Origin of the sequence: Erwinia sp. BNK-24-b (assembly GCF_047456155.1) — a bacterium.
In the GTDB taxonomy this organism is placed as follows: Bacteria; Pseudomonadota; Gammaproteobacteria; order Enterobacterales; family Enterobacteriaceae; genus Erwinia; species Erwinia phyllosphaerae.
The window spans coordinates 57,672-115,342 of sequence record NZ_CP179901.1; the positions used below are offsets into that span (position 1 = coordinate 57,672).

The window sequence follows — 57,671 nt, forward strand, 5'->3', positions numbered from 1 at the left end:
GCGAAGGACGCCAGCAGCCGTGCGATAACTGCGATATCTGCCTGGACCCGCCAAAACGTTACGATGGTACGGTTGAGGCGCAGAAGGCGCTCTCCTGCATTTATCGCGTCGGCCAGCGTTTCGGTATGGGTTACGTGGTTGAGGTTATTCGTGGCGCAAACAATCAGCGCATCCGCGATATGCAGCACGACAAGCTGCCGGTTTACGGCATCGGCCGCGATCAGAGCCACGAGCACTGGGTCAGCGTGATCCGCCAGCTTATCCATCTGGGGCTGGCGACGCAGAATATCGCCATGCACTCTGCGCTACAGCTGACGGAAGCCGCACGCCCTGTGTTACGTGGCGAAGCGCCGCTGCTGCTGGCCGTGCCGCGTATGGTTACCGTCAAGCCGCGCAACAGCAGCCAGAAGTCATTTGGCGGCAATTACGATCGCAAGCTGTTCGCCAAGCTACGCAAGCTGCGTAAGGCGATTGCCGATGAAGAGAATATTCCGCCTTACGTGGTGTTTAACGACGCGACGCTGATAGAGATGGCCGAGCAGATGCCGTTAACCGCTTCGGAAATGCTGAGCGTCAACGGCGTGGGCCAGCGCAAGCTGGAACGCTTCGGCAAGCCGTTTATGGTAATGATCCGCGAGCACGTTGACGGCGAGGAATAAAAACCCCTGCTGTGCTCTGGCTTAAAAACGGCCTGATGAAAGTTTAGCAACAACCTCAGGCCGGTTTGTCCACCCGTGTTCAGGCAATCCGGCGGGCCGAGGCCAGCAGCGCGCCTACCGCAATAAACATTCCGCCAAACAGCCGGTTGAGCAGCTTCATCTGCTTTGGCCCTCTGATCCACACGGCAATACGCTGAGCCAGCGTGGCGTAGCCAATCATCACGATAATATCGACCACCACGGTCGTTACGCCCAACACCAGATACTGCATCGCCTGCGGCTGGCCAGGGATAATAAACTGTGGGAAAAGCGCCGCCAGAAAAACGATGCTTTTCGGGTTAGTCAGATTGACCAGCACCGCACGTTTAAATAGCTTACGGCGCGGCATCGCTCTGGCGACCGCCTGCAAGTCTATTGCCCCAGCGGAGCGCCACTGCTGAATACCGAGCCAGACCAGATAGCCAGCGCCCGCCCATTTCAAAACCTCAAAAGCCAGCACGGACTGGGAAAACAGCGCGCCAAGGCCAATACCGACCAGCAAGATATGCGCTGCCAGGCCCACCTGTAAGCCAGAAATGGATGCCGCCGCGCCGCGATAGCCGTGGCTGATACCGGTACTCATCGTGTTAATCGCCCCCGAACCTGGCGAAAGACTTAAAATGCTGGTGGTTAAAAGGTAGGCCAGCCACCATTGGATGGTCATTGGGTAAGGCTCCCTGAGAATGCAGAAGTATGACACAATACGCCTTTGTGACAGCGCGAGCCAGAAAGGTCATGCCGGATAAGCAAAAAGCGGAGATGAGGTGAATGAACAAGGCTGCCAAAAGCTGGTTAAATCGTGAAAAAGCCTTTGCCGCTTTTGCTACTGGCCCGCTGCTGGATTTCTGGCAGCAGCGGGAAGAGGACGAGTTCATCGGCGTAGAAAACGTTGCCATTCGCTACGTCCGCTTCACTTCTCCGCAACACAACAAGGTTATCCTTGTCTGCCCAGGCAGGATCGAAAGCTACATAAAATATCCTGAGCTGGCCTACGATTTGTTTCACTGCGGTTACGACGTGATTATTGTCGATCATCGCGGCCAGGGACGATCCGGCCGGTTATTGCAGGATTCCCATCGCGGTCATGTAGAGCTATTCGATCACTATGTTGACGATCTGGAAACGCTTTATCTGAAAGAGATCCTCAGCCAGCACTATCTGCATCGCTACGCGCTGGCTCATTCGATGGGGGGCGCAATTTTAACGCTGATGCTGGCCAGACAGCCAAAAGCTTTTGACGCCGTGGTGCTGGCCTCGCCGATGTTCGGTATCTTTTTGCCAATGCCGCTGTGGATGACGCACTGTATTTTGACATGGGCGGAAAAACGCCCGGCGGTGCGCGACGGCTATGCCATAGGCACGGGAAGATGGCAGCCGAGGCCGTTTGGCATCAATCAGCTGACGCACAGCCGTGAACGCTACCGGCGCAACCTGCGCTTTTATGCTGACGATCCGGGACTGCGCGTCGGCGGCCCCACCTACCACTGGGTTAAAGAAGGCATTCTGGCCGGGAAAAATATTCTGGCTCAGGCAAAAGAGATCGTCACGCCGCTGCTGCTGTTGCAGGCCGAGGCGGATAAAGTGGTGGATAACCGCGCGCAGGATCTTTTTTGCCAGACCATGAAGGCGGCGGGCAATCCGTGCGAAGGCCCGCTGACTATCGCTGGCGCGCGTCATGAGATCTTGTTTGAAAAAGACAGTATGCGCGCCGAAGCACTGGAGGCCATCGTGGCGTTTTTCGCCCGGCATCCTTGATTCACTACTCAGATATGGCTACGGCAACCGACAACCATTAACCAGAGGTTTTATGTACCCTATTGTTGCTTCCGATCTTGACGGCACGCTGCTGTCACCGGATCACCGTCTATCCGCTTTTGCCCGCGAAACGCTTCAGCTGCTGACGCAGAAAGGCGTCCACTTTATTTTTGCCACCGGTCGTCATCACATTGATGTGGGCCAGATGCGCGATAGCCTGGGCATTGACGCTTTTATGATCACTTCAAACGGCGCGCGCGTGCATAATACCGCCGGCGAGCTGGTATTTAGCCACAACCTGGAAGAGGATATCGCTCGTGAGCTGTTTGCTCTGCATCACAGCCATGAGGATATTTATACCAACGTCTATCGCGATGAAGAGTGGTTTCTTAACCGCCATCGTCCTGAAGAGATGGACTTTTTCCGTGAATCCGATTTCAACTATCAGGTGTACCAGCCGGACTCTTTGCCTACTGACGGCATCAGCAAAGTCTTTTTTACCTGTGCTAAACCAGAGCTGCTGATCCCGCTGGAAGAGGCGCTGATTGCGCGCTGGGGCGATCGCGTTAACGTGAGCTTCTCGCTACCGACCTGTCTGGAAGTCATGGCGGGGGGCGTTTCCAAAGGTCACGCGCTGGATGCGGTCTCCCGCACGCTTGGCTTTACGCTACAGGACTGCATCTCCTTCGGCGATGGCATGAATGATAAAGAGATGCTGACCATGGCGGGCAAAGGCTGCATCATGAGCAACTCGCATCAGCGCCTGAAAGATCTGTTGCCCGATCTGGAAGTTATCGGCAGCAACGTGGATAACGCTGTGCCGAACTATCTGCGCAAGCTGTATAACGTCTGAGAAATTCGCCTCCGTGACGGAGGCGAAAAATCAGCGCTGTAAAAAATGTACGGCCTTATCCGGAAAATCGGTAAACAGGCCGTCCACTCCCGCCTGGTTATAAAGCACATCGTAAAGCTGGTCGACGTTATCAACCCAGTCGGGAAGGCTGTCGGCACGCACCGTATAAGGGTGCACCACCAGCTTGTTCTGATGCGCCTCTTTGACCATCTCCGTCAGGCGAACATGGCCTCTGGTGGAGCCGCTGGCGATCAGCATATGATAATCGGGGCCGATGCCGTCAACAAAACGGGCCAGGTTTTTCATCGCGCCCGGCTGCAGCATCCAGTCATAGCTATAGTTCACCCACCTGCCGTTTTGCAGCTCCTGCGTTTCCTTTGCATCCGTTTCGGTAATCAGCTGCACCAGCTTCAGGTTCATATTGCGCTGGGGTTCCAGCTCCGTTTTAATGCGTTTAAGTTCGTTATAGTCAAAGCACTGCAAATAGACGTTATCGCTTTTACTGCTGTAGCCGTACTGCTTCAGCACATCCAGCACCTTCGCTGAAATATCTTTCCCTTCCTGACGATGAAACCAGGGCGCTTTAATCTCCGTATAAATTCCCACATTTTTGCCGGTTGAATGGTTTAACCCCTGAATAAATTCAATCTCTTCCTCAAAAGTATGAATATGGAAATCCGACTTATTCATGGGGAAACGCTGCGGGAATGTCTGTACTTTTTTACCGTCTTTTAGCGTAAAGCCTTCGGTAAAATTCAGGCCCTTAATTTCGGCCAGCGTAAAGTCGATGGCGTAGTAGCGGCCATCTTTTCTGGCGCGCTGTGGATAACGTTCGGCGACATCCGTCACGCGGTCCAGATAATGATCGTGCAGCACGACCAGCCGATCGTCTTTGGTCATCACCAGATCCTGCTCAAGGAAATCGGATCCCTGGGCGTAGGCCATCGCTTTGGCGGGCAGCGTGTGCTCCGGCAAATAGCCGCTGGCACCCCGATGGGCAATAACAATCTTACTCTCTCCGGCGGCCGTGACGCTGAGCGAAACGCTCAGCAGCAGCGTGGCTAACAGTTTTTTCATCGTAGTGCTCCTCGTTTTCTTTCGCTCAGCATGGTGACAACCAGCAGGATAACCGCCAGCACGCCGCCGCCGATCATCACGATAAAACCGCCGTCCCAGCCAAAGTAGTCCACGGTATAACCCACAATGGCGCTGGCGGCTACGGAGCCGCCAAGGTAGCCAAACAGGCCGGTAAAGCCCGCCGCCGTACCCGCCGCTTTTTTAGGGGCCAGCTCCAGCGCATGTAAGCCAATCAGCATCACCGGGCCATAAATCAAAAAGCCAATAACGATCATGCAGCTAATATCTACGCCAGGATTGCCCGGTGGATTTAGCCAGTAAATAACGGTAGCCAGCGTGACCAGCACCATAAAGAACACGCCGGTTGCGCCACGGTTGCCTTTAAATACTTTATCGGACATCCAGCCGCACAGCAGCGTGCCGGGAATACCGGCATATTCGTAAAGAAAGTAGGCCCAGGAAGATTTATCCAGCGTGAAGTGTTTGACCTCTTTTAAATAGGTCGGCGACCAGTCCAGAATGCCGTAGCGCAGCAGGTAAACAAAAACATTGGCCAGCGCGATATACCAGAGCAGCCTGTTGGGCAAAACGTACTGCATAAAGATCTGCCTGGCGGTCAGCTCCTTTTCCTGATCTTGATCGTAGTCGGGCGGGTAATCGTTTTTATATTCTTCGATGGGCGGCAGGCCGCAGGATTGCGGCGTATCCCGCATTAATACGCAGGCTACGACGGCGATCAGAATGGCAGCGAAGGCGGGCATATAGAACGACGCTTTCCAGTCGTTAAACCAGTACATCCCTAATAAAAAAAGCAGGGGGGGAATACCGCCGCCGACGTTATGCGCGCAGTTCCACACGGAAACAATGCCGCCACGCTCTTTTTGCGACCACCAGTGCACCATAGTGCGGCCACACGGCGGCCAGCCCATGCCCTGAAACCAGCCACAAAGAAACAGCAGTACAAACATCACCATAATACTGGAGGTGGCCCAGGGGACGAATCCCATAAAAAGCATTACCAGGGCGGCCAGAATTAATCCGGCCGGGAGAAAGAATCGGGGATTAGAGCGGTCGGAAACGGAACCCATAATAAATTTTGAAAAACCATAGGCGATAGAAATCCCCGAAAGGGCAAAACCTAAATCGCCGCGAGAAAAGCCTTGTTCAATCAGTGAGGGCATGGCCAGCGCAAAGTTTTTTCGCACCAGATAATAGGCGGCGTAGCCGAAAAAAATCCCGAAAAATATTTGCCAGCGCAAACGGCGATAAAGTGGGTCAGTTTGCGCGTCATCAACGCGCGGTCGGTGAGGTGCCGGTCTGAATAGCGATAACATATTTGCCTCCAATGGCGCACTATCTTCTCTTTAGACTTAGCCTGATTCAGGGTGGCGCGAGCGTAAAAGAAAACGGGCCGGCATGCTGTGAAGGAGGGCGCAAAGTATTCTCTTTTATGAGAATCAAAGCGAATTATGTGGCGCGCTTCTCTGAATCTGTTTTTAAAGCGTAAACAGCCTGGCAAATTCAAATACATCGGAAATAACAATTTAAAGCGTGCGTAAAAGATGTTCGTTAGCTTGATAATTGCTCAGATGTAAACCAGGTATTTTCCTGCCGTTGGACGAACTTCGCTACACTACGCCCACTTTTCATTGCAGAGTTTTTATCGTGATTTTACTGATTATCACCACCGTCCTGTGGGCCTTTTCATTTAGCCTGATAGGTGAATACCTTGCAGGCCAGGTAGATAGCGTGTTTTCGGTGCTGATTCGCCTGCTGCTTGCCGCCGTAGTATTTTTACCTTTCCTGCGCTGGCGCGGTTATCGACTTTCTACGCTGTTGCTCTATATGGCAGTAGGTGCCCTGCAACTGGGCATTATGTACCTTATTAGCTTCCAGGCTTATCTGTATCTTAGCGTTTCAGAACTGCTGCTGTTTACGGTAATGACGCCGCTCTATATCACTCTGATTTACGATCTGATGAGCGGTCGTGGCGTACGGCCTGGCTATGCCCTGAGCGCGCTGCTGGCCGTAGCGGGTGCCGCTATTATTCGCTATGACAAAGTCAGCGATCATTTTTGGTTTGGTTTGCTGCTGGTGCAGCTGGCCAATATCTGCTTTGCCGTTGGCATGGTCGGCTACAAGCGCCTGCAGGAAACGCGGCCTATGCCGCAGCACGCTGCTTTTTCATGGTTTTATCTTGGCGCGGCCATCGTAGCGGTTATTGCCTGGTTCCTGTGGGGAAATCCGCAAAAATTACCTACCACCACGCTTCAGTGGGGAATTTTGATCTGGCTGGGCGTAGTAGCTTCCGGGCTGGGCTATTTTATGTGGAACTATGGCGCTACGCAGGTTGATGCCGGCACGCTGGGAATAATGAACAATATGCATGTTCCTGCCGGACTGTTGGTCAACCTGGCGATATGGCAGCAGCAGCCGCACTGGCCAAGTTTTATTATTGGGGCAACGGTAATTTTTGCTTCGTTATGGGTGCACAAGCGCTGGGTATTACATAAACCTTCCCGGTAAGAAGGTAATAAAAGTCCCTCAGGGATGTTTCTTTGAGGGGATTTTTATCACGTTGTTAAAGCGAGATAAATATTCCCGGTAGAATCAGGTAAACGGCAGCATTAAAGCTGCCATTAAATTAATCTTTTTTTACGGCGGCCGGACGCAGTTTCATCGTCAGACCCTTCAGAAAGTTTCTTAAAATCTGGTCGCCGCATTCGCGATAGTTTTTATGTCCCGGCTTGCGGAAAATCGCGCCAATTTCAGACTGCCCAACGGCAAAATCGGCCAGCTTTAGAATATCCAGAATATCGGTAGTTTTTAAATCAAAAGCGATACGCAGCTTTTTAATAATAATATTGTTGGTCATTTTGCGTTCGATAGAGGGTTCTGGCGCATCCTCGCTCTTACCACGACGTTTAAAAATCAGGCCGTTCAAAAAGTAGCCCATAATCACGTCCGGACAGGCGCGAAAGCCTGCTTCATCTTCCTTTTTCAGAAAGGTTTGCATCTCGGCCTCAGTGACTTCGCTTTCTGCCAGCGCAAGGATGGCAACCATCTGGGCATCGCTCAGGTTCAGCATGTAGCGCACGCTGCGCAGTACGTCGTTATTGGTCATAAAAATCTCATCAGGTCAGAATCGTTGCGCGCATTATAGAGACAAATGACTTTGGATACAGGAATACCGCCAGCAGAAGCTGACGGACGGGTTAGCAAACGATTGGCTACAAGGCTATGAGCGTCGACAGGTAAGCCTGTTCAGGAGTGGGCCAGAGAAACCAGCGGCGGCGTACCGGGTGCCGAAGCATCTTTAACGCGCGGCAGATGTTCGCAGGCGTGCTGGCAAGCAGAGCGGATAAAGGCTTCCGTTACCGGCTGGCGCTGTTCGCCATCGCGCACGGCGGCGTATAAGCGGCTCCATAATCCCTTGCCAAGCGTTTTTGTTACCACCAGCCCCTGATGTTCAAAGCTTTCTACTACCCAGTGCGGCAGAGCGGCAATGCCCATTCCTGCAGAGACCATCTGAATAAGCAGCAGCGTATTGTCCACGCTTTTCAGCGCCGGGCTGACGTTAGCAGGCTGCAAAAAGTGCCGCCAGATATCAAGCCGCTGCCGCTGCACCGGATAAATCATCAGCACCTCATGCGCTAAGTCTTCCGGTGAAATATGCTCCACCTTTGCCAGCGGATGATCGGGAGCCAGCACCAGGCGCACTTCAAAATCGAACATGGGCGAATAGAACAGTCCGCTACGCGGCAGGATATCGGAAGTCAGTACCACGTCCAGCTCACCTTGCTGCAGCGCAGGCTGCGGATCGAACGTCACGCCGGATTTAAAATCCATCATCACCTGCGGCCAGACCTGGCGAAAATTATTCAGTGCGGGCGTCAGCCACTGAATGCAGCTGTGGCATTCAATCGCGATACGCAACGTGGTCTGGTGCGGCTCATGGCAAGCCTGCAGCGCATGTTGAATTTGCGGCAATATCTGCTCGGCCAGCTGTAACAGGATTTCTCCCTGCGGCGTAAAACGCAGCGGCTGGCTTTTTCGCACGAACAGACGGAAGCCCAGACGCTGTTCCAGGTCGCTGAACTGGTGGGATAACGCCGACTGCGTCTGATGCAGCTGCGCGGCGGCGGCGGCCAGCGAACCGGTGTTGCGCAGCGCTTGCAGCGTCCGCAGGTGTTTGAGTTCGATCATGAGAGTCCTTCACATCGACAATGAACAATTTGCGCTTGTGGTCACTACAGTACCTGCGGATTATAGATGTGTAAACATCTGGACGGCTAAAAGCCCGATTACCAGGGCAACGGCCGGTAACTGAGGAAAGCACTGATGACTATTTTAAACCATACGCTCGGTTTCCCACGCGTCGGCCTGCGCCGCGAACTGAAAAAAGCTCAGGAGAGCTACTGGGCAGGCAACAGTACGCAGGAAGAGCTGCTGAAAGTTGGCCGCGAGCTGCGTGCCCGCCACTGGGAACAGCAGAAACAGGCGGGCGTGGACTACGTGCCGGCTGGTGATTTCGCCTGGTACGATCATGTTCTGGCAACCAGCCTGCTGCTCGGCAACGTGCCTGCGCGACATCAAAATAAAGATGGCGTTGTCGATCTGGATACCTTGTTCCGCCTGGGCCGAGGCCGTGCGCCAACCGGCGAGCCTGCCGCCGCCGCCGAAATGACCAAATGGTTTAACACTAACTATCACTATATGGTGCCGGAATTCGTTAAAGGCCAGCAGTTTAAGCTGAGCTGGACGCAGATTCTGGATGAGGTAGACGAAGCGCTGGCGCTGGGCCATAAAGTAAAACCCGTCCTGCTTGGCCCGGTGACTTATCTGTGGCTGGGCAAAGTAAAAGGCGAACAGTTTGACCGCCTTAGCCTGTTAAAAGAAATCCTGACGGTTTATCAGCAGGTGCTGGCCGAACTGGCGAAGCGCGATATTGAATGGGTGCAGATTGATGAACCTGCGCTGGTGCTGGAGCTTCCGCAGGAATGGCTGGATGCGTATAAACCGGCTTACGACGCGCTACAGGGACAGAGCAAACTGTTGCTGACGACCTATTTTGACAGCGTCGGTACCAGCCTCGAAACTATCGTAAAGCTGCCGGTGCAGGGTTTGCACGTCGACCTGGTGCACGGTAAAGATGATATCGCCGCGCTGAACGCCAAAGTGCCTGCCAGCTGGCTGCTGTCGGTAGGCGTTATCAATGGTCGTAACGTCTGGCGTGCCGATCTGAACAGCTGGTTTACCCGCCTGCAGCCGTTGGTGGGCAAGCGTCAGCAGCTATGGATCGGCTCTTCCTGCTCGCTGCTGCATAGCCCAATCGATCTCAACGCCGAAACCCGTCTGGATGAGGAAGTAAAAAGCTGGTTCGCCTTTGCGCTGCAAAAATGTCAGGAGCTGGCGCTGCTGAGTACGGCGCTGAACAATAACGATCCGCAAGCGCTGGAAGCCTGGAGCGCGCCAGTCCGTGCCCGTCGTGAATCGACCCGCGTTCATAATCCAGCGGTCAGTAAGCGTCTGGCTGCGATTACGGCAAAAGACAGCGAGCGCCGCAGCAGCTATAGAGTGCGTGCCGAAGCCCAGCGCCAGCGCTTCCAACTGCCTGCCTGGCCCACCACGACCATTGGCTCTTTCCCGCAGACCACTGAAATTCGCGGCCTGCGGCTGGACTTCAGGCAGGGCCGTCTGGACAGCAGTAATTATCGCACCGGCATCGCTGGACATATCAAACAGGCGATCGTCGAACAGGAGCGTCTGGGCCTGGACGTGCTGGTGCACGGCGAAGCTGAACGTAACGACATGGTGGAATATTTTGGTGAAAACCTGGACGGCTTTGCCTTTACCCAAAACGGCTGGGTGCAGAGCTATGGCTCCCGCTGCGTCAAGCCGCCGGTTATCATTGGCGACGTCAGCCGTCCGCAGCCCATTACCGTTGAATGGGCGAAATATGCACAATCACTGACCGACAAACCTGTTAAAGGCATGTTGACCGGCCCGGTCACTATTCTTTGCTGGTCTTTCCCTCGTGAAGACGTTTCCCGCGAAACTATCGCGAAGCAAATTGCCCTGGCGCTGCGTGATGAAGTCGAGGATCTGGAAAAAGCGGGCATCGGCATTATCCAGATTGATGAGCCAGCGCTGCGCGAAGGGCTACCGCTGCGCCAATCTGACTGGGCCGACTATCTGCAATGGGCCGTGGAGGCGTTCCGCCTGAACGCTGCCGTAGCGCGGGACGATACCCAGATTCATACGCATATGTGTTACTGCGAGTTCAACGACATTATGGACTCGATCGCCGCGCTGGATGCCGATGTGATTACCATCGAGACTTCGCGTTCGGATATGGAGCTGCTGGAATCGTTTGAAGATTTTGACTATCCCAACGAAATTGGGCCGGGCGTTTACGATATTCACTCGCCGAACGTTCCGAGCGTGGAATGGATAGAGGCGCTGCTGCTGAAAGCAGCGAAGCGTATTCCGGTAGAGCGTTTATGGGTCAATCCGGATTGCGGTCTGAAAACGCGCGGCTGGACGGAAACGCGGCAGGCGCTGGCAAACATGGTGGAAGCCGCCCGTCAGCTGCGTAAAACCATCGCCTGAGCTTAATCTTGCGGTGGTATCGGGGCGCGCTGCGCCCCTTAAACTGCTGACAAATTTACACGGTCAGTGCGTTGCGGCATTTTTTGCAGGGACACCGTAGCCTCCGCAGCTGTTCACTGGCCTGAATGCGACCTGATGTTTGCACATGAGTTTGTCAACATTCTCCTGGGCGCGCTGCGCCTCTTATTTAACGTCGTGCTGCCGGAACCAGGCCAGCATGCGCTGCCAGCCATCTTTGGCGGACTCTTCATGATAGCTGGGGCGATAGTCGGCGTTAAAAGCGTGTCCGGCATCCGGGTAAACGATAATTTCCGCCGTTGAGTTCGCCGCACGCAGCGACTGGCGCATCGTCTCAATACTTTCCTGCGGGATACTTTCATCCAGGCCGCCGTAAAGCCCCAATACCGGCGCGTTCAGTTCGGTAGCAATATCCACCGGGTGCTTTTGCTGCTGCATGGTTTTGTCGCCCACCAGCTTGCCATACCAGGCAACGCCCGCTTTCAGCTGTGGATTATGAGCGGCATATAGCCAGGTAATCCGGCCGCCCCAGCAGAAACCGGTGATGCCCATATTGCGCATATCGCCGCCGTGGCGCGACGCCCAGTTTGCTACGTGGTCGAGATCGGCCAGCACCTGCGTATCCGGAACTTTGCTGACTAACTCTGTAAACAGGGTAGGAATATCGTTGTAGTCGTTGGGATCGCCCTGACGGAAATAAAGCTCCGGCGCAACGGCCAGATAGCCTTCCGTAGCCAGACGGCGGCAGATATCGCGAATATGCTCGTGCACCCCAAAAATTTCCTGTACTACCAGAATGACCGGCAGCGGGCCGCTGGCATTACGCGGTTTGGCATGAAAAGCGGGCATATTTTCGCCCTGAGTCGGGATGGAGGTTTCTCCGGAAATAATATCAACGCTGTCGGTAACGATGGTGGTTGCGGCGGCAGGTGAAACCGCAGGAGCGAATCCACCACGGCTTTGAGTCTGATTATCGTCGGTTTTCATGGTCTCTCCGTGCATGCAGTAGCGCAATCAGCTAACTATAGCCAGGATTACGTTGCGGGCAGATGAAGTCTGTTTGCCATTCTTAAACGGCGGCGCAGCGCTAACCGCCTGAAAAAGGCTTTTGTGTGATCAAACTCACTATTTAATAAGTTCCAAATGTAATTTTCATTGTTCGTGGTGAAGCTACTCACACAATTGTGGGCCGATTTACGCTACTGTAGACGTTTTTCCCCTATCGATTTTCCGTCACAGGAGTTTGCCATGGCACAGTCAGACGTTTTTCACCTGGGTTTAACCCGAGCCGATCTTCAGGGCGCGACCCTCGCCATCGTGCCGGGCGATCCGGAACGAGTAAAAAAAATCGCCGCGTTGATGGATAATGCGGTACATCTGGCTTCACATCGCGAATTCACCACCTGGCGCGCTGAAATTGACGGCAAAGCGGTGATCGTTTGCTCAACCGGCATCGGCGGCCCTTCTACTTCTATCGCTGTTGAAGAGCTGGCGCAGCTGGGCGTACGTACCTTTCTGCGCGTAGGCACCACGGGCGCAATCCAGCCGGGAATCAACGTTGGTGACGTGCTGGTGACCACAGGCTCCGTACGCCTGGACGGCGCAAGCCTGCACTTTGCGCCGCTGGAGTTCCCGGCCGTAGCTGATTTCACCTGCACCACCGCGCTGGTAGAAGCGGCTAAAGCTGCAGGCGCCACCACGCATATTGGCGTAACGGCCTCTTCCGATACCTTCTATCCGGGACAGGAACGTTACGACACCTATTCGGGTCGCGTTGTCAGCCGTTTCCAGAACTCCATGAAAGAGTGGCAGCAGATGGGCGTGCTCAATTATGAGATGGAATCCGCCACCCTGCTGACGATGTGCGCCAGCCAGGGACTGCGTGCCGGTATGGTTGCTGGCGTTATCGTTAACCGTACCCAGCAAGAGATTCCGGATGCGGAAACCATGAAGAAAACGGAAAGCGATGCGGTACGTATCGTGGTTGATGCCGCGCGTCGCCTGATCTAGCCCACCCAAACGTGGAGCATCACGCTTTTTAGCTCGACATTCCCCTGGCGCGACCTTACCTTTTCAGCCAGTGAAGGTTGTGCAGGAGAAAGCGAGTGGATGCAACAATAGGTTACGGCATCATCACCGGTCTGGCAGGTTTGCTGACTGGCTGGGGTGTCGCCTGGTATCAGAGTCAGCAGCGTGCGGCGCGTCAGGAAACGGAGCGCCGGCTGCTGCTGCAATCCACTGAACAGCTTCGTCAGGATCGCGACAGGCTGGCGCAACAGCTCACAAGCCAGCAGCAGACGCAGCAACAGCAGGAGCGGGAACTGCGCCAGCTGCATGGTGTCTCTGCCGCCGCGCAGGAAAAACTCACCCAGCTTGACCACTGGCGTAGCGAAGCCACCCAGCTCAACAACGAACTGCGTAACCAGCTGGAGATCAACAGCGCTCAGGAAGCCGAACTGCGCGAGGTCACTATTCGGCTGGAAGAGAGCAGGCTGGCGGCGGAAGAGAAGCAGCGTCTGCTGATCAACAGCGAGCAGCGCCTTAACGCGCAGTTTGAAAATCTTGCCAACCGTATCTTCGAAAACAGCAACCGTCGTGTTGATGAACAGAACCGTCAGAGCCTGGACGGTCTGCTTTCCCCGCTGCGTGAACAGCTGGATGGTTTTCGCCGCCAGGTGCAGGAAGGCTTTGGCCAGGAAGCGCGGGAGCGCCACACGCTATCGCATGAAATCCGCAGTTTACAGCAGCTCAATGCCCAGATGGCGCAGGAAGCGATCAACCTGACCAAAGCGCTGAAAGGCGACAATAAAATGCAGGGCAACTGGGGCGAAGTGGTGCTCAGCCGCGTGCTGGAAGCCTCCGGCCTGCGCGAAGGCCATGAGTACGAAACCCAGGTCAATATTCAGCTGGAGCAAAACGGCCGCATGCAGCCGGACGTTATCGTGCGCTTGCCGCAGGGCAAAGATGTGGTGATCGACGCCAAAATGACGCTGGTGGCCTACGAGCGCTATTTCAACGGCGAAGATGAGGTCACGCGCGAAGCGGCGGTTAGCGAACATATCGCCTCCGTTCGCAGCCACATTCGCCTGCTGAGCCGTAAAGATTATCAACAATTGCCGGGTTTACGCTCGCTGGATTATGTGTTGATGTTTATCCCGGTGGAACCCGCTTTCCTGGTGGCTATCGACAGGCAGCCGGAGCTGATTAACGAGGCGCTAAGCCAGAATATCATGCTGGTTAGCCCCACGACGCTGTTGGTCGCGTTGCGCACCATTAACAATCTGTGGCGCTACGAGCATCAGAGCCGCCATGCACAGCGCATCGCTGACCGGGCGGCCAGGCTGTATGACAAAATGCGCCTGTTTGTCGACGATATGTCTGCGATGGGACAAAACCTGGATAAAGCGCAGGAAAGCTATCGCCAGGCGATGAAAAAGCTGGCGGAAGGGCGGGGCAACCTGATAGCGCAGGCCGAAGGCTTCCGTCAGATGGGCGTGCCCATCAAGCGGCCAATCAATCCCCATCTGGTAGAGCAGGCGCTGCCGGATACGCCAGAGGCGGAAGAAGAAGCGCTGGCGGCGGCGAATATCCATCGCGTTAACGAATAACCCGCAAGGCAGTGCCTGGCCTGCGGGACTCTGATACACTTGGCAGATAACTGATTGCAGAGCAGGCAAAACAAATGGCAGATGAATCAAAGGACACCACCCATTTTGGCTTTCGCACCGTAGCGAAAAGCGACAAGGCTGAAATGGTGGCTGATGTTTTCCATTCCGTTGCGGCCAAATATGACCTGATGAACGACCTGATGTCGTTCGGCATCCACCGTGTCTGGAAACGTTTTACTATCGACTGTAGCGGCGTTCGTCGCGGGCAGCGCGTACTGGATCTGGCTGGTGGTACCGGCGATCTGACCGCAAAATTTTCCCGCCTGGTGGGTGAAACCGGCGAAGTGGTGCTGGCCGACATCAACAGCTCAATGCTGAAAGTAGGCCGCGAAAAACTGCGCAACAACGGTATTATCGGCAACGTGAATTACGTGCAGGCGAATGCAGAAGCCCTGCCGTTCCCCGATAACCACTTCGACTGCATCACCATTGCTTTCGGCCTGCGTAACGTCACCGAAAAAGAGAAGGCGCTGGCCTCCATGTTCCGCGTGCTGAAGCCGGGCGGACGTTTGCTGGTGCTGGAGTTTTCTAAACCGCTGCTGGAACCGTTAAGCAAAGCCTACGACGCTTACTCTTTCCACATTCTGCCGCGTATTGGCGAGCTGGTGGCGAAAGATTCCGAAAGCTATCGCTATCTGGCCGAGTCGATTCGTATGCATCCGGATCAGGATACGCTGAAGCAGATGATGGAAGATGTCGGTTTTGAAAACACTACCTATCACAATCTTACCGGTGGCATCGTTGCGCTACACCGCGGATTCAAGTTTTAAACAGGATAGCGAATGACCTTAACGCCGCTGTTAACCGCAGGGCTGGAAACGGCGCTCAACCAGATTCTCTATCGCGATCGCGGTCTGAAAGCGGCGCGTCAGCGTCTGAACGGCAAAAGCCTTACCGTTGAGCTGGCCGAGCTAAAACAGCCGCTGATTTTTATCTTCAGCGACACGCAGGTCGACGTGTTGGGCGACTGGAACGATACGCCGGACTGCAAAGTAAAAACCCGCGTGGGGACGCTGCGTAAACTGCGCGATCGCCAGCAGTTGACCAGCTTGATCCGCAGCGGCGAGCTGGAAGTTGAAGGCGATTTGCAGGTTGTGCAGCAGTTTTCCGCGCTTCTTGACCTGGCCGAACTCGATCCCGCTGAGTATCTCGCGCCCTGGACAGGCGATGTTGCCGCCCAGGGCATTAGCCAGGCGGCACGTCGCGGCCTGCAGTTTTTCCGCGGCGACTTCAGCCGCAAGCAAAGCTATCTGAGCCAGGCATTAACGGAAGAGTGGCGTCTGGCCCCTGGCGGCCTGGAGCTGGCCTGGTTCAGTGAAGAAGTTGATGCCGCCGCGCGCGAACTGGATGCGCTGGAAACCCGTCTTAACCAACTGGAGGGCAAATGACCCTCGGAGAAATACGTCGACTTTACTTCATTATCCGCATCTTTCTTAGCTACGGTCTTGATGAGCTGATCCCCAAAACCCGGCTGGCGTTGCCGCTGCGGCTATGGCGTAAGTCACTGTTCTGGATGCCCAACCTGCATAAAGATCGCCCGCTGGGCGAGCGCATCCGTCTGGCGATGGAGCAGCTGGGCCCGGTGTGGATTAAATTTGGCCAGATGATGTCCACGCGCCGCGACCTTTTTCCGCCGCATATCGCCGATCAGCTGGCGATGCTGCAGGACAAAGTGGCGCCTTTCGATGGCGTTTTGGCAAAGCAGCAAATTGAGCTGTCGCTTGGCCGCAAGGTTGAAACGCTGTTTGATGATTTTATGATTAAGCCGCTCGCTTCCGCTTCTATCGCTCAGGTTCATACCGCGACGCTGAAAGAGAACGGCAAGGAAGTGGTGATCAAAGTTATCCGCCCGGATATTTTGCCGGTCATAAAAGCGGATATGAAGCTGATCAACCGCATGGCGGCCTGGGTGCCGCGCCTGTTGCCTGACGGTCGCCGTTTGCGCCCGCAGGAAGTCGTCGCTGACTATGAAAAAACGCTGATTGACGAGCTTAACCTGCTGCGCGAAGCGGCCAATGCTATACAGCTGCGCCGCAACTTTGACAGCAGCAAGATGCTCTACGTACCGGAAATCTATTCGGACTACTGTAGCGAAACCATGCTGGTCATGGAGCGCATTTACGGTATTCCTATTTCCGACGTGGTGCAGCTTGAACAGCATGGCGTCAACATGAAGCTGCTGGCCGAGCGTGGCGTACAGGTATTCTTTACCCAGGTTTTTCGCGACAGTTTCTTCCATGCCGATATGCATCCCGGCAATATTTTTGTCAGCTATGACCATCCGGAAGATCCGCAATATATCGGCATCGACTGCGGTATCGTCGGTTCACTGAACAAAGAAGATAAGCGCTATCTGGCAGAGAACTTTATCGCCTTCTTTAATCGCGATTACCGCAGGGTAGCGGAGCTGCACGTCGATTCCGGCTGGGTGCCGCCGGATACCAACGTGGAAGATTTTGAGTTCGCTATCCGTACCGTATGTGAACCTATCTTTGAGAAACCGCTGGCGGAAATCTCTTTCGGGCACGTCTTGCTGAATCTGTTTAACACCGCGCGCCGCTTCAATATGGAAGTGCAGCCGCAGCTGGTGCTGCTGCAAAAAACGCTGCTGTATGTAGAGGGCGTAGGGCGGCAGCTCTATCCACAGCTCGATTTGTGGAAAACCGCCAAGCCGTTCCTGGAAGACTGGATTAAAGACCAGATCGGTATTCCCGCTATCGTCCGCGCGCTGAAAGAGAAAGCGCCGTTCTGGGCGGAAAAACTGCCGGAGCTGCCGGAGCTGTTTTATGAAAGCATGAAACACCACAAGCATTTGAAGCACAGCGTCGATAAGCTTGCGCATGACCTGAGAAGCGATCGGACGCGGCATCATCAGTCACACTATCTGTTTGGCATTGGTGCCACGCTGCTGTTAAGCGGCACGGCTATTTTGCTGAGCAGGCCGCAGTGGGATTTGCTGTCGGCCGTTATGGTCGCTGGCGGACTGGTGAGCTGGCTGGTGGGCTGGCGTAAAACTGGCTAACCGTCATAAAAGGTAAAGAAGGCTGGCGAGGCTTTGCGCGGCGCCAGCCCGCTTATATACTGCGAAATCCGCATTAACCGATTACAGAGGCAATAACATGGGCGGTATAAGTATCTGGAAGTTATTGATTATTGTCGTACTTGTTTTTTTGATCTTCGGCTCTAAAAAATTGCGCCACCTTGGATCCGACCTGGGCGCATCGCTCAAGGGCTTCAAGAAAGCGATGAGCGACGATGACGAGAAAGAAAAAAATCACGCTAATGATGCTGACTTCCACGCCACTCTGGCCGAAAAACAGCAGGCAGAAGCTAAGAAAGAAGACATTAAGAACGACAAGGTGTAAGCCGTGTTCGACATAGGTTTTAGTGAACTGATTCTGGTGTTTGTGATCGGGCTGGTGGTATTAGGCCCGCAGCGTTTGCCCGTGGCGGTAAAAACGGTCGTTGGCTGGATGCGCGCGCTGCGTTCGCTGGCGGCTAACGTGCAAAACGAGCTGGCGCAGGAACTGAAGCTGCAGGAGCTGCAGGACAGCCTGAAGAAGGTGGAAGAGGCGAGCAAAAACAGCCTGACCCCTGAACTGAAAGCTTCCATGGAAGAGCTGAAGCAGTCTGCCGAATCGATGAAGCGCTCTTATCTGGGCGATCATGAGAAAGCCGACGACGAAGCAAACACCATTCATAACCCGCTGGTAAAAAACGCGCAGGATTCTCACGAAGGCGTGACGCCTGCGGCTGCCGATCATCTGGCAACCGCACCGGCACAGGCGCCTTCTGGCGAGGCTGATAAAGCAGCGGCTGTTTCAGCAGCAGAGACGCCGGTGGTGCACGTCTCTCCGGCAGCCAGTGAACCCGCTGCGGCTCCGGCATCTGATGGCAGCAAGCCGATTCCAGCGGCCGCAACGCCAGCCTCTGTTGCCAGCACATCCGCTCCTGCTACCGCAGCACCCGCTGATGGCGCACGGGCCGCAACGCCGACACCTGCTACCGCAACGCAGGCTCCAGCCGCCGCACAGGATGACGCGCCGCTTTCCAGCCGTGCGCCGGTTTCCACTCAGCAACAGGATGAACGCTAAACATGGCTGTTGAAGATACCCAACCACTGATCAGCCACTTAATTGAGCTTCGCAAACGGCTGCTGAACTGCATTATTGCCGTGCTGGCTATCTTTCTGTGCCTGGCCTTTTTCGCTAACGACATCTATCAGATGGTTTCTGCGCCGCTGATTAAACAGATGCCGGCCGGAGCCAGCATGATTGCCACCGACGTGGCTTCGCCCTTCTTTGCGCCGGTCAAGCTGACCATGATCGTTTCGGTATTTCTTGCCGTGCCGGTCATCCTCTACCAGATTTGGGCCTTTGTCGCGCCAGCGCTCTATCGACACGAACGCAGGCTGGTCGTACCGCTGCTGATTTCCAGTTCATTCCTATTCTATATAGGCATGGCTTTCGCCTACTTTGTTGTCTTTCCGTTGGCCTTTGGCTTCTTTGCCAAAACCGCACCGCAAGGCGTACAGATCGCTACCGATATCAACAACTATCTCGATTTTGTGATGACGTTGTTTATGGCTTTCGGTATCTCTTTTGAAGTGCCGATCGCTATCGTGCTGCTGTGCTGGACGGGCGTAACGACACCGGAAGAGCTGAAAAAGAAGCGCCCTTACGTGCTGGTCGGTGCTTTTATCGTCGGCATGCTGCTGACGCCACCGGATGTGCTTTCGCAGACGCTGCTGGCTATTCCGATGTACTGCCTGTTTGAAGTCGGCGTCTTCTTCTCGCGCTTCTATACGGGACTGCGCCGTGAGGACAACGAACACGAAGAAACCGAATCGGAGTAGTCGCGAGCGCGTGCCGCTGTCGGTTTCCAGTTTAATAATAACCGCCCGAAAGGGCGGTTACTGTTTGGAACAAGCTATGTTTGATATTGGGGTTAACCTGACCAGCACGCAATTCGCAAAAGATCGCGATCGGGTAGTAAAACACGCCGTTGACGCTGGCGTTACCGGCATTCTGATTACCGGCACAAACGCGCTTGAAAGCCAGCAGGCGCAAAGCCTGGCGAAACGTCGGCCGGGCTACTGCTGGTCTACCGCAGGCGTACATCCGCATCATGCCAGCGAATGGTCAGCGGAGACCTCAGCCACTTTAAAAAGGCTGGCGGAAAGCCCGGAAGTCGTTGCGATTGGTGAATGCGGGCTGGATTTTAATCGTAATATCTGCGGGCCTGAGCAGCAGGCTTATGCGTTTAACGCGCAGCTGGCGCTGGCTGCCGATCTTCAGCTTCCCGTCTTTCTTCACTGCCGCGAGGCGCACGACCGTTTTCTGGAAATATTACAGCCGTGGCTGCCAAAGCTGCCCGGCGCGGTAGTGCACTGCTTTACCGGCAGTAAAGCAGAACTGGAAGCCTGTCTGGCGGCCGGACTCTATATCGGCATTACGGGATGGGTGTGCGACGAGCGTCGCGGGACAGAACTGCGGGAACTGATGCCGCTGATTCCGGCTAACCGGCTTTTAGTGGAAACCGATGCGCCTTACCTGATACCGCGCGACATGCGGCCACGGCCAGCTTCCCGACGCAACGAGCCGTGCTTTTTACCGCACATTATTGAACAGGTTGCGCTGTTACGCGGTGAGGAAGCTACGACGCTGGCGCAACAGTGCGATAGCAACGCCCGCGAACTGTTCCGCCTGAATTAACCAATGACGGGCAGCGTCAAAGCTTTTGAAACTGCCTGTTGTCCAGACTGCGAACAATCTGCTTGTTTAGCAGATTCAGCAGCAGCATAGAGCGCGCTTCGCCATCCGGCTCGGTAAAAATCGCCTTTAACCCCTCAAAAGCGCCATCGGTAATCAACACTCTGTCGCCAGGCTGAGGCAGCTCAGGGTCGGGCAGCGTCGCGGTCGGCTGCGACTGCAAAGCCTCAATCACATCCTGCGGCACGGTGGCCGGCAGGTTGCCAAAGCGAACAAAATGACTGACGCCGCGCGTTGCGCTGATGGTCGTGGTATGAATCGCTTCCGGATCGAACTCAATAAACAAATAGTTCGGGAACAGCGGCTCGTTCACCTGAGTACGCTTGCCGCGTACCAGTTTCTCTAAGGCAATCATGGGGCTGAGGCAATGTACCGCCTGACGCTCAAGATGCTCTTTTGCGCGAATAAGCTGGCCACGTTTGCAATAAAGTAAATACCAGGATTCCATAACGTCACTTTGCAATTACAGGGTCGTTAAGAATAGCAAAAATCATGTGAGAGTTATAGCGACACGGGGGCGTGATGCGCGTTGGAAGGATTAGACGTAATATAAAGCGGTAACAGGCAATTTTTAATGACTGTAGTTATCAGCGGACCGATCGGGAATTTTCATCACCTTGTCCGGAGCCTGCCGCGAAAAACTAAGCACGCGCCTTTAATCCTCCCTATAATGGCCGATTCACTGACCGTACTGATGAGAAGTCATGAAATACCACGATCTACGCGACTTCCTTTCCCTGCTGGAGCAGCGTGGGGAATTAAAACGCATTACGCAAGAGATCGATCCCGATCTTGAAATGACCGAAATTGCCGACCGCACCCTGCGCGCTGGCGGCCCGGCGCTGCTGTTTGAAAATCCGAAAGGCTACAGCATGCCGGTACTTTGCAACCTGTTCGGCACGCCGGATCGCGTCGCGCTGGGCATGGGCCAGGAAGATGTTAAGGCGCTGCGTGAAGTAGGCCGCCTGCTGGCTTTTCTGAAAGAGCCGGAACCGCCGCGCGGCTTTCGCGACTTTTTTGACAAAATGCCGCAGTGGAAGCAGGTGCTCAACATGCCGACCAAACGTCTGCGTGATGCGCCGTGCCAGCAACAGATCTGGCAGGGAGATGAGGTCGACCTGACGCGTATTCCGGTAATGAAGTGCTGGCCGGAAGATGCCGCGCCGCTCATTACCTGGGGTTTGACGGTCACGCGCGGGCCGCACAAAGAGCGGCAGAATCTGGGCATCTATCGCCAGCAGGTAATTGGTAAAAACAAGCTGATTATGCGCTGGCTGTCGCATCGCGGCGGCGCGCTGGATTTCCAGGAGTGGTCGCAGCAGCATCCGGGTGAACGCTTCCCGGTTTCCGTTGCGCTGGGTGCCGATCCCGCTACCATCCTTGGTGCCGTAACGCCGGTGCCGGATACGCTTTCTGAATATGCCTTTGCGGGTCTGCTGCGCGGCACGAAATCGGAAGTCGTGAAATGTGTCTCTAACGATCTGGAAGTGCCGGCCAGCGCGGAAATCGTGCTGGAAGGCTATATCGAAGCGGGCGAGGTCGCGCCGGAAGGGCCGTATGGCGATCATACCGGCTACTATAATGAAATAGACAACTTCCCGGTCTTTACCGTGACGCACATTACGCAGCGTCGCGACGCTATTTATCATTCCACCTATACCGGGCGGCCGCCGGATGAACCCGCGGTACTGGGCGTGGCGCTGAACGAAGTCTTTGTGCCGATCCTGCAAAAGCAATTCCCGGAAATTGTCGATTTTTACCTGCCGCCGGAAGGTTGCTCCTATCGTTTAGCGGTTGTGACCATGAAAAAACAGTATGCGGGTCACGCGAAACGGGTAATGATGGGCGTTTGGTCTTTTTTACGGCAGTTTATGTATACCAAATTTGTTATTGTCTGTGACGACGACGTTAACGCACGTGACTGGAACGACGTCATCTGGGCAATCACGACGCGAATGGATCCGGCCAGAGATACCGTGCTGGTTGAGAACACGCCAATTGACTATCTGGACTTCGCGTCACCGGTTTCCGGGCTGGGTTCCAAAATGGGCCTGGACGCAACCAATAAGTGGCCGGGAGAAACCCAACGCGAGTGGGGCCGTCCCATCCGCAAAGATCCGGCCGTTACCGCGCGTATAGACGCGTTATGGGATGAGCTGGATATCTTCAGCGAGACGCGTAAAAACGCGGGCAAATAATCGATCCGACAGAGGGAACGCATGACAACGTTAAGCTGTAAAGTGATCTCGGTAGAAGCGATAACCGATACCGTATACCGGGTTCGTATGGTACCTGAAGCCGATTTCAGTTTCCGCGCCGGTCAGTATCTGATGGTGGTGATGGACGAGCGCGACAAGCGTCCGTTCTCGCTGGCTTCCACGCCGATGGAAAAAGATATTATTGAGCTGCACATCGGTGCTTCAGAACTCAACCTCTATGCGATGGCGGTAATGGAGCGGATTCAGGAACAGCGCACGATTAGCGTTGATATCCCGCATGGCGACGCCTGGCTGCGTGAAGAGAGCGATCGTCCGCTGATTTTAATCGCGGGCGGTACCGGCTTCTCCTATGCGCGTTCAATTTTGCTGACGGCGCTGGCGCAGCAGCCGGATCGCCATATCGAACTGTACTGGGGCGGACGCGAGCTGAAGCACCTTTACGATATGCCCGAGCTGGAAGCGCTGGCGGTTAAGCATCCTAACCTGCACATCATTCCCGTGGTGGAACAGCCTGAACCAGGCTGGGAAGGGCGCAGTGGGACGGTGTTAACGGCCGTTATGAATGACCACAGCGATCTGAGCGGATATGAAATCTATATCGCAGGCCGTTTTGAAATGGCTAAAATCGCGCGCGAGCGTTTTTGCGCCGAGCGTAATGCGAAAGAAGACCAGATGTTTGGCGACGCCTTCGCCTTTATCTGATCTTGCCACGGGGCAGCCTGTGCTGCCCCGGTCAGTATCAAACCCGTTCAAAAATAGTTGCGATGCCCTGTCCCAGACCAATACACATGGTCGCCAGACCGAACTGCGCATCGCGTCTTTCCATCAGGTTTAGCAGCGTAGTGCTGATTCGCGCGCCGGAACAGCCAAGCGGGTGACCCAACGCAATCGCGCCGCCGTTAAGATTCACTTTATTATCCAACTCGTCCATTAAGCCCAGATCTTTAATGCACGGCAGTACCTGTGCGGCGAAGGCTTCGTTCATTTCAAACAAATCGATATCGCTGACGGCAAGTCCGGCTTTTTTTAGCGCAAGCCGTGATGCCGGCACCGGGCCGTAGCCCATAATGGAAGGATCGCAGCCAACCACCGCCATCGACTTAACGCGTGCCCGAATCTTCAGGCCCAGCTCGCGCGCGCGTGATTCGCTCATCAGCAGCATCGCCGCTGCGCCATCGGAGAGCGCCGAGGAGCTGCCCGCCGTCACCGTGCCGTTGACCGGGTCGAAGGCTGGTTTCAACGCCGCCAGAGCCGCAACGGTGGTTTCAGGCCGAATGACTTCATCAATATCATAGCGTTTCAGTACGCCGTCGCTGTCGTGTCCGCTGGTCGCCACAATCTCTGCAGCAAAGTGGCCGGCCTGCGTGGCGGCCCAGGCACGTTGATGCGAGCGGGCGGCAAACTCATCCTGCATTTCCCGGCTAATCTGATGCATGCGCGCCAGCATCTCTGCGGTCAGGCCCATCATGCCTGCGGCTCTGGCGACGGTTTTGCCCAGCCCCTGATGAAAATCCACGCCGTGATTCATTGGCACATGGCCCATGTGCTCAACGCCGCCGATCAGGCAGGCGCTGGCATCGCCAACCATAATCATGCGTGCGGCATCGTGCAGTGCCTGCATAGAAGACCCACACAGGCGATTCACGGTGGTGGCCGGAACCCGGTGAGGGATCTCCGCCAGCAAAGCCGCGTTGCGCGCAATATTAAAACCCTGCTCCAGCGTTTGCTGCACGCAGCCCCAGTAAATATCATCCAGATTTTCTGCCGCCAGCGCGGGATTACGGCTCAGCAGCGAACGCATCAAATGCGCCGAGAGATCTTCGGCCCGAACATGGCGAAACGCGCCGCCTTTGGAGCGGCCCATCGGCGTGCGGATGGCATCAACGACAACAACTTTTTCCATTTCTCTTCTCCTCACGCCGTTTTCAGCACGGCATCGGCTGGTTTTGCCAGGGGATACCAGCTTTCACTACGCTGCGCTTTTTCCTGCAGGCTGTCGGGAAGCTGGTAAAGTGGGCCGAGCGCGACAAAGGGCTCCGCCTGGCTGGCAAAGCGGGCGCTGCCAAGGGTGTCCAGATGGCGAAAAACGCCGCCGCGAAACGGTGGGAAACCCAGTCCGTAGACCAGCGCCATATCCGCTTCGGCCGGCGAGGCGATAATTTTCTCTTCCAGGCAAAGTACAACCTCGTTCATCATTGGGATCATCATGCGGGCAATAATCTCTTCATCGCTGAAGGCACGCGGCGGCTGGCTTACGCTCTGCAACAGTTTTTCTGTTTCCGGGTCGACAGTTTTCTTCGGTTTGCCTTTCGCATCCTTTTCCCAGCGGTAGAAACCGAGCTGGTTTTTCTGCCCGAACCGTTTCGCTTCAAACAACACATCAATAGCGTCGCGGTAATCTTTCTTCATTCTGTCCGGGAAACCGTCGGCCATCACGCTTTGTGCATGATGCGCGGTATCGATGCCGACAACGTCCAGCAGCCAGGCCGGGCCCATCGGCCAGCCAAAAGTTTTCTCCATAACCTTATCGATCTGGCGATAGTCTGCGCCGTCTCGCAGCAGCAAACTAAATCCGGCGAAGTAGGGGAAGAGCACACGGTTGACGAAGAAACCGGGGCAGTCGTTGACTACGATAGGCGTTTTACCCATTTTGCTGGCCCAGGCCACGACTTTTGCCAGCGTGGCGTCCGAGGTTTTTTCACCACGGATCACCTCGACCAACGGCATGCGATGAACCGGGTTAAAAAAGTGCATTCCGCAGAAGTTTTCCGGGCGCTGCAATGCATGAGCAAGCTGGCTGATAGGGATGGTTGAGGTATTGGAAGCCAGGATGGCATCCTGATGAAGATGTTGCTCAGTCTCGGCCAGCACGGCCGCTTTAACGGTTGGGTTCTCTACCACGGCCTCGACCACGATATCGGCGCGTTCAAAACCTTCGTAGCTCAGCGAAGGATGAATAGCGGCAATAACGCCTGCCAGCTGCATAGCGTCAATTTTTCCGCGCTCCAGCTGTTTATTAAGAAGAGTCGCCGCTTCGGTCATCCCCAGATCCAGTGAATTCTGCTGAATATCCTTCATTAATACCGGCACGCCTTTGCTGGCCGCCTGGTAAGCGATTCCGCCCCCCATAATGCCTGCGCCCAGTACGCCAGCCTGCTGTGGCGGCGTTACGTTCTGCGCCAGCTTTTTCGCTTTTGCTTTGATCGCCTGATCGTTAAGGAAAATGCCGACCAGTGCACGAGCTTCGGCAGAACGAGCCAGCGGAACAAAAGCGGCCGTCTCCAGTTTTAACGCTTCATCGCGGCCCAGACCGGCGGCGGCCTCAACGGTTTTTACCGCCGTCAGCGGCGCAGGATAATGTTTTCCGGCCGTTTGCAGTACCACCCCTTTGGCGGTGGTGAAGCTCATCATCGCTTCGATTTTACTGAGCTTCAGCGGGGCCAGCTTAGGCTGACGGCGTTCGCGCCACGGCTGTTTGCCGCTGATGGCCTCATGCAGGATAGCAATGCCCGCAGCGCGAAGCTTATCGGCAGTAACCACGGCATCCACCAGGCCAAGCGCCAGCGCTTTCTGTGCGTCAACATCTTTGCCCGCGGCGATAATTTCCAGCGCGCTGTCGGCACCCAACAGGCGAGGCAGGCGAACGGAACCGCCAAAGCCCGGCATAATGCCCAGCTTCGTTTCCGGCAGGCCGATGCGCGCGTCCGGCGTGGCAATCCGAAAATCCGTTGCCAGAATAGATTCGCAGCCGCCGCCCAGCGCGTAGCCCTGGACCGCAGAGAGCGTGGGAACAGGTAAATCTTCAAGCCGGTTAAATATGCCGTTGGCGTAGTTAAGCCATTCCGTCAGTTTTTCTTCTGGCGCGGCAAACAATGATAAAAATTCGGTGATGTCCGCCCCGACGATAAAGGCGGGTTTACGCGAGCTGATAAGCACCGCTTTCAAATCAGGGAGCTGTTCAAGCACGGCAATTGCTTCGCCGAGGCTGGCCACGGTTTGCGTATCCAGCTTGTTGACTGAACCAGGCGCATCGAAAACCAGTTCGGCAATGTCGTTTTCCAGCCAGTTCAGAGTCAGGGTGTCGCTTTGGTAAAGCATTCTTTTCTCCTGCTGCCGCGCTAAAGGGATCTGGTCATACCAGATGATCGAGAGTGTGGGGTTGATGTTAATTATTTGCAAACGAGAGTTTGATTATTTGCAAACAAGATCACAGGCGCGGCAAAAGAGGATGGCCGTGATAAGATGCGCTCAATTTCGTGATTAACGGAGGCAAAGTGATGGACTCGTTGAGCGCCCTTTATCAGCAGCATCTCAGCACGCTACAGACGCGCGCGCAGCAGGTGCTGGCCCGCTTCAAGCTGGATGCCATGCTGATCCATTCCGGCGAACTGTTGACGGTTTTCCTGGATGACCACGACTACCCGTTCAAAGTAAATCCGCAGTTTAAAGCCTGGCTACCGGTAACCAGCGTGCCTAACTGCTGGCTATGGGTGGATGGCGTTAATAAGCCGAAACTCTGGTTCTATTCGCCGGTGGATTACTGGCACAACGTCGAGCCACTGCCGCAAAGTTTCTGGACAGAGCATATCGACATCGTAGCGCTGAAAAATGCCGACGATATTGGTCAGCTGTTGCCGCAAGACCGACAAAACGTCGCCTACATCGGACCCGTTGCCGAGCGCGCCGCCAGCCTTGGCATCAAAGCCTCTGCCATTAATCCACAAGGGGTAATCGATTTTCTGCATTACCACCGCTCTTATAAAACCGATTACGAACTTTATTGCATGCGCGAAGCGCAAAAAACGGCGGTGATCGGTCATCGCGCGGCGAAAGAGGCGTTTCTGTCCGGCATGAGCGAGTTCGATATCAACATCGCTTACCTTGCCGCAACCGGCCATCGGGATATCGATGTGCCTTATGGCAATATCGTTGCGCTGAACGAACATGCGGCGGTGCTGCACTACACTAAGCTTGATTACCAGCCGCCAGCGCAGCTGCGTAGCTTCTTACTTGATGCCGGTACGGAATACAACGGTTATGCGGCAGACCTGACGCGCAGCTATGCGGCCGAGGCGGGCAGCGATTACGCGACGCTCATTCAGGATATGAATGAAGAAGAGCTGGCGCTGATCGCCACGCTGAAAGCGGGCGTGCGCTATACCGACTATCATCAACAAATGCATCAGCGGCTGGCTAAGCTGTTGCTGAAGCACCAGCTGGTGAAAGGGCTGAGCGAAGAGGCGATGGTAGCGGAGAACATCACCGGGCCGTTTATGCCGCACGGCGTCGGCCATCCGCTTGGTTTGCAGGTGCATGATGTCGCCGGATTTATGCAGGACGATAGCGGTACACATCTGGCCGCGCCGCAGCAGTATCCTTTTTTACGCTGCACGCGCATTCTGGAGCCGCGTATGGTGGTGACTATCGAGCCTGGCATCTACTTTATTGAGTCACTGCTTGCCCCGTGGCGCGAAGGCAAGTACAGCCAGCATTTTGACTGGTCGCGCATTGAGGCGCTGAAACCCTATGGCGGTATTCGCATTGAAGATAACGTGATTATCCGTGAACAGGGTGTAGAGAACATGACCAGGGATTTGAAGCTGGCCTGATGGACGCATACGACATTCCCGCCGGGCCATTCAGCTTCAGCGAGGAGATCAAGAAAAGCCGCTTTATTACGCTGTTGGCGCACACCGATGGCGTTGCGGCGGCACGCGCTTTTGTACAGCAGGTGAAAAACGAACATCCCGCAGCCAGGCATCACTGCTGGGCGTGGGTTGCAGGCGCGCCTGATGATTCTCAGCAGCTGGGCTTCTCGGATGACGGCGAGCCTTCCGGCACCGCAGGCAAGCCAATGCTGGCGCAGCTAATGGGCAGCCACGTTGGTGAAATAACGGCGGTAGTGGTTCGCTATTACGGCGGCATCCAGCTGGGCACCGGCGGACTGGTTAAAGCTTACGGCGGTGGCGTACAGCAGGCGTTAAAAGCGTTACCCAGGCTGCAAAAAGTGCCGATGCTGACCTTCACGCTTGCCGTGGACTATGCGCAGCTGGCGGAAACGGAAAGGATGGTTAGCCGCTTTCACGGCCAGCTTTTACACAGCGAGTATTTGCAGTCTGTCTCACTGACTCTGGCTCTGCCGCACGCGGAGGTAGAGGGCTTTACGCAAAATCTTACCGATTTCAGCAAAGGGGCGCTGCAGCTGACCCCGCTCGACTAACTTTTATCTTGTCAGGAAAGGAACGGCTCCATGCATTTTCGTGCCATTACCCGCATCGTGGGTTTACTGGTCATTTTATTCTCGGGAACCATGATCGTTCCGGGACTGGTGGCTTTGATCTACCGTGACGGCGCCGGAAGGGCATTTACCCAGACCTTTTTTATGGCGTTACTGATTGGTTCACTGCTGTGGTGGCCAAACCGCAAACAGAAAAGCGAGCTGAAGCCGCGCGAGGGTTTTCTGATTGTGGTGCTGTTCTGGACGGTGCTGGGCAGCGTGGGGGCAATGCCGTTTATCTTTGCCGAGCATCCTAACCTTTCACTAACCGATGCCTTCTTTGAATCGTTTTCCGGTCTGACCACGACGGGCGCAACCACGCTGGTGGGTCTGGATTCGTTACCCAAAGCGATTCTGTTCTATCGTCAAATGCTGCAATGGCTTGGCGGTATGGGGATCATCGTGCTGGCGGTGGCTATCCTGCCAATCCTCGGCGTAGGTGGGATGCAGCTTTACCGCGCGGAAATGCCAGGCCCGCTAAAAGATAACAAAATGCGGCCGAGGATTGCCGAAACGGCAAAAACGCTCTGGCTGATTTATGTATTGCTGACGGTCATCTGCGCACTGGCGCTATGGCTGGCGGGTATGCCGCTGTTCGACGCAATCGGGCATAGCTTCTCTACTATAGCGATTGGCGGCTTCTCCACGCATGACGCCAGCATCGGCTATTTCAACAGCCCGACGATTAACACCATCATCGCTATTTTCCTGCTTATCTCCGGCTGTAACTACGGTTTGCACTTCTCGCTGCTTAGCGGGCGCAACCTTCGCGTCTACTGGCGCGATCCGGAATTTCGTATGTTTATTGGCGTGCAGTTCACGCTGGTTATTATCTGTACGCTGGTGCTGTGGTTTCACAATGTCTATCACAGCGGAATGCAGACGCTGAACCAGGCGTTCTTCCAGGTTGTCTCTATGGCGACGACCGCAGGCTTTACCACGGACAGTATTGCGCGCTGGCCGCTCTTTTTGCCGGTGCTGCTGCTATGCTCTGCTTTTATTGGCGGCTGCGCGGGATCGACGGGCGGTGGCCTGAAGGTGATCCGCATTCTGCTGCTGTTTAAACAAGGTTCGCGCGAGCTAAAGCGTCTGGTGCATCCCAATGCGGTTTACACCATTAAGCTGGGACAGCGAGCGCTGCCGGAGCGGATACTTGAGGCGGTGTGGGGATTCTTCTCCGCTTATGCACTGGTGTTTCTGTTGAGCATGCTGGCCATCATCGCCACGGGCGTGGATGACTTCTCGGCCTTTGCTGCCGTTGCCGCAACGCTGAACAATCTGGGGCCGGGCTTAGGGGTAGTAGCGGACAACTTCACTACTATGAATGATACGGCGAAATGGATTTTGATTTTGACGATGCTGTTTGGGCGTCTTGAGGTCTTCACGCTGTTAGTCCTGTTTACGCCGACTTTCTGGCGTGAATAACAAAAGTTGAATCTTATGAAAGCACTTATTCTTTTTTCCAGCCGCGACGGGCAGACTCGTGAAATTGCGGCTTATATAGCTAACCAGCTTAAAGAGCAGCAGGAGTGCGATACGCTTAACATCCTGCATGCCGATAATATTGACTGGACGAAGTACGATCGTGTGCTGATTGGCGCTTCTATTCGCTATGGTCATTTCCATCCAAAGGTAGATAAGTTCATCAAGCTTCATCTGGATGAATTGCGCAAACGTCCGTCGGGATTCTTCTCGGTGAACCTGACCGCGCGCAAGCCAGAAAAACGTACGCCGCAAACTAATGCCTATACGCGCAAGTTTCTGCTGACCTCTCCGTGGCAGCCTGACTGCTGCGCCGTCTTTGCCGGTGCGCTGCGTTATCCGCGCTATGGCTTCTTCGATCGCATTATGATCCAGCTTATTATGCGTATGACCGGTGGAGAGACGGATGCCAGCAAGGAAGTGGAGTACACAGATTGGGAACAGGTCGCGCGTTTTGCCCATGAATTTGCTGCATTATCACGCGGTTTGCAGTAAAAACGGACGCTTTGTTGAAAAATACGGCTGTCGGTAATTTATTTGCAATAAACGCTTGTCAGCCGTCGAGAACTCCCTATAATGCGCCTCCATCGACACGGAACAACGGCTTACGAGTCGCCGGGTTGAGAGGTTCAGGAAGCTGAACCGCCGGAGAAAAACTTCTCAAAAAGAAGTTGACTCTGAAGGAGGAAAGCGTAAGATACGCCACCTCGCAGTAAGTCGCCACGGCGCTTACCGCAACGCTCTTTAACAATTTATCAGACAATCTGTGTGGGCACTCGCAGGATTGATATCAGCGTCTCCGGACGCAAAAAAATATCAAGTCTTAAGAGTGAACACATAATGAAAATTCATTATGACGTTTTACACTTGAGCATCGCTGCACTTGTTGCAGCAAATCAAACTTAAATTGAAGAGTTTGATCATGGCTCAGATTGAACGCTGGCGGCAGGCCTAACACATGCAAGTCGAACGGTAGCACAGAAGAGCTTGCTCTTCGGGTGACGAGTGGCGGACGGGTGAGTAATGTCTGGGGATCTGCCCGATAGAGGGGGATAACCACTGGAAACGGTGGCTAATACCGCATAACGTCGCAAGACCAAAGAGGGGGACCTTCGGGCCTCTCACTATCGGATGAACCCAGATGGGATTAGCTAGTAGGTGGGGTAACGGCTCACCTAGGCGACGATCCCTAGCTGGTCTGAGAGGATGACCAGCCACACTGGAACTGAGACACGGTCCAGACTCCTACGGGAGGCAGCAGTGGGGAATATTGCACAATGGGCGCAAGCCTGATGCAGCCATGCCGCGTGTATGAAGAAGGCCTTCGGGTTGTAAAGTACTTTCAGCGGGGAGGAAGGGATGGAGCTTAATACGCTCTGTCATTGACGTTACCCGCAGAAGAAGCACCGGCTAACTCCGTGCCAGCAGCCGCGGTAATACGGAGGGTGCAAGCGTTAATCGGAATTACTGGGCGTAAAGCGCACGCAGGCGGTCTGTCAAGTCGGATGTGAAATCCCCGGGCTCAACCCGGGAACTGCATTCGAAACTGGCAGGCTAGAGTCTCGTAGAGGGGGGTAGAATTCCAGGTGTAGCGGTGAAATGCGTAGAGATCTGGAGGAATACCGGTGGCGAAGGCGGCCCCCTGGACGAAGACTGACGCTCAGGTGCGAAAGCGTGGGGAGCAAACAGGATTAGATACCCTGGTAGTCCACGCCGTAAACGATGTCGACTTGGAGGTTGTGCCCTTGAGGCGTGGCTTCCGGAGCTAACGCGTTAAGTCGACCGCCTGGGGAGTACGGCCGCAAGGTTAAAACTCAAATGAATTGACGGGGGCCCGCACAAGCGGTGGAGCATGTGGTTTAATTCGATGCAACGCGAAGAACCTTACCTGGCCTTGACATCCACGGAATTTGGCAGAGATGCCTTAGTGCCTTCGGGAACCGTGAGACAGGTGCTGCATGGCTGTCGTCAGCTCGTGTTGTGAAATGTTGGGTTAAGTCCCGCAACGAGCGCAACCCTTATCCTTTGTTGCCAGCGATTCGGTCGGGAACTCAAAGGAGACTGCCGGTGATAAACCGGAGGAAGGTGGGGATGACGTCAAGTCATCATGGCCCTTACGGCCAGGGCTACACACGTGCTACAATGGCGCATACAAAGAGAAGCGACCTCGCGAGAGCAAGCGGACCTCATAAAGTGCGTCGTAGTCCGGATCGGAGTCTGCAACTCGACTCCGTGAAGTCGGAATCGCTAGTAATCGTGGATCAGAATGCCACGGTGAATACGTTCCCGGGCCTTGTACACACCGCCCGTCACACCATGGGAGTGGGTTGCAAAAGAAGTAGGTAGCTTAACCTTCGGGAGGGCGCTTACCACTTTGTGATTCATGACTGGGGTGAAGTCGTAACAAGGTAACCGTAGGGGAACCTGCGGTTGGATCACCTCCTTACCTGAAGATACCGTCGTGCGAAGTGCTCACACAGATTGTCTGATAGAAAAGTAACGAGCAGAAAAAACCTCTACAGGCTTGTAGCTCAGGTGGTTAGAGCGCACCCCTGATAAGGGTGAGGTCGGTGGTTCAAGTCCACTCAGGCCTACCAGATTCTTTCCTGTCCTGCGTTGTGACTTCACTTGCATATCGTGATATGCGGCGCGAAGCCACGCCTTGACCAGAAAAGAATTGCATCTTTCGCAGGAGAGATGCTGCTGCGGTTTTCCGCAAGGAAAAACGTGACCTGGTGGAGTGGTAGATGGTCTCTGCAGTAACTGTATGGGGCTATAGCTCAGCTGGGAGAGCGCCTGCCTTGCACGCAGGAGGTCAGCGGTTCGATCCCGCTTAGCTCCACCATGCAGTTTACAACACTATCTCAAAACTGGCTTACGAGCCACGTTTGAGATATTTGCTCTTTAACAATCCGGAACAAGCTGAAAATTGAAACGACGCGTCGCGTTCATTCTCCGTAATAAGAATGAACAGAGCGATGTGGTCGAGTCTCTCAATGCCTGCAACAGCAATGTGTCCTTTCGGGACGCTTGTGGGTTGTGAGGTTAAGTGACTAAGCGTACACGGTGGATGCCCTGGCAGTCAGAGGCGATGAAGGGCGTGCTAATCTGCGATAAGCGTCGGTAAGGTGATATGAACCGTTACAACCGACGATACCCGAATGGGGAAACCCGGTGCACTTGTGCATCATTGCAGCATGAATACATAGTGCTGCAAGGCGAACCTGGGGAACTGAAACATCTAAGTACCCAGAGGAAAAGAAATCAACCGAGATTCCCCCAGTAGCGGCGAGCGAACGGGGAACAGCCCGGAACCATCATCAGTTTGTGTGTCAGTGGAAGCGTCTGGAAAGTCGCAGGGTACAGGGTGATACTCCCGTACACGAAGATACACTTGCTGTGAGTTCGAAGAGTAGGGCGGGACACGTGATATCCTGTCTGAAGATGGGGGGACCATCCTCCAAGGCTAAATACTCCTGACTGACCGATAGTGAACCAGTACCGTGAGGGAAAGGCGAAAAGAACCCCGGCGAGGGGAGTGAAACAGAACCTGAAACCGTGTACGTACAAGCAGTGGGAGCACCCTTGTGGTGTGACTGCGTACCTTTTGTATAATGGGTCAGCGACTTATATTCTGTAGCAAGGTTAACCGTATAGGGGAGCCGCAGGGAAACCGAGTCTTAACTGGGCGTTAAGTTGCAGGGTATAGACCCGAAACCCGGTGATCTAGCCATGGGCAGGTTGAAGGTTGGGTAACACTAACTGGAGGACCGAACCGACTAATGTTGAAAAATTAGCGGATGACCTGTGGCTGGGGGTGAAAGGCCAATCAAACCGGGAGATAGCTGGTTCTCCCCGAAAGCTATTTAGGTAGCGCCTCGTGAATTCATCTCCGGGGGTAGAGCACTGTTTCGGCTAGGGGGCCATCCCGGCTTACCAACCCGATGCAAACTGCGAATACCGGAGAATGTTATCACGGGAGACACACGGCGGGTGCTAACGTCCGTCGTGAAGAGGGAAACAACCCAGACCGCCAGCTAAGGTCCCAAAGTCATGGTTAAGTGGGAAACGATGTGGGAAGGCACAGACAGCCAGGATGTTGGCTTAGAAGCAGCCATCATTTAAAGAAAGCGTAATAGCTCACTGGTCGAGTCGGCCTGCGCGGAAGATGTAACGGGGCTAAACCATGCACCGAAGCTGCGGCAGCGACACTATGTGTTGTTGGGTAGGGGAGCGTTCTGTAAGCCGTCGAAGGTGGCCTGTGAGGGCTGCTGGAGGTATCAGAAGTGCGAATGCTGACATAAGTAACGATAAAGCGGGTGAAAAGCCCGCTCGCCGGAAGACCAAGGGTTCCTGTCCAACGTTAATCGGGGCAGGGTGAGTCGACCCCTAAGGCGAGGCCGAAAGGCGTAGTCGATGGGAAACAGGTTAATATTCCTGTACTCGGTGTTACTGCGAAGGGGGGACGGAGAAGGCTATGTTGGCCGGGCGACGGTTGTCCCGGTTTAAGCGTGTAGGCTGAGCATCCAGGCAAATCCGGATGCTTAAGGCTGAGGCGTGACGACGAGGCACTACGGTGCTGAAGTAACAGATGCCCTGCTTCCAGGAAAAGCCTCTAAGCTCCAGGTAACACAGAATCGTACCCCAAACCGACACAGGTGGTCAGGTAGAGAATACCAAGGCGCTTGAGAGAACTCGGGTGAAGGAACTAGGCAAAATGGTGCCGTAACTTCGGGAGAAGGCACGCTGGCGCGTAGGTGGAGGGACTTGCTCCCCGAGCCGAAGCCAGTCGAAGATACCAGCTGGCTGCAACTGTTTATTAAAAACACAGCACTGTGCAAACACGAAAGTGGACGTATACGGTGTGACGCCTGCCCGGTGCCGGAAGGTTAATTGATGGGGTTATCCGCAAGGAGAAGCTCTTGATCGAAGCCCCGGTAAACGGCGGCCGTAACTATAACGGTCCTAAGGTAGCGAAATTCCTTGTCGGGTAAGTTCCGACCTGCACGAATGGCGTAATGATGGCCAGGCTGTCTCCACCCGAGACTCAGTGAAATTGAACTCGCTGTGAAGATGCAGTGTACCCGCGGCAAGACGGAAAGACCCCGTGAACCTTTACTACAGCTTGACACTGAACATTGAGCCTTGATGTGTAGGATAGGTGGGAGGCTTTGAAGCGTGGACGCCAGTCTGCGTGGAGCCATCCTTGAAATACCACCCTTTAACGTTTGATGTTCTAACCTGGCGCCATAATCTGGCGTGGGGACAGTGTCTGGTGGGTAGTTTGACTGGGGCGGTCTCCTCCCAAAGAGTAACGGAGGAGCACGAAGGTCAGCTAATCACGGTCGGACATCGTGAGGTTAGTGCAATGGCATAAGCTGGCTTGACTGCGAGAGTGACGGCTCGAGCAGGTGCGAAAGCAGGTCATAGTGATCCGGTGGTTCTGTATGGAAGGGCCATCGCTCAACGGATAAAAGGTACTCCGGGGATAACAGGCTGATACCGCCCAAGAGTTCATATCGACGGCGGTGTTTGGCACCTCGATGTCGGCTCATCACATCCTGGGGCTGAAGTAGGTCCCAAGGGTACGGCTGTTCGCCGTTTAAAGTGGTACGCGAGCTGGGTTTAGAACGTCGTGAGACAGTTCGGTCCCTATCTGCCGTGGGCGCTGGAGAATTGAGAGGGGTTGCTCCTAGTACGAGAGGACCGGAGTGAACGCACCGCTGGTGTTCGGGTTGTCACGCCAGTGGCATTGCCCGGTAGCTAAGTGCGGAAAAGATAAGCGCTGAAAGCATCTAAGCGCGAAACTTGCCTCGAGATGAGTTCTCCCTGTGGCTATACGCCACCTGAAGGGACGTTGAAGACGACGACGTTGATAGGCCGGATGTGTAAGCGCAGCGATGCGTTGAGCTAACCGGTACTAATGACCCGTGAGGCTTAACCTTACAACGCCAGAAGCGTTCTGGCGCGTGTTGAGAGACACAGAATTTTCAGCTTTGTTCCCGGATAACTTTGCGCGGCCTGTGGCGGCGTGAAGAACAGAATTTGCCTGGCGGCTTTAGCGCGGTGGTCCCACCTGACCCCATGCCGAACTCAGAAGTGAAACGCCGTAGCGCCGATGGTAGTGTGGGGTCTCCCCATGCGAGAGTAGGGAACTGCCAGGCATCAAACTGCGATAACCCTGACCTCACGGTCAGGGTTTTTTGCATTTGTGCGCCGGGAAACCCGCTTCTCAGGACAGCATTTCGCACTTATGTGTCAGAAAGTCGCTTCTGATAGCAGCACTTTGCACTGGTGCGCCAGGAAACCCTCTTCTCAGAGCAGCACTTTGCATTTGCGCGCCGGAAACCCGCTTTAAATGGCAGTATTTTACATTTGTGCGCCGAAAATCCGCTTCTCAGGACAGCATTTCGCACTTATGTGTCAGAAGCCCGCTTCTGATAGCAGCACTTTGCACTGGTGCGTCAGGAAACCTGCTTCTTAGGGCAGTACTTTGCATTTGTGTACCAGAGGTATCAGCATTACTGCGCCAGGAACATCGGCATTTCTGCTTCTATATGCCAATTTCCGCTTCTCTATGCCAGGAAAAAACCGCCGCTCTCCCCGAGCCACATTTCTGGCGCTTAAATAATCATCATAAAATTTCACTTTCCGGCAAAACTGTGCGATCTTAAGCAGAAAAAAAAATTTTCAGCCGAAGCTATTTTCAGTCGCCCCATACGCAAAACTCTCCCGCATACAGTCACCATATCGATCGCCGTTTATCGCTAAAACCTTCCACGCAGCCAGCCTGAATCGGGTAAACTACGGGCAGTTAAATTTGTTAAGGCCGCCTCATGTCCAGCCAGCAGCACTCTTTAAAACCTTTCAACACCTTTAATCTCGACGTTTCCGCTACAAAAGTGATTGTGGTCTCCACGGCTGCCGAGCTTCTTGCCGCCTGGCAGGAAAGCCAGCGTCAGCAGCAGCACGTGCTGTTGCTGGGTGAAGGCAGTAATATCCTGTTTCTGGAAGACTTTCAGGGCACGGTTATTGTTAACCGTATCAAAGGCATCACGCTGGAAGAGAGCGAAAGCGCCTGGCACCTGCACGTGGGCGCAGGCGAAAACTGGCATCAGCTGGTGCAATACTCGCTGGAAAAAGGGCTGCCGGGGCTTGAAAACATGGCGATGATCCCCGGCTGTACGGGGTCAGCGCCTATTCAAAACATTGGTGCTTACGGTGTCGAATTAAAAAACGTCTGCGAATACGTTGATATCCTGCATCTGGCTACCGGTAAAACCGAGCGTTTGCTGGCGCAGGATTGCCAGTTTGGTTATCGCGACAGCATTTTTAAGCATCAGTACCAGAGCGGTTACGCCATTATTGCGGTAGGCCTGCTGCTAAAAAAACAGTGGGTGCCGGTAATAACCTATGGCGATCTGAGCAAGCTATCGCCGGAAACCGTAACGCCCCAACAAATCTTTGAGGCTGTCTGCCAGATGCGCAGCAGCAAATTACCCAATCCTGCCATTACCGGCAACGCTGGTAGCTTCTTTAAAAATCCGGTCGTCACGGCTGCGCAGGCAGAGATGCTGGTAGCGGAATATACTGACATGCCGCGCTATCCTCAGGCCGACGGTAGCGTCAAACTGGCTGCAGGATGGCTGATAGATCGGTGCGATCTTAAAGGATACGTATCGGGCGGTGCCGCCGTACATCGGCAGCAGGCGCTGGTGTTGATCAATCAGGATCGCGCCACCGGCAGCGATATTGTTGCGCTTGCACATGAAGTTCGCCAGCGCGTCGGCCAAAAATTTGACGTATGGCTTGAGCCGGAAGTGCGCTTTATCGGCGCAGAAGGTGAAAAAGACGCCGTCGGAGTTATTGCATGAAAGACAATACTATCCCTTTAAAACTGGTCAGCATTCTGGCCGACGGAGAGTTTCACTCCGGTGAACAGCTGGGCGAGCAGCTGGGCATGAGCCGTGCCGCTATTAATAAGCACATGCAAACGCTAAAAGAGTGGGGCATTGATGTTTTCACCGTGACGGGTAAAGGCTATAGCCTGCCGTCACCGATCCAGTTACTGGATGAAAAGAAGATTTTGGCGGGTCTGGATCAGGGGCAGCTTGCCGTGATCCCGGTGATCGACTCGACCAACCAGTACTTACTGGACAGAATGGCTACGCTGCAATCCGGCGATGCCTGCGTGGCCGAGTATCAACAGGCAGGCCGTGGACGTCGTGGCAGGCAGTGGTTTTCCCCGTTTGGCGCTAATCTTTATCTCTCTATGTACTGGCGTCTGGAGCAGGGCCCGCTGGCCGCGATGGGGCTGAGCCTGGTTATTGGTATCGTTACGGCAGAAGTGTTGCAGGCGCTGGGCGCTACCGAGGTCAAGGTAAAGTGGCCTAACGATCTCTACCTTAACGATCGTAAACTTGCAGGCATTCTTGTTGAACTGACGGGAAAAGCCGGAGATGCGGCAAATATCGTTATCGGCACCGGTATTAACCTGGCGATGCGTTCACCGGATACCAGCGTCGTTAATCAAGGCTGGATCAATCTGCAGGAAGCGGGCGTAGCCATCGATCGCAACACGCTTTCCGCCAGCCTCGTTAATAAAATGCGCGAGTCTTTGCAGCTGTTTGAACGCGAAGGACTGGCGCCTTTTATCGAACGCTGGAGCCGACTGGATAATTTCCTTGATCGTCCGGTTAAGCTGCTGATTGGCGACAGAGAAATTCCCGGTATCGCTCGCGGAATCGATCAGCAGGGCGGACTGGTTCTGGAGCAGGATGGCGTGCGCAAATCCTGGGTTGGCGGTGAAATATCCCTGCGTCCTCTGGAAAAATAAAAGGGGCGTTAGCCCCTTGAAACCGCTGATAAATATGAAGCCCTCGGCATTACCTACAGGACATATGCGCCGCTTTTTGCATCCCGGTAGATAACGCAGGCCGGTAGCCTTAACGGGCCTGCAAGAAAGCCAGCAGATCTTCATTCAGCTGCTGCTGATGCGTGACGGCAAACCCATGCGGTGCACCTTCATAGATTTTCAGCTGCGCGCCCTGAATGCTTTCAGCCGCCAGCTTACCGGTGGCTTCAAAAGGCACAACCTGATCGCTGCTGCCGTGGATCACCAGTGTTGGTACATCAATTTTCTTCACGTCCGGACGGAAATCCGTTTCCGAGAAGGCGGTCACGCAATCCAGCGTTCCTTTCAGGGAAGCCAGCAGAGCGATATTCAGCGTTTGCGCTTTTACGCCTTCCGAAACCGTCATCCCCTTGTTAAGACCATAGAACGGCGTAGCAAAGTCGCTAATAAACTGCGCACGGTCCTTAAGCAAGCCTGCTTTGATGCCGTCAAACACGGATTTTTCCACGCCCTCGGGATGATCGTCCGTCTTGATAAAGAGAGGCGTCACCGCGCCCAGCAGCGCCAGCCCGCTTATGCGTTCCGTACCATAGCGACCGATGTAGCGAGTAACGTCGCCGCCGCCCATTGAGAAGCCCACCAGCGTGACGTCATGCAGGTCAAGATGATTAATCAGATCGTTGATATCGGAAGCGAACGTGTCGTAGTTGTAGCCTTCCCACGGCTGATCGGAACGGCCAAAGCCACGGCGGTCGAAGGCGATAACGCGATAGCCGCGCTCGGCCAGAAAATTAAGCTGGCTGTCCCACATATCTGCGTCCAGCGGCCAGCCATGGCTAAACAATACTGGCTTACCTTGTCCCCAGTCCTTGTAATAAATTTGCGTTCCATCCTGCGTCTTGAATGTGCTCATGCTAGTTCCTCGGCTCGTGGTTGGATAACTCCATTAACCATAGCGCTCCTTTTGTCGGATACCTAAAGCAAATTTTTTAACAAGTTGTTGAAGGATTTTGTTGCAGTCATCTTGCTGATAGATAAAGTTATTTTCTTAAGTGAGTTGTCAAAAAAACTTAACGAGTTGCCAAATTCTTTCCGCTATCCGTCTGCGTCTTCCTCTCTTATTGTTGATTTCGGCAGCACAACAACCCACTTAAAAGAGGAAGTCATCATGTCCACTCTCGACCTGTTAGATCCACAGAACTCTACGCTGATTTTTATCGACCACCAGCCGCAGATGTCCTTCGGCGTCGCCAATATCGATCGCCAGCAGCTTAAAAATAACACCGTGGCGCTGGCCAAAGCGGGCAAGGTTTTTAACGTGCCGGTGATTTACACCTCGGTAGAAACGGAAAGCTTCAGCGGCTACATCTGGCCGGAACTGCTGGCGGTGCATCCGGACGTCACGCCGATTGAGCGCACCTCGATGAACTCCTGGGAAGATGCGGCGTTTGTGCAGGCGGTAGAGGCCACAGGTCGTAAGAAGCTGGTGATTTCCGCGCTGTGGACGGAAGTCTGTCTGACTTTCCCGGCGCTGATGGCGCTGAAGGCGGGCTACGAAGTGTATGTGGTGACGGATACTTCAGGCGGCACCAGCGTGGACGCACACGAGCGCTCAATTGACCGGATGGTGCAGGCCGGCGCGGTGCCGGTAACCTGGCAGCAGGTGCTGCTGGAATACCAGCGCGACTGGTCACGCAAAGAAACCTACGACGCGGTAATGGATCTGGTTCGTGAGCACAGCGGCGCTTACGGCATGGGCGTGGACTATGCCTATACGCTGGTTCATAAAGCGCCAGCCCGTAAAGCCTGATTATGCTTCCCGGCTACGGCCGGGGAAACCGGAAGGAGAAAAACGTGGACTGGCCTAACCAACCCGAACATATCACGCTGGTGATCACCCACCAGGTGCTGGCTGGCCGACAGCCGGATTATGAACGCTGGCTGAACGTGATTATGCCGGAGGCGGCGCGCTACCCGGGCCATCTTGGCGTTAACGTTCTGCGCCCGGTCCACGGTGAGCTGACCTGGACCATCCTGATCCGTTTCGACAATATGGATAATCTCTGGCGCTGGCTACAGTCCGACGACCGCAAAGCGCGGATAGCAGAACTGCCATCGATGCTCAGCGGCCAGGAACATATCGAAATGCGTCCCGGTGCGGCATTCTGGTTCACGCCGGAAACGTCAACTCACCGTTCGCCCCCGCGCTGGAAACAGTTTCTGGTCACGCTGGCGGTGATTTTTCCTTCTACCAATCTGGTGCCGTGGTTCTGGAGCACGCTGTTGCCTGGCTTAAAAGGCACGCTACAGGGCCATTTGCTTAACGATGCCAGCGTCGTCGCTCTGGTGGTCTGGTTATGGATGCCAGCGATAACGCGCCTGCTTAAAAACTGGCTCAGCCCAACGGCGAAGCCCGGAGAAAAATCATGAATAACGCGACATTGATTCTGACCAACGGCAAGTTTCATACGGTAGATCGTGATAACCCACTGGCAACGGCGGTGGCTATTAAAGACGGGAAATTTCTGGCCGTCGGCAGCGAAGCGGAAGCAATGCAGTATGCCGACGACGCGACGCAGATCGTCGATTTACATGGCTCTACCGGTATTCCCGGCTTAAACGATTCGCATCTGCATCTGATCCGTGGCGGGCTGAATTATAACCTTGAACTGCGCTGGGAAGGCGTACCTTCATTGGCCGATGCGTTAAGAATGCTGAAAGAGCAGGCGCTGCGCACGCCAAATCCGCAGTGGGTGAGGGTTGTTGGTGGCTGGAACGAATTTCAGTTTGCCGAGCGGCGCATGCCTACGCTGGACGAGATCAACGAAGCCGCACCCGATACGCCAGTTTTTATTCTGCACCTTTATGATCGCGCCTTGCTTAATCGCGCCGCGTTAAAAGTGGTGGGTTACACTCGCGATACGCCAAACCCGCCGGGCGGTGAAATCCAGCGTGACGGCAACGGCAATCCAACCGGGATGCTGATTGCGCGGCCTAACGCGATGCTGCTGTACGCGACGCTGGCGAAAGGGCCAAAACTGCCGCTGGAACAGCAGGTTAACTCTACACGGCAGTTTATGCGCGAGCTGAACCGGCTGGGGCTGACCAGCGCCATCGACGCGGGCGGCGGCTTCCAGAACTATCCCGACGATTATGAGGTGATTGCCGAACTGCATGAGAAGAAGCAGCTGACGGTACGCATCGCCTATAACCTTTTCACCCAGCGTCCGGGACACGAAGTCGAAGATTTCGAAAAGTGGACGGATATGCTTAAGCCGGGCCAGGGCACCGATTTTTATCGGCATAACGGCGCGGGCGAAATGCTGGTATTTTCCGCTGCCGATTTTGAGGATTTTCTGGAACCGCGTCCCGATCTGGCGCCGGGCATGGAGGATGAGCTGGAGCGCGTGGTGCGGCACCTTGTCGAGCATCGCTGGCCGTTCCGTCTGCACGCTACCTATAACGAATCCATCAGCCGCATGCTGGACGTGTTTGAAAAGGTTGACCGCGATATTCCTTTTAACGGCCTGCACTGGTTTTTCGATCATGCTGAAACCATTACCGAAGCCAATATCGAGCGCGTAAAACGGCTTGGCGGCGGTATTGCCGTGCAGCACCGTATGGCGTTCCAGGGCGAATATTTTGCGGAGCGTTATGGAAAAGAAGCGGTAAAACAGACGCCGCCGGTGGCGAAAATGTTAAACGCAGAGCTGCCGGTTGGTCTGGGAACGGATGCTACCCGCGTGGCAAGTTACAATCCGTGGACCGCGCTTTACTGGCTGGTTTCAGGACGTACCGTAGGCGGAATGGCGATGTATGACGATAGCGCCCGGCTGGATCGCGAAACGGCCCTGATGCTGTGGACGCAGGGCAGCGCCTGGTTCTCCAGCGAGCAGGGTAAAAAAGGGCAGATCAAGGCTGGTCAGCTGGCGGATCTGGTGATTTTGTCCAAAGACTATTTCAGCGTGCCGGAGGAAGAGATCAAGGGCATTGAGTCGGTGCTGACGATGGTGGATGGCAAAATTGTTTATGCCGCAGGTGGCTTCAGTCCGCTTTCGCCGCCTTCGATTCCGGTGTTGCCAGAATGGTCACCGGTGGTGAACGTACCTGGCCACTATCGCAGCGCGCCGCCTGCTACGCGCGCGGGTCTGACGCAGCAGATACATCAGTGCAGCGGCCCCTGCGGCGTACATCAGCATTCGCATAACGTGGCGCGGCATTCAACGGTGCCCGTTTCGGACGACAATGCTTTCTGGGGCGCGTTGGGCTGTTCCTGCTTCGCTTTCTGATCCCCTTCGAAACAAGGCCACACCATAGCGTGCGGCCTTACTGCTTTATTCCGCCATTCGCTGCTGTCTTACAGACGTCAGCGGCCAGTCCCGATCGCCGGAAGAAAATGTACGCGCTAAAACCAAAAGCGTGACCCCCGCAGCGGTTTTGTGAAGTTATGTCAATATAATGCAAATAGAAACAATTATCGTTATCATGCGCATTCATTAACATACGGACACATAATCAGGGACGGAATATGGTTAACGCTAATGTCTTTAAACTTAACCCGCTGGCAACGATGCTGATGGGATTGTTAAGCGCGCCGGTTTTTGCCGCCGAAGAAGTCAAAGAAGACGAACCGCAAATGGTCGTCACCCGCTCAGCGGAAGAGCAGTTAAAACAGCAACCTGGCGTTTCGGTCATTACCGCCGAAGATATTGCCAAAGATCCACCGGTTAACGACCTTTCCGACATTATTCGCAAAATGCCCGGCGTTAATCTTACCGGCAACAGCGCCACCGGCAGCCGTGGCAACAATCGCCAGATTGATATTCGCGGCATGGGGCCGGAAAACACGCTGATCCTGATCGACGGGGTGCCTACTCTGTCCCGTAATTCTGTACGTTACAGCTGGCGCGGCGAACGTGATTCACGCGGCGACAGCAACTGGGTACCGGCGGAGATGGTCAAACGCATAGACGTGCTGCGCGGCCCGGCTGCGGCGCGCTACGGTTCCGGCGCGGCGGGCGGCGTGATTAATATCATCACCAAACGCCCAACTAACGACTGGCACGGCTCGCTGTCGCTGTTCACCAACCAGCCGGAAAACGACAAGGAAGGCGCGACCAGGCGCGCAAACTTTAACCTGAGCGGCCCGCTGGCTGGCGAGGCGCTGACCATGCGTCTTTACGGCAACCTCAACAAAACCGATGCCGATGCTTACGATATCAATACGGCTGAAAACGGCAGCTATGCGGCCGGGCACGAAGGCGTGCGTAATAAGGATGTGAACGCGCAGTTTTCATGGAAAATGACGCCGACGCAAATCGTTGATCTCGATCTTGGCTATAGCCGGCAGGGCAATATTTATGCGGGCGATACGCAGCACAGCAACGGCAATACCAGCGATCTGGTGCCAACGCTTTACGGACATGAAACGAACCGTATGTATCGTCAAAGCTATGGGGTCACGCATAACGGCGTCTGGGACTGGGGGCAGTCGAAAGTTGGTCTCTATTATGAAAAAACCAATAATACCCGCCTGCATGAAGGGACGACGGGCCGCGTAGAAGGGATGATTACCAACGATGTTTATAATACCAGCCGTCTGCAAAACTACCGTACCAGCGGCGAGGTAACGGTTCCGCTGGAGAAATGGCTGGAACAAACGCTGACGCTTGGCGCGGAGTGGAACCGCGAGGCGCTTGACGATCCGGCTTCTATGCAGACAACCAACGCCAGCGGCGTAACGGGTAGCGGTATTGCGAGCAATCGCAGCGCTAAAAATAGCGCGGAGCTGAGCGCGCTCTATTTTGAAGACAACATTGAGCCGGCCGTCGGCACCAACCTGATCCCGGGTCTGCGCTTTGACTACCACAGTAAGTTTGGTGCTAATTTGAGCCCAAGTCTTAATGCCTCCCAGGCGCTGGGAGACTATTTCAAGCTGAAAGCCGGTATCGCCCGCGTGTTTAAAGCGCCTAATCTCTACCAGTCAACCAACGGTTATCTGCTGGTGACCAGGGGAAATGGTTGCCCCATTGGTATTAAAGAAAAATGCTATTTATTGGGCAATCCGGATCTCAGCCCTGAAATCAGCATTAACAAAGAGCTTGGCCTGGAGTTTAACTACGAGGGTTATGCCGCTGGCATCACCTATTTCCGCAACGACTATAAAAGTAAAATCGTTTCCGGTACCAACGTATTTGGCTATGCCTCTAATGGCTATCACGTCTTGCGCTGGGAAAACGGCGGCAAAGCGCTGGTGGAAGGGCTGGAAGGTAATCTGACGGTACCGGTCATTAAAGAAAAGCTGGAATGGCGCACCAACGCAACTTATATGATTACTTCAGAAAATAAAGACACCGGCAATCCGCTGTCGATTATTCCTGAATATACTATTAATACTATGCTGGATTATACAATAACGGAAAAACTTGCCGCTAACCTTAACTGGACTTTTTACGGAAGACAAAAGCCGCGCAAGTATGCGGAAATGAGAACTGAAGTTGGCTCGCTTTCAGATAAAGAAGTAGGGGCTTATTCCGTTGTCGGGCTTGGCGTAAATTATGACGTTATTAAAAACGTCCAGCTTAAAGCGGGTATCAGTAACCTGTTTGATAAACGCCTCTACCGTGAAAACGAAGGGGCTTCGACCTATAACGAACCTGGCCGCGCTTACTATGCCGGTATGACGCTATCGTTTTAACTATCACCATAGCCAGCTTCGGCTGGCTTGAATTTTTCACTCGTCTGCAGCCAGCTTCGGCTGGCTTAAATTTGTCGGTCGTCTGCAGTTAGCTTCGGCTGGCTTAAATTTGTCGGTCGTCTGCAGTTAGCTTCGGCTGGCTTTTTTCTGTCCGGGGAAATACGCAAGAACAGGGGTGGCCGCCCGCTGACCTTCGGCTGAAAAATAAAACAGCACCATTCTTTCCTGCGGCGATAGTTATTAATGGCGTACGCACCCGCCTTCTCCGTTTTATATCTTGAATTTATCTTTTTGCTTCTTTCCCGACCTCTGGGAGGAGATAAGTGTGCCTATACTCCCTTCAAAGCCGGGAGGAAAAGGCCGAATCGTTCTCTATGACGATTGTTATAAAAAAACCAGGGAAGCGACTCAGTTAACCGGGATACCTGTTATGGCAACGATTGAAAAGATTATTCTTACTCATCTCTGGATCCGTATTGTGGGATGCTGTTTAATTGTGCTGGCGGTTATTTTTACGCTCTGCCGCATTTATATCAGCGTAGCCGTTGAAGAGGTTTATTCAGACCTGGCGCAGCCGGGAGAAACGGAAGCGCCTTCAACATTTACGACCTATCCTTCTTCGCAAAATACAGAAGCCATTATTGGCGGACGGGGAACCGGACTGAACTGTTCCATCCCCTACGTAATGAAAAAAATCGCTTTTAAAACGGTAAAAGAAGGATCGGATATTTCGTTGCGCTTTCGCCAGGCCTGCGTGATGCACGACCTTTGCTACCGGCACGGCTTTGCCACCTACGGCTATACGCAGAACGATTGCGATACGCGCTTGCAGCAGTCTGCCTATCGGCTGTGCCGTCAGATTGGCAGCCTGGGCCGCGCTAAAATCAACGTTCCGCTTTCTGACTATTCCATCTGCGAACACGAAGCCAAAGAAGTATTGATGGGCGTAACGCTGGGCGGGGCAGGCTCTTACCACGGCAAAGGAAGCTCGACCTGGTTTGAATACGATCCACAGCCCGCCACAGCAGACAGCTATATCGTTGGCCGTGCCGTGCCGGGAGGAGTCGTCAGCGATCCCGGTAAAGATTACGGCGTACGCACCTTCTATTTCAGACGCAATACCGTAAAAATGCGGGTGCTGGCGGCAACGCCGGAAAGCAACGACGTCAACGCCTTGCCTTTTCCGGGGGCGCTGGTGGCGACACCACCGCTGCTAACCGGCATGGTTGAAGGCGATAACAACATTTATGCGCCGCCGCTGGTTTCGCTGGCTCGCAATTCGTTCTCAGAAACCAGCGTGCACCTTATTCCCTTCGTGATTACCCGACAGAATGTTGCCGGCAAAGCAAGCCACCTCCTGTCGATACCGCCCTGTTCGGATAAAGGCAGCGATGCCTGCACGCTGGATGCGGATGCCTCGATCAATAAATTCGCTCTTATTGATAATAAGCCGACGCTGATTTCGCTGACGCATCGCGGCGTGTTGAGCAGCAATAAAACCACGGTTGAGATTGGGCAGAGAGCGTTCATGCAAAATGATGGGGCGAAAAGCGAATATTTTCTTAATGGCCCAACGGCGCCGATCCACAATCAGTATCGCTTTCTGGCGCATGACATGCTGCTGGAAAGGGATTTGTCCGGCAGAGTTACCCACGCATGGGCCTTCGCGCGCGGCGTTCAGGTTTCCGCAGACGGAAAACAGTTTGTCCGGGACGACAGCGGCAAAGATTATTCGGTTCGCGTTGCCGTTGCGCGGCAGCAGTTAGGCGCTGGTCATGCTGAAAATATTCAACGCTTCTCTCTGCAGGCGAAAGAAACGGACGAACCGCTATCGCTGGTCAGGCTGGGGAGCGGCAAAGGGATGGCGCTGGTGGGGCTGGCCTGGTCAGATGACGACCTGAGTCGCGTTGAGAGCGATAAACCGGCAGAGAAACCGCCGCTGCTTAAGATCTGGCGGCTGCCGCAAAACGGCATGGCGCCCGATCCAGCTCCGCAGGTGCTGAGCTTACCGTTGCCCATTCCTAACGGCTACATCGGTTTAGCGCCGGTTATCGCCCGCCTGAGCACGCAGGATGCACCGCTGCTGGTATTGACTCGCGTTGCGCCGGACAGCTGGCGGAATGATGAAAACCAGCCCAAACCGTCCGTAACGATGGACACGCTGGCCGTGAATTTTGTTATTGCCAGCCTCGTGAGCAACGGCGACAGGCCGCTCTCTTTTGCCAGTAACTACCAGCTGCGCTGCGAAATCGCCCTGAACAAGCAGCTCCAGTCGCCGGAAGCCCACACGGCCAAACAGCGCGCCTATCGCACGCTGTTTGGCTACTACAGCGCGGCGCTGGAGGCAAGGAACCCCGCCTGGCAGATCGACTCGATCAAGTCAGATCTGGCGCAGCGCTGGCGCATGAGTCAGGTGATCGTTTCAGAACGCCGTTTAGAAAAAGAGGGTGCGGTGCTGGCGCTGACGATGGTTTTTAACGGTTTCCCGGCCATGTCTTTTCAGGTGTTGTTAAAAGAGGAGAACGGACGGTTACGCTATTTGCCGTCTGATACTCTGCCAGGCTTCCTGAATGGCTGCGCGCTGAACCCTTTACCCTCGTCCAGACAGCAGGCCAGCTAACGGCAAAAAGACGTTCCGTACCCACTTTTTTCAGCAGACAATAAAAAAGGCCAGACGCTTGCGCGCCTGGCCTTTTTAGCGGTGACCGTGATTAACGCATAGTCACAAATTCTTCTGCACCGGTCGGATGGATAGCGACGGTATTGTCGAAGTCTTTTTTGGTTGCGCCCATTTTCAGCGCAACCGCGAAGCCTTGCAGCATCTCGTCCATACCGTAACCGATACCGTGGATGCCGACGATTTTCTCATCTTTACCCACGCAAACCAGCTTCATACGGCACGGCTGGCGATGCTGGGTTACAGCGGTATACATGGCGGTAAAGGAGGATTTATAGACCTTCACTTCTTCATCGCCATATTTCTCGCGTGCTTCCGGCTCGCTCAGGCCAACGGTGCCGATTGGCGGATGGCTGAACACCACGGTCGGCACGTTGCTGTAATCCAGATGCTCGTCCGGCTTGTTGTTAAACAGGCGTTCGGACAGGCGACGGCCAGCGGCAACGGCCACCGGCGTCAGCTCGACGGCACCGGTATTATCGCCAACGGCATAAATACCTTTCACGTTGGTATTCTGATACTTATCAACGTTGATATAGCCTTTTTCGTTCAGCGCAACGCCGGTCACGTCCAGGTTCAGATTATCGGTCGCCGGTTCGCGGCCAATTGCCCAGACCAGGCAATCCACGGTCTGCTCTTTGCCGTTTTCCAGCTGTAGCGTCAGGCTGCCGTCGGCGTTTTTCACAATCGCTTTCGGAATAGATTCGGTATGCAGCGTTGGGCCTTCGGTGTTCATCACCTCAACCAGCGTCTCAACGATCATCGGATCGAAGGTGCGCAGCGGCGCGTGCTTACGCACAAACAGGTGCGTTTCGGAGCCGAGCGCGTTCACCACGCCAGCGATCTCAACCGCGATATAGCCTGCGCCTACAACCGCAGTGCGTTTTGGCAGCGCATCCAGCTCAAAAAAGCCGTCAGAATCGATACCGTATTCGGCACCCGGAATCGACGGATGGCTTGGGCGGCCACCGGTGGCGATCAGAATATGATCGGCAGTAATTTTTTCGCCGTTCACTTCAACGGTGTGCGCATCGACAAAGCGTGCGAAGCCTTTGATCACATCTACTTTATTTTTACCCAGCACGTTGTCGTACGAGGTATGAATGCGGTCAATGTAGGCGCTGCGGTTTTTTACCAGCGTCGCCCAGTCAAAGCTGTTAACGGTGGTATTAAAGCCGTAATCCGGGCCGTACTGATGAATAGCCTCGGCAATCTGTGCCGCATGCCACATTACTTTTTTCGGCACGCAGCCGACGTTCACGCAGGTGCCGCCAAGGTCTTTCGCCTCAATCAGCGCGCATTTTTGTCCGTACATAGCCGCACGGTTAATGGAAGCGATGCCGCCGCTGCCGCCGCCAATAGCAAGGTAGTCATAATGTCTGGTCATCGAAAGAGTTCCATAAGAGTCAAATAAACTGGGCTTAGTGTAACGCCAGTCGGCCAAATGCCGCAAAGTTTGCGTCTATGATTGTGATAGGGCCGGCGCGTTAAAATCGTCACTATTCAACGTATATTGTGACGCAGTCTGCTATTTTTGGCTTGAAAACCTGCACAGAGAGGCCGAATGGAACTCCTTTTTTTAGGCACCGGCGCGGGTACGCCCAGCCGCCAGCGCAATGTCACCAGTATCGCATTAAATTTACAGACCGTACGCAGCGGCAGCTGGCTGTTTGACTGCGGAGAAGGTACGCAGCATCAGATCCTGCGCAGCCCGGTCAAACCCGGCAAGCTGGAAAAAATCTTTATTACCCATCTGCACGGCGACCATATCTTTGGCCTGCCGGGGCTGCTGACCAGTCGCTCAATGAACGGCATTAGCGAAGGCATTACGCTCTATGGGCCGCCAGGCATCAAAACTTTCGTCGAAACGACGCTAAGCCTGAGCGGCTCCTGGCTAACTTTTCCGCTGGAAATTGTGGAAATTAGCGCCGGCGAGCTCTTTAGTGACGATCATTTTCGCGTTACGGCTTATCCGCTTACCCATCCGGTTGAGTGCTACGGCTTTCGCATTGAAGAGCACGACAGGCCCGGCACGCTGGACGCGGAGCGGCTGCTGGCGGACGGGATCAGGCCCGGCAAACTGTTTCAGCAGCTGAAACAGGGGCTAACGGTAACCATGGAAGATGGTCAGGTGGTCGATGGCCGCCGCTACCTTGGCCCGCCGATAAAAGGGCGGACGCTGGCGATATTTGGCGACACCGCGCCCACCGCTGCGGCAACAGCGCTGGCGGCCAATGCGGACGTGGTAGTGCATGAAGCGACGCTGGAAGCGGCAATGGCGGAAAAAGCCAACAGCCGTGGACATTCATCCACCGTTCAGGCAGCCACGATGGCAAAGGAAGCGCAGGCGAAAAAGCTGATCGTAACGCACCTGAGTTCGCGCTATCTGCGTGAAGATACCGAACGGCTGCTGGCTGAATGTCGGGAAATTTTTCCGGCTACCGAGATGGCGCACGATTTTGCGGTGTTTGAACTTTAAGAAGGAAGCGGGGCGCGCTCGTCAGGTTTGCAGGATGGCGCCTTTTAAACGCTGACGAGCTGAAATGGAATCGGTAGCCGGACGTGATAATCCGGCTACGGCCGGTTTTATTCCGGCACGATCCAGCTGACTTTGGTGTGGCCAGTACCGGCCGGCACCAGATGCTTATGCAGCCACGGTAGCACGTTGTTCATCTGCTGCTCCAGCTTCCATGGCGGGTTAATCACGATCATACCGGAAGCGGTCATGCCGCGCTGATCGCTGTCCGGACGCACGGCCAGTTCGATTTGCAGGATACGGCGGATGCCGGTCGCTTCCAGCTCGGCAAACATGCGCTTAATCTGCTGACGCAGTACCACGGGATACCAGAGCGCGAAAACGCCGGTGCCGAAACGCTTGTAGCCTTCCTGAATGCCTTTTACCACCGCCTGGTAATCCGTTTTAATTTCGTAAGGCGGATCGATCAGAATCAGGCCGCGACGCGACGGCGGCGGCAGCTTAGATTTTAGCTGCTGATAACCATCGGCTCGTTCGGTGCGCGCGCGGTCATCTTTCAGAAACTCATTGCGCAGCAGCGGAAAATCGCTCGGATGCAGCTCGGTCAGGTTTAGCTTGTCATCTTCACGCAGCAAATGGCGCGCAATCAGCGGCGAGCCAGGATAAAAGCGCAGCTTGCCGTTAGGGTTGAGGGCATTGATGCAGGAAATATAGCTTTCCAGCTCTTCCGGCAGATCGTCCTGCTGCCAGATACGGGCGATCCCTTCCAGATATTCTCCGGTACGTTCGGCATGTTCGCCGCTCAGCTGGTAGCGCCCGGCACCCGCGTGGGTATCAAGATAAAGGTAAGGCTTATCTTTCTCGTTAAGCGCGTTGATGATCAGGCTCTGAACGGTATGTTTGAGAACGTCGGCGTGATTGCCGGCGTGAAAACTGTGGCGATAACTCAGCATGTCGTGGGATCTGTCCGGTGGGAGAATAGCAAGTGTGCCGCCTGAGCGGCACGAGTCAGGCACAGTATAACTGTCTGGCAGAAAAAATGCGCTATCCAGGCTGGTGGTACCAGAACGGGTAGGTAAAAAACAGCAGGTGCAGCAGGTTAAAAGCAAAATGCACCAGCGCGGCAACCCAGACGCGTCCGCTCCACTGCCAGGCCAGACCATAAATCACGCCGGTTAAGGCCGCAAAAAACACCAGCAGCGGCCCGCCGGGGTAGTGCACCAGCCCAAACAGCACGGCGGTGGCCAGCAGTGCCCAAAGGTTGCCAAACCGCTGGCTCAGCCGCTGCTGAATATAGCCGCGAAACAGCGCCTCTTCGGCGAACGACACGAAAAACAGATTCGCCAGCATAAAAGCACCGAGCCATTCAGGGTAATGCGGCTCCACGCGTAAACCGCCGGCCAGCGTGGCAAACAGCAGCAAAAGCGGCATAGAGAGCAGCAGCACCAGCCACCACAGACGATTGCCGGGCGGCGTAGCCGGGCGTTTCAGCAGCGTGGGCAGGCAGCCCAGCAGCACAAAGGGGATCAGCGCCTTGTCAAAGTTATAATAGAAGGTAAAAGGCGCGCTCTGCGGCCCGGCTAGCGCACCGGAAACGATCTTCAGGTTATGGAAGCCGGGCAGCAGATGCAGCATCAGCGCGACGGATCCGGCAACCAGAAAAGCTTCCCCTGCGAGGGCTAATTTATTCTGCGCTTTTTGTCGGTAGCAAAAGAAGGCGACGCCGCCGAGCGCGCCGAGCGCGGCCAGTGCGGGCGGCTGCAAGGTAGAATTAATCGTGCCGATAACCAGCGTGACGGCCAGCAATCCCAGCGCCGCCCGGCGATAAAAAGGTAGAAAGAACAACGATGCGACAAGGCAATACCACATAAAGACGCTCCCTGTAATGAGATAAACGCAACGGCGGGAAAAGTATGCTCCCGCTTCACTTTACAGGCAATTCCCTTTTTCCCTGCCGTCGATGCCCCATTGATTTTCGCTACACTTAGCCTCATGTTAGCTAAATCGCGCGCCGCAACGCGCCCTATACATCGATAACAAGGACTGCGCTATGACCAATCCGCTACTCTCTTCTTTTACGCTTCCCCCGTTTTCCGCCATTAAGCCCGAACACGTGGTGCCTGCCGTGACTCAGGCGCTGGACGATTGCCGCGCGGCAGTAGAAAAAGTTGTTGCCCAGGGGACGCCTTACACCTGGGATAATCTGGTACAGCCGCTTTCAGAAGTGGACGATCGCCTGGGCCGTCTGTTTTCGCCGGTCAGCCATCTTAACTCGGTAAAAAACAGTCCTGAGCTGCGTCAGGCCTACGAACAAACCTTGCCGCTGCTTTCTGAATACAGTACCTGGGTCGGCCAGCACGAAGGTTTGTATCAGGCTTATCGTAATCTGAAAGAGCATAGCTATGCAGAGCTGAGCGCGCCGCAGAAAAAAGCGGTAGATAACGCGCTGCGCGACTTTGAGCTGTCCGGTATCGGTCTGTCGAAAGAGAAGCAGAAACGCTATGGCGAAATCGCCGCGCGCCTTTCCGAGCTGGGTTCCACCTATAGCAACAACGTGCTGGACGCCACGATGGGCTGGAGCAAGCTGATTACCGATGAAAGCGAACTTTCCGGCATGCCGGAAAGCGCGCTGGCCGCCGCCAAAGCGCAGGCGGAAGCGAAAGAGCAAGAAGGCTGGCTGCTGACGCTGGATATCCCCAGCTATCTGCCGGTAATGACCTACTGCGATAACCAGGCGCTGCGCGAAGAGATGTACCGCGCTTACTCTACCCGCGCTTCCGATCAGGGCCCGAACGCCGGGAAATGGGACAACAGCGAAGTGATGGCCGAAGAGCTGGCACTACGTCACGAGCTGGCGCAGCTGCTGGGCTTCTCCTCCTATGCTGAAAAGTCGCTGGCGACCAAAATGGCCGAAAATCCGGCGCAGGTGACCGATTTCCTGACCGATCTGGCGAAGCGTGCGCGTCCTCAGGCTGAAAAAGAGCTGGAGCAGCTGCGTGCCTTTGCTAAAAAAGAGCACGGCATTGACGAGCTGAATCCGTGGGATCTCACTTACTACGGCGAAAAACAGAAGCAGCATCTTTATGCCATCAGCGATGAGCAGCTGCGCCCTTACTTCCCGGAAGAGCGTGCGGTTAACGGTCTGTTCGAGGTTGTTAAGCGTATTTACGGCATTACCGCAAAAGAGCGCAAAGACGTTGATGTTTACCATCCGGACGTGCGCTTCTTCGACCTGTTTGACGAGAGCGGCGAGCTGCGCGGCAGCTTCTATCTGGATCTGTACGCGCGTGAAAACAAACGCGGCGGTGCCTGGATGGATGACTGCGTCGGCCAGATGCGTCTTGCGGACGGCTCTTTGCAAAAACCGGTCGCCTACCTGACCTGTAACTTCAACCGTCCGCTCAACGGCAAGCCTGCGCTGTTTACGCACGATGAAGTTACCACGCTGTTCCATGAATTCGGGCACGGCCTGCATCACATGCTGACCCGCATTGAAACGCCGGGCGTGTCCGGCATCAGCGGCGTGCCGTGGGATGCCGTCGAGCTGCCAAGCCAGTTTATGGAAAACTGGTGCTGGGAGCCGGAAGCGCTGGCCTTTATTTCCGGCCATTACGAAACCGGCGAGCCGCTGCCTCAGGCGCTGCTGGACAAAATGCTGGCGGCGAAAAACTACCAGGCGGCGCTGTTTATTCTGCGTCAGCTGGAGTTTGGCCTGTTTGACTTCCGCCTGCACGCCGAGTTCGATCCGGCCAAAGGCGCGCAGATTCTGGAGATGCTGAAAGAGATCAAGAAGCTGGTGGCCGTGGTGCCAAGCCCGGCCTGGGGCCGCTTCCCACATGCCTTCAGCCACATCTTCGCAGGCGGCTATGCAGCAGGTTACTACAGCTATCTGTGGGCGGACGTGCTGGCGGCCGATGCCTATTCGCGTTTTGAAGAAGAGGGTATTTTTAATCGCGAAACGGGCCAGTCTTTCCTGGACAATATCCTGACGCGTGGCGGTTCTGAAGAGCCGATGGAGCTGTTTAAACGCTTCCGTGGCCGCGAGCCGCAGCTGGACGCGATGCTGGCCCATTATGGCATCGCCGAGTGAAGATTTGCCTGATTGACGAAACGGGCGCCGGAGACGGCGCCTTATCCGTTTTAGCCGATCGCTGGCAGCTGGAGCACGACGAGCAGGCCACGATGGCGCTGGCGCTGACCGCAACCCATCTGGAGCTGCGCAAGCGTGATGAGCCAAAGCTGGGCGGCATCTTTGTCGATTTTGTTGAGGGTGCCATGGCGCACCGCCGCCGCTTTGGCGGTGGACGTGGCGAAGCGGTAGCAAAAGCGGTAGGCATTAAGGGAAGCTATCTGCCGGTAGTGACCGACGCGACGGCAGGGCTGGGACGAGACGCCTTTGTGCTGGCCTCGCTCGGCTGTCGCGTACAGATGCTGGAGCGGCATCCTGTCGTTGCGGCGCTGCTGGACGACGGTCTGCAACGCGGCTACCGCAATGCCGAAATCGGCGGCTGGCTGCAGGAACGTTTAACGCTGGTGCATGCTTCCAGTCTGGAAGCGCTGGCGGCAAGCAGTGAAAAGCCTGACGTGGTCTATCTGGATCCCATGTACCCACATAAGCAAAAAAGCGCGCTGGTTAAAAAAGAGATGCGTGTCTTTCAGACGCTGGTGGGTGCGGATAATGATGCCGACGGGCTACTGGAACCTGCAAGACGACTGGCGAAAAAGCGGGTAGTGGTAAAACGCCCCGACTACGCGCCACCGTTAGCTGGGGTAGCCACACAGTCTGCGGTGGTAACCAAAAGCCATCGCTTCGATATTTATCCCCCGCTGGCTGACGCAGCACTTTAGCCACGGGGTACAAACCAACAAAAGCCGCTTTGTTCAGACTAAAGCGGCTTTTTTTATTGCCACACGCCGCTAAAATCAGCTTTCTTCTTCATCACGCAGCGGCACAATCAGCATATCGATATGCACGGTGTTGATCAGCTGGCGCGCGGAAGACATCAGCTTGCTCCAGAAATCCTGATGATGGCCGCATACCACTAAATCAACATCATAGCGCTTGATGGCATCAACCAGCACCTGGCCCAGATCGCCGCTGCCGCTGAGCGTTTCTGAAATAGGGTAGCCTGCGCTGTTGGAGATATCCGCCAGCGCGGTGTGGGTTTCTTCGGAAATACGCTTCTGCATATCGCCCAGGTTTACATCAATCAAACCGGTGTAGAGATCCGAATAATTAACATCCACATGGATCAGCGAAACTTTGGCATCGTAAGGACGAGCCATCGAAACCGCTTTCGCGACCAGCAGTTTACTTTCTGGCGAAAGATCGACAGCAATCAGAATGTGTTTGTAAGACATAACGCTCTCCTTGTTCGGTACGGCCGCATATATGCAGGCGGTCTGGCATCATAACACATTGAATTAGTGCGATGTGGCAGGGTTCTGAGCGCCTGGAACCGCGCATTTTTTATCTCTTAAGTATAGCGTTAATTGTTAACAAATCCCGGTTTGCCCTTTCTGTTTGCGAGCGGGATCAAAAGGAATTTCCTCTCTTTTTTATTCTGGTCGCAAACAGCGCTGGCAAAAATTTCATCTCATCTCCTAAACTGAAGAAGACAATAAAAATACAGAACAGCTACGCTGCTGTTACAACAATTCAAACTTAGGGTGGGCGAAGCGAAAACGAGCAGCGTTGATTGTCGTGGCTGCGGATAAAGCATCGCCGTGGAGGAGATCATGATTAGCACCATCGCACTTTTTTGGGCTCTTTGTGTGGTTTGTCTGGTTAATATGGCGCGTTACTTCTCTTCTTTGCGCGCGCTGCTGGTGGTGCTGCGAGGCTGCGATCCTTTGCTTTATCAGTATGTTGATGGGGCCGGGTTTTTTACTTCTCATGGCCAGCCGGGTAAACAGGTGCGGCTGGTGCGCTATATCTGGCTACAACGCTATCGCGATCATCACGACGAAGAGTTTATCCGCCGCTGCGAGCGGGTTCGCGGGCAGTTTATCCTGACCAGCGCGCTGTGCGGTCTGGTCTTTATCAGCCTTATTGGGCTATTTATCTGGCATTGAAGAGCCTGTCCGGGCTATTTATCAGGCATAAAACGGTCTGGGCTACTGGCGTTAAGGCATAAAAAAAGGCGGGGAAAATTCCCCGCCTTGTTGTTCCTGCTGATGAATCAGGGAACCAGCTTCAGCGCTAACCAGTAAAGGCAGCCCGACAGCACGATCGATACAGGTAACGTAAATACCCAGGCTAACAGGATATTTTTAATCGTCTTACCCTGAACGCCGCCGCCGTCGACCAGCATGGTGCCGGCCACGGAAGAGGAGAGAACGTGGGTCGTTGAAACGGGCATGCCGGTATAGCTGGCCACGCCGATAGAAACGGCAGCGGTCATCTGTGCAGCCATTCCCTGCGCATAGGTCATGCCTTTCTTACCGATTTTTTCACCGATAGTGGTGGCGACACGGCGCCAGCCAACCATCGTACCCAGCGACAGCGCAAGCGCTACGGCAACGATAATCCACACA

General features: G+C 54.7%; 45 protein-coding genes, 2 tRNA genes, 3 rRNA genes and 1 pseudogene (2 of these 51 cut by a window edge). 36 read left to right on the plus strand and 15 right to left on the minus strand.

Features of this window, described 5'->3' with window-relative positions:
- Positions 1 to 659, plus strand: the end of a protein-coding gene (recQ, locus tag ACMGGR_RS00300) for an ATP-dependent DNA helicase RecQ (protein WP_246762190.1). 1,168 nt of this gene lie to the left of the window's left edge; only the last 659 of its 1,827 coding nucleotides appear in the window; its start codon lies beyond the left edge, outside the window; it ends in the stop codon at positions 657 to 659.
- Between the two features lie 79 nt (positions 660 to 738).
- On the opposite strand, the gene rhtB is transcribed toward recQ, so the two are convergent.
- The gene (rhtB, locus tag ACMGGR_RS00305; protein WP_246762192.1) at positions 739 to 1,362 is read right to left on the minus strand and encodes a homoserine/homoserine lactone efflux protein; all 624 of its coding nucleotides are present in this window, start codon (positions 1,360 to 1,362) and stop codon (positions 739 to 741) included.
- 104 nt (positions 1,363 to 1,466) lie between these two features.
- On the opposite strand from rhtB, the gene pldB reads away from it, so the two are divergent.
- A complete protein-coding gene (gene pldB / locus ACMGGR_RS00310; protein ID WP_414147902.1) occupies positions 1,467 to 2,453 on the plus strand; it encodes a lysophospholipase L2 in 987 nt (328 codons plus the stop codon).
- 52 nt (positions 2,454 to 2,505) lie between these two features.
- Entirely contained in the window at positions 2,506 to 3,306 is an 801-nt protein-coding gene (yigL, locus tag ACMGGR_RS00315) for a sugar/pyridoxal phosphate phosphatase YigL (protein ID WP_246762196.1), read from the plus strand.
- 30 nt (positions 3,307 to 3,336) lie between these two features.
- On the opposite strand, the gene glpQ is transcribed toward yigL, so the two are convergent.
- A complete protein-coding gene (glpQ, locus tag ACMGGR_RS00320) occupies positions 3,337 to 4,383 on the minus strand; it encodes a glycerophosphodiester phosphodiesterase (protein ID WP_414147903.1) in 1,047 nt (348 codons plus the stop codon).
- Positions 4,380 to 5,717, minus strand: a complete 1,338-nt coding sequence (gene glpT / locus ACMGGR_RS00325) for a glycerol-3-phosphate transporter (protein ID WP_246762200.1) — start codon at positions 5,715 to 5,717, stop codon at positions 4,380 to 4,382. Before glpT ends, glpQ begins: the two co-directional genes overlap by 4 nt.
- Before the next feature lie 331 nt (positions 5,718 to 6,048).
- Here glpT and ACMGGR_RS00330 point away from each other — a divergent pair, with 331 nt between their 5' ends.
- The gene (locus ACMGGR_RS00330) at positions 6,049 to 6,909 is read left to right on the plus strand and encodes a carboxylate/amino acid/amine transporter (RefSeq protein ID WP_414147904.1); all 861 of its coding nucleotides are present in this window, start codon (positions 6,049 to 6,051) and stop codon (positions 6,907 to 6,909) included.
- A 118-nt stretch (positions 6,910 to 7,027) separates the two neighbouring features.
- Here ACMGGR_RS00330 and ACMGGR_RS00335 read toward each other — a convergent pair whose 3' ends face one another.
- Entirely contained in the window at positions 7,028 to 7,507 is a 480-nt protein-coding gene (locus ACMGGR_RS00335) for a DUF1456 family protein (protein WP_414147905.1), read from the minus strand.
- A 140-nt stretch (positions 7,508 to 7,647) separates the two neighbouring features.
- Positions 7,648 to 8,589, minus strand: coding sequence for an HTH-type transcriptional regulator MetR (gene metR, locus ACMGGR_RS00340; protein ID WP_246762207.1), 942 nt, complete (start codon positions 8,587 to 8,589; stop codon positions 7,648 to 7,650).
- Between the two features lie 135 nt (positions 8,590 to 8,724).
- Here metR and metE point away from each other — a divergent pair, with 135 nt between their 5' ends.
- Positions 8,725 to 10,995 (plus strand): 5-methyltetrahydropteroyltriglutamate--homocysteine S-methyltransferase, encoded by a 2,271-nt coding sequence (gene metE, locus ACMGGR_RS00345; RefSeq protein ID WP_414147906.1) that lies wholly within the window; start codon positions 8,725 to 8,727, stop codon positions 10,993 to 10,995.
- A 183-nt stretch (positions 10,996 to 11,178) separates the two neighbouring features.
- Here the strand turns inward: metE and ACMGGR_RS00350 are convergent, their stop codons facing one another.
- Positions 11,179 to 12,000 carry a dienelactone hydrolase family protein gene (locus tag ACMGGR_RS00350; protein ID WP_414147907.1) on the minus strand — a complete coding sequence of 274 codons (822 nt, stop codon included), beginning with the start codon at positions 11,998 to 12,000 and terminating at the stop codon, positions 11,179 to 11,181.
- A gap of 261 nt (positions 12,001 to 12,261) precedes the next feature.
- Here ACMGGR_RS00350 and udp point away from each other — a divergent pair, with 261 nt between their 5' ends.
- From udp to tatD, 9 genes and pseudogenes are all read left to right on the plus strand, one after another.
- Positions 12,262 to 13,023 carry a uridine phosphorylase gene (gene udp, locus ACMGGR_RS00355; protein WP_246762212.1) on the plus strand — a complete coding sequence of 254 codons (762 nt, stop codon included), beginning with the start codon at positions 12,262 to 12,264 and terminating at the stop codon, positions 13,021 to 13,023.
- Positions 13,024 to 13,118: 95 nt separating this feature from the next.
- Positions 13,119 to 14,621, plus strand: a complete 1,503-nt coding sequence (gene rmuC, locus ACMGGR_RS00360; protein WP_246762214.1) for a DNA recombination protein RmuC — start codon at positions 13,119 to 13,121, stop codon at positions 14,619 to 14,621.
- Between the two features lie 74 nt (positions 14,622 to 14,695).
- A complete protein-coding gene (gene ubiE / locus ACMGGR_RS00365; protein ID WP_246762216.1) occupies positions 14,696 to 15,451 on the plus strand; it encodes a bifunctional demethylmenaquinone methyltransferase/2-methoxy-6-polyprenyl-1,4-benzoquinol methylase UbiE in 756 nt (251 codons plus the stop codon).
- Positions 15,452 to 15,463: 12 nt separating this feature from the next.
- The gene (gene ubiJ / locus ACMGGR_RS00370; protein ID WP_414147908.1) at positions 15,464 to 16,069 is read left to right on the plus strand and encodes a ubiquinone biosynthesis protein UbiJ; all 606 of its coding nucleotides are present in this window, start codon (positions 15,464 to 15,466) and stop codon (positions 16,067 to 16,069) included.
- Positions 16,066 to 17,703, plus strand: a complete 1,638-nt coding sequence (gene ubiB / locus ACMGGR_RS00375; protein WP_246762220.1) for a ubiquinone biosynthesis regulatory protein kinase UbiB — start codon at positions 16,066 to 16,068, stop codon at positions 17,701 to 17,703. The genes ubiJ and ubiB overlap by 4 nt, the downstream gene beginning before the upstream one ends.
- A gap of 97 nt (positions 17,704 to 17,800) precedes the next feature.
- Entirely contained in the window at positions 17,801 to 18,046 is a 246-nt protein-coding gene (tatA, locus tag ACMGGR_RS00380) for a twin-arginine translocase TatA/TatE family subunit (RefSeq protein ID WP_246762221.1), read from the plus strand.
- Positions 18,047 to 18,049: 3 nt separating this feature from the next.
- Positions 18,050 to 18,571, plus strand: a pseudogene (tatB, locus tag ACMGGR_RS00385) (Sec-independent protein translocase protein TatB); the annotation flags it as partial.
- A gap of 206 nt (positions 18,572 to 18,777) precedes the next feature.
- Entirely contained in the window at positions 18,778 to 19,536 is a 759-nt protein-coding gene (gene tatC, locus ACMGGR_RS00390; RefSeq protein ID WP_246762223.1) for a Sec-independent protein translocase subunit TatC, read from the plus strand.
- Between the two features lie 76 nt (positions 19,537 to 19,612).
- The gene (gene tatD / locus ACMGGR_RS00395; protein ID WP_414147909.1) at positions 19,613 to 20,395 is read left to right on the plus strand and encodes a 3'-5' ssDNA/RNA exonuclease TatD; all 783 of its coding nucleotides are present in this window, start codon (positions 19,613 to 19,615) and stop codon (positions 20,393 to 20,395) included.
- Between the two features lie 16 nt (positions 20,396 to 20,411).
- On the opposite strand, the gene rfaH is transcribed toward tatD, so the two are convergent.
- Positions 20,412 to 20,900, minus strand: coding sequence for a transcription/translation regulatory transformer protein RfaH (gene rfaH / locus ACMGGR_RS00400; RefSeq protein ID WP_246762262.1), 489 nt, complete (start codon positions 20,898 to 20,900; stop codon positions 20,412 to 20,414).
- A 256-nt stretch (positions 20,901 to 21,156) separates the two neighbouring features.
- Between rfaH and ubiD the strand changes: the two genes are divergently transcribed.
- A complete protein-coding gene (gene ubiD / locus ACMGGR_RS00405) occupies positions 21,157 to 22,650 on the plus strand; it encodes a 4-hydroxy-3-polyprenylbenzoate decarboxylase (RefSeq protein WP_414147910.1) in 1,494 nt (497 codons plus the stop codon).
- A 21-nt stretch (positions 22,651 to 22,671) separates the two neighbouring features.
- Complete coding sequence (gene fre, locus ACMGGR_RS00410; RefSeq protein WP_414147911.1) at positions 22,672 to 23,373, plus strand: NAD(P)H-flavin reductase; 702 nt, start codon at positions 22,672 to 22,674, stop codon at positions 23,371 to 23,373.
- Positions 23,374 to 23,410: 37 nt separating this feature from the next.
- On the opposite strand, the gene fadA is transcribed toward fre, so the two are convergent.
- A complete protein-coding gene (gene fadA / locus ACMGGR_RS00415) occupies positions 23,411 to 24,574 on the minus strand; it encodes an acetyl-CoA C-acyltransferase FadA (RefSeq protein ID WP_246762268.1) in 1,164 nt (387 codons plus the stop codon).
- Between the two features lie 11 nt (positions 24,575 to 24,585).
- Complete coding sequence (fadB, locus tag ACMGGR_RS00420) at positions 24,586 to 26,769, minus strand: fatty acid oxidation complex subunit alpha FadB (RefSeq protein WP_414147912.1); 2,184 nt, start codon at positions 26,767 to 26,769, stop codon at positions 24,586 to 24,588.
- Positions 26,770 to 26,948: 179 nt separating this feature from the next.
- Here fadB and pepQ point away from each other — a divergent pair, with 179 nt between their 5' ends.
- The 11 genes from pepQ to birA all read left to right on the plus strand — a co-directional run bounded on the left by pepQ (position 26,949) and on the right by birA (position 39,266).
- On the plus strand, positions 26,949 to 28,280 hold the full coding sequence (pepQ, locus tag ACMGGR_RS00425) for a Xaa-Pro dipeptidase (RefSeq protein WP_414148889.1): 1,332 nt from the start codon (positions 26,949 to 26,951) through the stop codon (positions 28,278 to 28,280).
- Entirely contained in the window at positions 28,280 to 28,891 is a 612-nt protein-coding gene (locus ACMGGR_RS00430; protein WP_246762274.1) for an IMPACT family protein, read from the plus strand. The genes pepQ and ACMGGR_RS00430 overlap by 1 nt, the downstream gene beginning before the upstream one ends.
- Positions 28,892 to 28,921: 30 nt before the next feature.
- Entirely contained in the window at positions 28,922 to 30,373 is a 1,452-nt protein-coding gene (gene trkH, locus ACMGGR_RS00435) for a Trk system potassium transporter TrkH (protein ID WP_246762276.1), read from the plus strand.
- Between the two features lie 15 nt (positions 30,374 to 30,388).
- The gene (gene hemG / locus ACMGGR_RS00440; RefSeq protein WP_414147913.1) at positions 30,389 to 30,925 is read left to right on the plus strand and encodes a menaquinone-dependent protoporphyrinogen IX dehydrogenase; all 537 of its coding nucleotides are present in this window, start codon (positions 30,389 to 30,391) and stop codon (positions 30,923 to 30,925) included.
- A 409-nt stretch (positions 30,926 to 31,334) separates the two neighbouring features.
- Positions 31,335 to 32,876, plus strand: a 16S ribosomal RNA gene (locus ACMGGR_RS00445).
- A gap of 74 nt (positions 32,877 to 32,950) precedes the next feature.
- Positions 32,951 to 33,027 (plus strand) — tRNA-Ile (locus ACMGGR_RS00450).
- 172 nt (positions 33,028 to 33,199) lie between these two features.
- Positions 33,200 to 33,275: transfer RNA gene (locus ACMGGR_RS00455), tRNA-Ala, on the plus strand.
- A gap of 198 nt (positions 33,276 to 33,473) precedes the next feature.
- Positions 33,474 to 36,375 (plus strand): 23S ribosomal RNA (locus tag ACMGGR_RS00460).
- A gap of 103 nt (positions 36,376 to 36,478) precedes the next feature.
- Positions 36,479 to 36,594 (plus strand): 5S ribosomal RNA (rrf, locus tag ACMGGR_RS00465).
- The 16S, 23S and 5S rRNA genes sit together here with 2 tRNA genes alongside, the layout of an rRNA operon.
- Positions 36,595 to 37,266: 672 nt before the next feature.
- Positions 37,267 to 38,304, plus strand: a complete 1,038-nt coding sequence (murB, locus tag ACMGGR_RS00470; protein ID WP_414147914.1) for a UDP-N-acetylmuramate dehydrogenase — start codon at positions 37,267 to 37,269, stop codon at positions 38,302 to 38,304.
- Entirely contained in the window at positions 38,301 to 39,266 is a 966-nt protein-coding gene (gene birA, locus ACMGGR_RS00475; RefSeq protein ID WP_414147915.1) for a bifunctional biotin--[acetyl-CoA-carboxylase] ligase/biotin operon repressor BirA, read from the plus strand. The genes murB and birA overlap by 4 nt, the downstream gene beginning before the upstream one ends.
- Before the next feature lie 109 nt (positions 39,267 to 39,375).
- On the opposite strand, the gene ACMGGR_RS00480 is transcribed toward birA, so the two are convergent.
- Positions 39,376 to 40,197 (minus strand): alpha/beta fold hydrolase, encoded by an 822-nt coding sequence (locus tag ACMGGR_RS00480; RefSeq protein WP_246762349.1) that lies wholly within the window; start codon positions 40,195 to 40,197, stop codon positions 39,376 to 39,378.
- Positions 40,198 to 40,452: 255 nt separating this feature from the next.
- Here ACMGGR_RS00480 and ACMGGR_RS00485 point away from each other — a divergent pair, with 255 nt between their 5' ends.
- The 5 genes from ACMGGR_RS00485 to ACMGGR_RS00505 all read left to right on the plus strand — a co-directional run bounded on the left by ACMGGR_RS00485 (position 40,453) and on the right by ACMGGR_RS00505 (position 48,601).
- Positions 40,453 to 41,094 (plus strand): hydrolase, encoded by a 642-nt coding sequence (locus ACMGGR_RS00485; RefSeq protein WP_246762347.1) that lies wholly within the window; start codon positions 40,453 to 40,455, stop codon positions 41,092 to 41,094.
- A 44-nt stretch (positions 41,095 to 41,138) separates the two neighbouring features.
- A complete protein-coding gene (locus ACMGGR_RS00490) occupies positions 41,139 to 41,714 on the plus strand; it encodes an antibiotic biosynthesis monooxygenase (RefSeq protein ID WP_414147916.1) in 576 nt (191 codons plus the stop codon).
- The gene (locus ACMGGR_RS00495) at positions 41,711 to 43,573 is read left to right on the plus strand and encodes an amidohydrolase (protein WP_414147917.1); all 1,863 of its coding nucleotides are present in this window, start codon (positions 41,711 to 41,713) and stop codon (positions 43,571 to 43,573) included. The genes ACMGGR_RS00490 and ACMGGR_RS00495 overlap by 4 nt, the downstream gene beginning before the upstream one ends.
- Before the next feature lie 239 nt (positions 43,574 to 43,812).
- Positions 43,813 to 45,981: a TonB-dependent siderophore receptor gene (locus tag ACMGGR_RS00500; protein ID WP_414147918.1), complete on the plus strand. Its 2,169-nt coding sequence runs from the start codon at positions 43,813 to 43,815 to the stop codon at positions 45,979 to 45,981.
- A 430-nt stretch (positions 45,982 to 46,411) separates the two neighbouring features.
- Complete coding sequence (locus tag ACMGGR_RS00505; protein ID WP_414147919.1) at positions 46,412 to 48,601, plus strand: hypothetical protein; 2,190 nt, start codon at positions 46,412 to 46,414, stop codon at positions 48,599 to 48,601.
- Positions 48,602 to 48,692: 91 nt separating this feature from the next.
- On the opposite strand, the gene gorA is transcribed toward ACMGGR_RS00505, so the two are convergent.
- Positions 48,693 to 50,045 (minus strand): glutathione-disulfide reductase, encoded by a 1,353-nt coding sequence (gene gorA / locus ACMGGR_RS00510; RefSeq protein WP_246762334.1) that lies wholly within the window; start codon positions 50,043 to 50,045, stop codon positions 48,693 to 48,695.
- Positions 50,046 to 50,222: 177 nt separating this feature from the next.
- Here gorA and rnz point away from each other — a divergent pair, with 177 nt between their 5' ends.
- Positions 50,223 to 51,137, plus strand: a complete 915-nt coding sequence (gene rnz / locus ACMGGR_RS00515) for a ribonuclease Z (RefSeq protein ID WP_414147920.1) — start codon at positions 50,223 to 50,225, stop codon at positions 51,135 to 51,137.
- A 107-nt stretch (positions 51,138 to 51,244) separates the two neighbouring features.
- On the opposite strand, the gene ACMGGR_RS00520 is transcribed toward rnz, so the two are convergent.
- Together ACMGGR_RS00520 and ACMGGR_RS00525 are read right to left on the minus strand one after the other, a co-directional pair.
- Entirely contained in the window at positions 51,245 to 52,087 is an 843-nt protein-coding gene (locus ACMGGR_RS00520) for a 23S rRNA (adenine(2030)-N(6))-methyltransferase RlmJ (protein WP_246762325.1), read from the minus strand.
- A 91-nt stretch (positions 52,088 to 52,178) separates the two neighbouring features.
- The gene (locus tag ACMGGR_RS00525) at positions 52,179 to 53,003 is read right to left on the minus strand and encodes a CPBP family intramembrane glutamic endopeptidase (protein ID WP_246762323.1); all 825 of its coding nucleotides are present in this window, start codon (positions 53,001 to 53,003) and stop codon (positions 52,179 to 52,181) included.
- Positions 53,004 to 53,184: 181 nt separating this feature from the next.
- On the opposite strand from ACMGGR_RS00525, the gene prlC reads away from it, so the two are divergent.
- Positions 53,185 to 55,224: an oligopeptidase A gene (gene prlC / locus ACMGGR_RS00530; protein ID WP_414147921.1), complete on the plus strand. Its 2,040-nt coding sequence runs from the start codon at positions 53,185 to 53,187 to the stop codon at positions 55,222 to 55,224.
- Positions 55,221 to 55,982, plus strand: coding sequence for a 16S rRNA (guanine(1516)-N(2))-methyltransferase RsmJ (gene rsmJ, locus ACMGGR_RS00535; protein ID WP_246762319.1), 762 nt, complete (start codon positions 55,221 to 55,223; stop codon positions 55,980 to 55,982). Before prlC ends, rsmJ begins: the two co-directional genes overlap by 4 nt.
- A gap of 75 nt (positions 55,983 to 56,057) precedes the next feature.
- Here the strand turns inward: rsmJ and uspA are convergent, their stop codons facing one another.
- Positions 56,058 to 56,495 carry a universal stress protein UspA gene (gene uspA / locus ACMGGR_RS00540; protein ID WP_246762312.1) on the minus strand — a complete coding sequence of 146 codons (438 nt, stop codon included), beginning with the start codon at positions 56,493 to 56,495 and terminating at the stop codon, positions 56,058 to 56,060.
- 378 nt (positions 56,496 to 56,873) lie between these two features.
- Between uspA and uspB the strand changes: the two genes are divergently transcribed.
- Positions 56,874 to 57,209 carry a universal stress protein UspB gene (gene uspB / locus ACMGGR_RS00545; protein ID WP_246762311.1) on the plus strand — a complete coding sequence of 112 codons (336 nt, stop codon included), beginning with the start codon at positions 56,874 to 56,876 and terminating at the stop codon, positions 57,207 to 57,209.
- Between the two features lie 107 nt (positions 57,210 to 57,316).
- Here uspB and pitA read toward each other — a convergent pair whose 3' ends face one another.
- A protein-coding gene (gene pitA / locus ACMGGR_RS00550) for an inorganic phosphate transporter PitA (RefSeq protein WP_246762304.1) crosses the window boundary here: on the minus strand, positions 57,317 to 57,671 show its final stretch. Its footprint extends 1,148 nt past the window's final position; only the last 355 of its 1,503 coding nucleotides appear in the window; its start codon lies off the right edge, out of view — the gene reads right to left on this strand; its stop codon occupies positions 57,317 to 57,319.

Bases quoted from the DNA above. Each gene is read 5' to 3' on its own strand.
- rhtB (WP_246762192.1), bottom strand. From the start codon at position 1,362: ATGACCATCCAATGGTGGCTGGCCTACCTTTTAACCACCAGCATTTTA.
- pldB (WP_414147902.1), top strand. From the start codon at position 1,467: ATGAACAAGGCTGCCAAAAGCTGGTTAAATCGTGAAAAAGCCTTTGCC.
- yigL (WP_246762196.1), top strand. From the start codon at position 2,506: ATGTACCCTATTGTTGCTTCCGATCTTGACGGCACGCTGCTGTCACCG.
- glpQ (WP_414147903.1), bottom strand. From the start codon at position 4,383: ATGAAAAAACTGTTAGCCACGCTGCTGCTGAGCGTTTCGCTCAGCGTC.
- glpT (WP_246762200.1), bottom strand. From the start codon at position 5,717: ATGTTATCGCTATTCAGACCGGCACCTCACCGACCGCGCGTTGATGAC.
- ACMGGR_RS00335 (WP_414147905.1), bottom strand. From the start codon at position 7,507: ATGACCAATAACGACGTACTGCGCAGCGTGCGCTACATGCTGAACCTG.
- metR (WP_246762207.1), bottom strand. From the start codon at position 8,589: ATGATCGAACTCAAACACCTGCGGACGCTGCAAGCGCTGCGCAACACC.
- metE (WP_414147906.1), top strand. From the start codon at position 8,725: ATGACTATTTTAAACCATACGCTCGGTTTCCCACGCGTCGGCCTGCGC.
- ACMGGR_RS00350 (WP_414147907.1), bottom strand. From the start codon at position 12,000: ATGAAAACCGACGATAATCAGACTCAAAGCCGTGGTGGATTCGCTCCT.
- udp (WP_246762212.1), top strand. From the start codon at position 12,262: ATGGCACAGTCAGACGTTTTTCACCTGGGTTTAACCCGAGCCGATCTT.
- ubiE (WP_246762216.1), top strand. From the start codon at position 14,696: ATGGCAGATGAATCAAAGGACACCACCCATTTTGGCTTTCGCACCGTA.
- ubiJ (WP_414147908.1), top strand. From the start codon at position 15,464: ATGACCTTAACGCCGCTGTTAACCGCAGGGCTGGAAACGGCGCTCAAC.
- ubiB (WP_246762220.1), top strand. From the start codon at position 16,066: ATGACCCTCGGAGAAATACGTCGACTTTACTTCATTATCCGCATCTTT.
- tatA (WP_246762221.1), top strand. From the start codon at position 17,801: ATGGGCGGTATAAGTATCTGGAAGTTATTGATTATTGTCGTACTTGTT.
- tatC (WP_246762223.1), top strand. From the start codon at position 18,778: ATGGCTGTTGAAGATACCCAACCACTGATCAGCCACTTAATTGAGCTT.
- tatD (WP_414147909.1), top strand. From the start codon at position 19,613: ATGTTTGATATTGGGGTTAACCTGACCAGCACGCAATTCGCAAAAGAT.
- rfaH (WP_246762262.1), bottom strand. From the start codon at position 20,900: ATGGAATCCTGGTATTTACTTTATTGCAAACGTGGCCAGCTTATTCGC.
- ubiD (WP_414147910.1), top strand. From the start codon at position 21,157: ATGAAATACCACGATCTACGCGACTTCCTTTCCCTGCTGGAGCAGCGT.
- fre (WP_414147911.1), top strand. From the start codon at position 22,672: ATGACAACGTTAAGCTGTAAAGTGATCTCGGTAGAAGCGATAACCGAT.
- fadA (WP_246762268.1), bottom strand. From the start codon at position 24,574: ATGGAAAAAGTTGTTGTCGTTGATGCCATCCGCACGCCGATGGGCCGC.
- fadB (WP_414147912.1), bottom strand. From the start codon at position 26,769: ATGCTTTACCAAAGCGACACCCTGACTCTGAACTGGCTGGAAAACGAC.
- pepQ (WP_414148889.1), top strand. From the start codon at position 26,949: ATGGACTCGTTGAGCGCCCTTTATCAGCAGCATCTCAGCACGCTACAG.
- ACMGGR_RS00430 (WP_246762274.1), top strand. From the start codon at position 28,280: ATGGACGCATACGACATTCCCGCCGGGCCATTCAGCTTCAGCGAGGAG.
- trkH (WP_246762276.1), top strand. From the start codon at position 28,922: ATGCATTTTCGTGCCATTACCCGCATCGTGGGTTTACTGGTCATTTTA.
- hemG (WP_414147913.1), top strand. From the start codon at position 30,389: ATGAAAGCACTTATTCTTTTTTCCAGCCGCGACGGGCAGACTCGTGAA.
- murB (WP_414147914.1), top strand. From the start codon at position 37,267: ATGTCCAGCCAGCAGCACTCTTTAAAACCTTTCAACACCTTTAATCTC.
- birA (WP_414147915.1), top strand. From the start codon at position 38,301: ATGAAAGACAATACTATCCCTTTAAAACTGGTCAGCATTCTGGCCGAC.
- ACMGGR_RS00480 (WP_246762349.1), bottom strand. From the start codon at position 40,197: ATGAGCACATTCAAGACGCAGGATGGAACGCAAATTTATTACAAGGAC.
- ACMGGR_RS00485 (WP_246762347.1), top strand. From the start codon at position 40,453: ATGTCCACTCTCGACCTGTTAGATCCACAGAACTCTACGCTGATTTTT.
- ACMGGR_RS00495 (WP_414147917.1), top strand. From the start codon at position 41,711: ATGAATAACGCGACATTGATTCTGACCAACGGCAAGTTTCATACGGTA.
- ACMGGR_RS00500 (WP_414147918.1), top strand. From the start codon at position 43,813: ATGGTTAACGCTAATGTCTTTAAACTTAACCCGCTGGCAACGATGCTG.
- ACMGGR_RS00505 (WP_414147919.1), top strand. From the start codon at position 46,412: ATGGCAACGATTGAAAAGATTATTCTTACTCATCTCTGGATCCGTATT.
- gorA (WP_246762334.1), bottom strand. From the start codon at position 50,045: ATGACCAGACATTATGACTACCTTGCTATTGGCGGCGGCAGCGGCGGC.
- rnz (WP_414147920.1), top strand. From the start codon at position 50,223: ATGGAACTCCTTTTTTTAGGCACCGGCGCGGGTACGCCCAGCCGCCAG.
- ACMGGR_RS00520 (WP_246762325.1), bottom strand. From the start codon at position 52,087: ATGCTGAGTTATCGCCACAGTTTTCACGCCGGCAATCACGCCGACGTT.
- ACMGGR_RS00525 (WP_246762323.1), bottom strand. From the start codon at position 53,003: ATGTGGTATTGCCTTGTCGCATCGTTGTTCTTTCTACCTTTTTATCGC.
- prlC (WP_414147921.1), top strand. From the start codon at position 53,185: ATGACCAATCCGCTACTCTCTTCTTTTACGCTTCCCCCGTTTTCCGCC.
- uspA (WP_246762312.1), bottom strand. From the start codon at position 56,495: ATGTCTTACAAACACATTCTGATTGCTGTCGATCTTTCGCCAGAAAGT.
- uspB (WP_246762311.1), top strand. From the start codon at position 56,874: ATGATTAGCACCATCGCACTTTTTTGGGCTCTTTGTGTGGTTTGTCTG.